This is a genomic window from Emcibacter nanhaiensis (assembly GCF_006385175.1).
Lineage (GTDB): Bacteria > Pseudomonadota > Alphaproteobacteria > Sphingomonadales > Emcibacteraceae > Emcibacter > Emcibacter nanhaiensis.
This window is the reverse complement of sequence record NZ_VFIY01000005.1, coordinates 293025-349324: the sequence shown is the minus strand read 5'-3', so window position 1 is coordinate 349324 and position 56300 is coordinate 293025. Positions and strand designations below refer to the sequence as shown.

The following is a 56300-nucleotide window of genomic DNA, read 5'->3' as shown; positions in this document are numbered from 1 at the left end:
GCTGGAAAATTTCCGTGAGAAACGGACCCAGGCCGACGCCAACTGGCCGCATATCCGGGCCAAGCTGCACTATCGGGAAACCCAGTCGGAGTAATAAAAAAGGCGGTCACCGGGACCGCCTTTTCTCTTAAATATTTATCCGGTGCTTTACCAGATTTTCACCCGCTCATCCGGCGCCAGGTACAGGCCGCTGGTCTCGCTCAGGCCGAAGGCTTCATAGAAGGCCGGCACGTTGCGGACCACGCCGTTGACCCGGAAGCGGGCCGGGCTGTGCGGATCGGTCTGGATCCGGGTGCGCAGCGCCTCGTCCCGGTATTTACCCTGGAAACCCTGGGCCCAGCCGATGAAGAAACGCTGTTCGCCGGTGAAGCCGTCGATGACCGGCGCTTCCTTGCCATTCAGTGACATCTTGTAGGCCTTGTAGGCGATACTGAGACCGCCCAGGTCGCCGATGTTCTCGCCCAGTGTGAATTCGCCGTTCACATGCAGGTCGGGCAGGGCTTCGAAGCCGTTATACTGGGCGACGAGCTGGCCGGTGCGTTCCTCAAAGGCCTTGCGGTCTTCATCGGTCCACCAGTTCTGCAGTTCGCCGTCACCGTTATAGGTGCTGCCCTTGTCGTCGAAACCATGGCCGATTTCATGGCCGATCACGCCGCCGATGGCGCCGTAGTTGACCGCATCGTCGGCCGCCATGTCAAAGAAGGGCGGCTGCAGGATGGCGGCCGGGAACACGATCTCGTTCATGGTCGGGTTGTAATAGGCGTTGACGGTCTGCGGGGTCATAAACCATTCCCAGCGCTGGATCGGGCCGCCGAGCTTGGCCAGTTCGCGCTCATGCTCGACGATATGGGCCCGGATCACGTTGCCGAAATAGTCTTCGCGCTTGATTTCCAGCTTGGCATAATCCTTCCACTGGTCCGGATAACCGATCTTGGGCGTGAACTTATGCAGTTTCTCCAGCGCCTTTTGTTTGGTTTCCTCACCCATCCAGTCCAGGTCCTTGATGCTGACTTCATAGGCCTTCACCAGGTTGCCGACCAGTTCCTGCATGCGGGCCTTGGCTTCCGGCTTGAAGTGCTTGTCCACATAGACCTTGCCGACCACTTCGCCGAGGGTGCTGTTGACGGCAGAGACCGCCCGGCGCCACATGGGCCGCTGCTCCTCGGTGCCACTCAGGACCTTGCCATAGAAATCAAAATTAGCCTGGTCGATCTCGGCCGTGAGCCGGCTGGCGGTATTGTTGATCACGCTCCATTTGGCCCAGGTCTTCCAGGTATCGAGGTCGGTGTCTTTGATAACTCCGGCCAGACCTTCCATGAAGCTCGGCTGGTTGATGATGATTTCCTTGAGGTCGGCAAGGCCGGTTTCGGCCAGATAATCGTCCCAGTCAAAGCCCGGCACCAGGTCCTTGAGCTGGGCGCGCTCATATTTATTATAGCGCTTGACGGAATCGCGGTTGTCTTCCTTGAGCCAGTGCTTGTCGGCAATGGATGTTTCCAGGTCCATGATCTGCCGGGCCTTGGCGGCGGCTTCATCAATCCCGGCCAGGGCCAGCATGCGCTCCACATGGGCGACATATTTTTCCCGGGTCTCGACCGACTTTTCGTCGTCCTTGAAATAATATTCCCGATCCGGCAGACCGAGCCCGGACTGCCAGGCATAGATGGCATATTGGTCGGCCTGTTTGGCGTCATTGTTCACATAGAGACCGAAGGGAGCGTCAAAGCCCACCTTGTCGGCATAGGCAAACCATTTGGCCAGGTCGTCATAGGAGGAAATGGCGTCGATTTTGGCGAACTCCGGCTGCAACGGCTCGATGCCACGGGCGTTGCGGGTCTCCATATCCATATAGCTGTTATAGAAATCGCCCACCTTCTGTGCGTCGGAACCCGGGGCATTGTCGGCGGCGGCAGATTCCTCGATGATGGCCTTCACATCATCTTCCGCATTGTCGCGCAGGTAATAGAAGGTGCCGATGCTGGATTTATCGGCCGGAATTTCCGTATTCGCCAGCCAGGTGCCGTTGACATATTCAAAGAAGTCATCACCCGGGGCGATTTCCTTGTTCATATGTGCCTGATGCACGCCGGAAGAAAGGGTTGCCTGTTCCTCCGAAGATTCATTGGCCGGGGAACAGCCCCCGGCAAGAAAGGCTGATCCCAGCAGCAGGGCCAGCCCGGTATATCCCAGATACTTTTTCATTGTTCACCTTGTTTGATTGTTGTGTTGGATGTGGATTATTTTTTCTGCAGTTCCTGCAGCTGCTGCTGCATGGCGGCAAGCTGTTCCTGCAGCTTGCTCAGTTGCTCATCCCCCTTGGCGCCTTCCTCCGCTTTTTCTTTTTCCTTTGTTTCCGGCTGGGGAATGCCGTGGAACGGACTGAACATCTGCATGGCATTTTCAAAGGCGGCCATATTCTGCCGGGTCATCTCCTCGAACGGCTTGAACGACTTGAAGGAGAACGGCGTGCCGGAGGAGAAATTTTCCTCCACGAACTGACGAAACCGCTCCTGGTTTTCCGCGAACATGGACATGCTGGATTCCAGATAATCCGGCACCACCTGCTGCAGGCCGCCGCCGTAAAAGCTGATCAGCTGGCGCAGGAAATTGATCGGCAGCAGGGTCTCGCCCTTGCTTTCCTCTTCGAAAATAATCTGCGTCAGGACACTGTGGGTGATGTCCTCGCCGCTCTTGGCGTCGCGCACGATAAAGTCCTTGCCGTCGCGGACCATGGTCGCCAGGTCGTCCAGCGTGACATAACTGCTGCTGTCCGTATTATACAGGCGGCGATTGGCATATTTTTTTATGACAATCTGCCCGTTTTCCGTTTTATCTTTTTTAGCCAAAATCCCAATTCCCTTTTAAAACAACTTGACCCCTATACACAGCAGAAACCCTGATGGTTCGGCTGCTTCCTTTCCTGCATGCAATTGTGTGCAGCCGGTATCATGCTGTAAAAATGCTGCAGGGCGCAAGAAAAATGCTGCGCAACAATAACAAAAATGCGGCCAATGGTCCAATAAGGGGTTTTTGCCCGCCGAATCCGGTGTTAGTCTGCCGGTATGCCAAAGGAAACCAAGACCACACCGCCCCGGCCGGAGTCGGAAACCAAGCCCTCCTCCCCCACCCTCGAGGAGCTGGCCGAGCAGTATCTGGATTTCTGGCAGCAGAATCTGACCGTCTGGGCCACCGATCCCAAGGCGCTGGAAAAATGGGTCGAGACCCTGTCCGCCAGCCAGAGCAAACGCCCCTCCGACAAAGACTGATCCGGGACTGTGACTTCCTCCGCATAGTCATATATTGTTATTTTATAACAAAAATGTTAATTTATAACATTGCTAATAAGAGGAGGTAGACATGATTGCACGTACTGGAACAAGTTTTTCCCTGGCCGCCCTGGTCACGTTCGGGCTGTTTTTCTTCATGCAGCAGATGGTCGCAGCCCCCGAGATCCGGCTGGCGCCGGAGCGCGATCCGATCCCGGTCGTGATCGGCACCGTGAGGGACATCCGGGATATCGACAACACCCCGAAAATGCCTGACCGGCCGGAACCGGTTGACGTTGTCTTCGAAGACACCCTGCCGCCGGAGCCAACTCCCGGCACCGGCATTTCCCTCAATCCGGATCCGATAGGCGGCTCCGCCCCGACCGGCCTGCCCGGTAAGAATGCGGTTGGTTTTTCTGACGGCGAAGTCTATGCCATTACCGCCATCGCCCCCGAGTATCCGGCGGCCGCCGCGCGCAAGGGCCTGAGCGGCTATGTGGTCGTCGGCTTCACCGTCGACAAGACCGGCGCGGTCAGCGATGCCTATGTCATTGAATCCTCCAGCGGCCTGTTTGACCGCAGCGCGCTCCGGGCGATCCGCAAATTCAAATACAAGCCGAAAGTGGTGAACGGCACCCCGGTGGCCCAGGGCAACCTGATGTATAAATTCACCTTCGAACTGCAGGACGACGCCTGAGCCATGCCCGGCATTCTGACACCCCGCAGCGGTGGAGAAGTCCCGTCCGTGATGATTACCCGGGCGGGCTTCTCCCTTTTCCTGGCGCTGACGGTCACCTTCGGTCTGTTCTATATCATGCAGCAGATGACGGCGGCGGAGGCGAAAGCGCTGACGGGAATCGGGTTCGGAATTCCAAACTGGCCCGCCACAACCTGCCCCGGATTCGTCCACAGTGAATCCGAATTTGTCAGCGGCGAGCCGCCCCTGTACCCCCTTGCTGCCGCACAGGCGGGTCTGTCGGGTTACGTCGTCGTTGGTTTTGATCTTAGCGCGGAAGGACGGGTTGTAGACCCTTATGTAATTGACTCTTCTAACGAAATTTTTGAGGAAACTGCTCTCGCCTCGATCAGAAATTTTAAATATAAAGCAAGAATATCAAATGCCGTCCCCGTCCCCGACACCGGACTTCGGTTTAAATTCACTTTTGGGTTGGAAAAGCAAAACTAATCCAATATAACTGTTGCCGAACAAGGGAGTTTTACATGCGTCACAAACATAAAGCAGCACAGGACGAAGCCGACATCGACATGACACCGATGCTCGACATCGTCTTTATTATGTTGATCTTTTTTATCGTTACCGCCTCCTTCCTGAAGGAAACCGGGGTTGAACTGAACCGTCCGGACAGCTCTCAGAAGAGCGAAAACACCGAGGCCCAGAGTATCTTTATCGATATTACCGCCCGTGACGAGGTCTGGTACAACAAGCGCCGCATCGATGTGCGCGCCGTGCGCCCCAACGTGGAGCGGGACAAGGCCAAGATGGATACCCCGTCCGTGGTGATCAAGGCCGACCGTGACGCCACCTCCGGCAAGGTGATCGAAGTGGTCGAAGGTGTCCGCCAGGCCGGTGTGCTGAACTATGTGGTCGCCACACCGAAAGCCAACTGACGCCTGACGGCAACAGCTTAAAGTTTTCGAAAGCCCCGCAGAATTTGCGGGGCTTTTTATTTTCCCTGTTCTGTCCCGATGCGGTCCGGTTTATACTGACGTCATGACGGACGAGTCTCCTACTCCTTTGACCAAGCGCACCGGGCCCCGGCCCCTGCCGCTGCATGTGGCCACCGCCACCAGCGAATGGATGAGCGCGGCCGCCAGCCTGCCCCTGTTCCTGCTGGACGGTCTGCACTGCCATCCGGCCCGGGCCGAGACTGCCCGGAAACTGCGGGCAAAGCTTGAGAAGGAGGATATGCTGCTGCTGCAGCAGACCGTCATGCTCAAGGCGCAGGAACGGCTCATGACCATGATGCAGGGAATCGAAGCCTACCAGAACCATCCCTACCGCCGTTGCGTCCCGGAACCGCCGGCAGCGCTGGAAAGCGGCAGCACCCGGCTGCTGGACTATGCCCCCAATGCCAAAGGCGACGAACCGGTGGTTATTGCCGTGCCGTCGCTGGTCAACAGCTACCACGTCCTGGACCTGATGGAAGACCACAGCCTGATGCGCTACCTGGCCGGAGAAGGCTTGAGGCCTTATCTGATGGACTGGGACGCCCCGGGCCCGCTGGAAAAACTGTTCGGACTTGATGACTATATCACGAGCCGGCTGGTGCCCATGATCCGGGAAATTGCCAACCGCCGCGGCCGCCCGGTGCATCTGCTGGGCTATTGCATGGGCGGCAACCTGGCCATTGCCGCCGCCCATATCCTGAAGGACGAAGGCGTGCTGGACAGCCTGACCCTGGTCGCCACGCCATGGGACTTCCATGCCGAACGCAATGTGCAGCTGGAAGGCTTCCTGAAGTTGATGGATAAATCGCAGGAACTGTTCCGGGACCTGGGCGTGGTCCCCATGGATGTGATGCAGTTGTTTTTCTTCAGCCTGGACCCAACCCTGTCGGACCGCAAGTTCCGCCGTTTCGCCACCCTCGATCCCGATGACCCCAAAACAGAGATATTTGTCGCCATCGAGGACTGGGCCAACGAGGGCGCGCCGCTGGCGCTCAACCTGGCCTTTGACTGCCTGAACCGCTGGTACCGGGACAACCTGCCCCACAAGGGCGAATGGCAGGTGGAAGGCAGAACCATCCTGCCCGAGGAAATTACCCTGCCCTGCCATGTGATCACCCCGGAGCGGGACCGGATCGTGCCCCCTGCATCTGCGAAAGATATCCTGAAGCACTTGCCTGATGCGACCCATACCTCGGCGGCCAGCGGCCATGTCAACATGATCGCCGGATATGGCGCCGATAAAATATTATGGCCAAAAATTACTGAATATATAAAATAATATTACAAATAATAATTAGACTATAAAATAATTGAAAAGACTGGCTGTCTATTGTAAGACAGGCCGAAGGCAGAATATTTCAGTGATTTTTTTTGAGTAGCCCATTGCAAGATTATGTTGCGGCGCACTATAGTTGTTGTGCTGATGTAACGAAACAATAACGGACGAAACCTGCCGGACATCATATACTTTGTTCGGAAATCGTTCATTGGAGACAAGAAACAACTCGCCCGGCACCTGATCCACCAGACAGCCGGGAAATAAACTGAAAGACAAGGAAGTAATATGACAGACATCGCCATTGTTGCCGCCCGCCGCACCCCTGTCGGCTCCTTCAACGGAGCGCTCAGCAGTGTACCGGCCCACTACCTGGGAGAGATAGTTCTCCGCGCCCTGCTGGAAGAGACCGGTGTCGACCCGGCCGATGTGGATGAAGTGATCCTGGGCCAGGTCCTGACCGCTGCTACCGGTATGAATCCGGCCCGCCAGGCCGTCATCAATGCCGGCCTGCCCAAGGAGACCACAGCCTGGGGCATGAACCAGGTTTGCGGTTCCGGCCTGCGTGCCGTCGCCCTGGCCAGCCAGGCGATTCGCTGCGGCGATGCCACCATCATGATTGCCGGCGGCCAGGAAAGCATGAGCCAGGCGCCCCATGCCGCCCAGCTGCGCGGCGGCGTCAAAATGGGCCCGGCCCAGTTCGAAGACACCATGATCAAGGACGGTCTGACCGACGCCTTCGGTGTCATGCATATGGGTGTCACCGCGGAAAATATCGCCCGCGAATGGCAGATCGGCCGCGAGGAACAGGATGCCTTTGCCGTCGCCTCCCAGAACAAGGCCGAGGCCGCCCAGGCCGCCGGCAAATTCAGGGACGAGATCGTGCCGGTCACCATTAAGGGCCGCAAGGGCGACACCATCGTCGAAGAAGACGAATATATCCGCAAGGGAGTGACCATGGACAGCGTGTCCGGCGTACGCCCCGCCTTTAACAAGGAAGGCTCCGTCACCGCCGCCAATGCCAGCGGCATCAACGACGGCGCCGCCGCGGTCATGCTGATGCCGGTGGCAGAAGCCGAGAAGCGCGGCCTGACCCCGCTGGCGGTCATCAAATCCTGGGCCACCGCCGGGGTGGACCCCAGCATCATGGGCATCGGCCCGATCCCGGCCAGCCGCAAGGCGCTGGAAAAGGCCGGCTGGGACAAGGACGACCTTGACCTGATCGAAGCCAATGAAGCCTTTGCCGTCCAGGCCTGTGCCGTGAACCGCGACATGGGCTGGGATACGGACAAGGTCAATGTCAACGGCGGCGCCATCGCCATCGGTCACCCGATCGGCGCCAGCGGCGCGCGCATTTTCTGCACCCTGCTGCATGAAATGAAACGCCGCGACGCCAAGAAAGGCCTGGCCACATTGTGCATCGGCGGCGGCATGGGTGTCGCGGTCTGTGTTGAACGGCCCTGAGAGATATAGCTTAAAGACCCTCCCCGGGTGCTCATCATCCGGGGAGACAAAATAAAAACAATAAAAAAGACAGAAACCCAAACAGTTACAGCTAGAGACGGTGAGGAGAAACATATGTCCAGAATAGCAGTTGTCACCGGCGGCACCCGTGGTATCGGCGCCGCTATATCCCAGGCCCTCAAAGATGCCGGCTATACCGTAGCCGCCAATTATGCCGGCAATGACGAGGCCGCCGCCAAATTCAAGGAAGACACCGGGATTGCGGTCTATAAATGGGATGTGAGTGACTTTGATGCCTGCCAGGCCGGCATGGCCCAGATCGAAAAAGACCTGGGGCCGGTGGAAGTGCTGGTCAACAATGCCGGCATCACCCGGGACGCCACGCTCAGCAAAATGGACAAGAGCATGTGGGATGCGGTGATTGACACAGACCTCACGTCCAATTTCAACATGACCAAATCCGTATGGGACGGCATGAAGGAGCGCGGTTTCGGCCGGGTGATCTGCATCAGCTCCATCAACGGGGTCAAGGGCCAGATGGGCCAGACCAACTATTCCGCCGCCAAAGCCGGGGACATCGGCTTCGTCAAGGCCCTGGCCCAGGAAGGCGCCCGTTACGGCGTCACCGCCAACGCCATCGCCCCGGGATATATCGGCACCGACATGGTGCGCGCCGTGCCGGAAAAAGTGCTGGAAAAAATCATCGCCCAGATTCCGGTCGGCCGCCTTGGCGAGCCCGAGGAAATCGCCCGGGCCGTGGTGTTCCTGGCCGCCGATGAGGCCGGCTTTATTACCGGCTCCACCCTGAATATCAACGGCGGTCAATATATCACTTAACAGACTCCCGGGTTGTGCGGTAAAATCGGTTTCCAGATGAGACCCGGTTGTTACATTACAGAAAAGGAGGCGCGCCAATGTATCAGGATGTGGTAGATCTGCGCGCCTTTTACCAATCCCCGCTGGGCAAGGTCGCCGCCCGGCTGATCCGCAACCAGATCAGAACTCTCTGGCCTACCGTGCACGGCATGGAAGTCCTGGGCCTTGGCTATGCCACCCCTTACCTGGATCCATTCCGGGAAGAAGCCCGCCACACCATCGCCATCATGCCGGCCCAGCAGGGCGTGATCCGCTGGCCCCGCTTCCACGGCAATCGCGAAGGCACCTACGGCGGCAATCTCTGCGCCCTGGCCAATGAGCGGCACCTGCCGCTGCAGGACGCCAGCATGGACCGCATCGTCATGGTCCATATGCTGGAACATTCCGATCACAAGCGGCACCTGTTGCGTGAAGTCTGGCGCACTCTGGCGCCGGGCGGCCGCGTGCTGCTGGTGGTGCCCAACCGCATGGGCTTCTGGGCCCGCAGTGACAGTACCCCGTTCGGGCATGGCACCCCCTACAGCACCAGCCAGATCCGCCAGATGCTGGCGGATAACATGCTGACTCCAACCAGCGCCACCTCCGCCCTGACCCTGCCGCCGTTCAAGAGCCGGACCATGATTTCCCTGCTCGCCGCCATGGAAAAAACCGGCCAGCGCTTCTGGTCCAATTTCGCCGGCACCCTGGTCATCGAAGCGGAAAAACAGATCTATGCCGCCGATAGCGGCAACCGCGCGAAACAGCGGGTGCGCAAGCCGGCCCTGGCTGGCAACCGGATGCAACGCAACCGCAAATAGAGGCCTCGCCGCATCATGGGGTGCCTTTCCCTCCCCCCTGTGATAGACTTGTGACTGTCAGGGCACCGCAGAAGGCCCGGGATACAGGGCAGGTTTATTCTTCCGCAAAATTATTCTTCCTGTGCAAGTCGGGGGTGATGGCGATGGAAACAAGATACCAGTTCCGCAGAATAGCTCACTTCTCCCTCACGAGGGGGCGGCAGCGTTGGCTGTCTGCTCTCCTGATCTCGCTGTTGCTTCTCCTCCTGAAGGCGCCGGTTCCCTTATATGCCGGCCAAGGGGACGTCACCCTTCTCGATATTAAAGGCCCGATTGGCCCGGCGGTCAGCGACTATGTGGTGCGGGGCATGGAACAGGCGGAACAGGAAGGCAACCCGCTGATCATCCTGCGCCTGGACACGCCGGGTGGGCTCGACAACTCCATGCGCGATATCATCAAAGCCATCATGACGTCGCCGGTTCCCGTCGCCTGCTTCGTTGCCCCCGGCGGTGGCCGGGCCGCCAGTGCCGGCACCTATATCCTCTATGCCTGTCATATTTCGGCCATGGCGCCGGGCACCAACCTGGGGGCTGCAACACCGGTGCAAATCGGCGGCCTGCCCACTCCCGCACAGCCAAAGGGTAGCGCCGGGGAGGGAGCCAAACCGGCTGCCGAGCATCCGGGCCTGGAAGACAAGGCGATCAATGACGCCGCCGCCTATATCCGCAGCCTGGCGGAAATGCGCGGACGAAATGCTGACTGGGCCGAGCGGGCGGTACGCGAAGCCGTCAGTCTGTCCGCCGCCAAAGCTCTGGAAATGGGCGTCATCGATATTCTGGCCACGGATATTCCGGATCTCCTGGCCCAGATGGACGGCCGCTCCGTCAAGCTCGGCACCGATATCGTTACCCTGAAAACAAGCGGACTGGCGGTCCGGGTGGCAGCGCCGGACTGGCGCACCGAACTTCTTTCCGTCATCACCAATCCGAATGTCGCCTATATCCTGTTGATGGTCGGCATCTACGGCCTGATCATCGAGTTCTGGAACCCCGGCACCATCCTGCCCGGTGTGACCGGTGCCATCAGCCTGCTGCTGGCGCTATACGCCCTTCAGCTTCTGCCGGTCAACTATGCCGGCCTGGCGTTGATATTGCTGGGCCTGGTCCTGTTGATTGCGGAAATGTTTGTTCCCGCCTTCGGGGTTCTGGGCCTTGGCGGCCTGATCGCCCTGGTCATCGGCTCGATCATCCTGATTGATACGGATGTCCCGGGCATGGCCATTTCAATTCCCATTATCGGCTCCATCGCGCTTGTGTCCGGCCTGCTGCTGCTCGGCATCATGTATATGGCCATCAAGGCCTGGCGACGTCCGGTCACGACCGGACCGGAAGCCCTGGTCGGGGCGCCGGGCGAAGTGATCGACTGGTCCGGGGGCACAGGACACATCAGAATCCGCGGGGAGGTCTGGAAAGCCCGCGGCCCGGAAAAGCTGCCCGGTCACAGCCGGGTAAAAGTGACCGATCTGGAGGGCCTGCGGCTTGTCGTCGAGCAGGTCCAGAACAGCGAACAAAAGGAGGCAGACCATGACATTTGAATTTTCAGTTCCCCTCTATGTGGCAATCTTTTTTGTTCTGGCGCTGCTGCTGTCGGCCATCCGCATTCTCCGGGAATATGAACGGGGAGTCGTTTTCCAGCTTGGCCGCTTCTGGAAAGTCAAAGGCCCCGGCCTGATCATCGTCATCCCCATCATCCAGCAGATGGTCCGGGTCGACCTCAGGACCACAGTCATGGATGTGCCGGAACAGGATGTGATCTCCAAGGACAATGTGTCCGTGCACGTCAATGCCGTGGTCTATTACCGGGTGATCGACTCCCAGCGGGCTATCATTGAAGTCGAGGATTTCCGATATGCCACCAGCCAGCTGGCCCAGACCACCCTGCGCTCGGTGCTCGGCCAGCATGACCTGGACGAGATGCTGGCCGAAAGGGACCGGCTCAACCAGGACATCCGCAATATCCTGGACGAACAGACCGACGCCTGGGGAATCAAAGTCTCCAACGTGGAGCTGAAACATGTGGACCTGGACCAGAGCATGATCCGCGCTATCGCCAAACAGGCGGAAACCGAGAGGATCCGGCGGGCCAAGATCATTTCCGCCGAAGGGGAGCGCCAGGCGGCCGACGAACTGCTCAACGCCGGGCAAATCCTGGCCGGGCGGCCGGAAGCCATGCAGTTACGCTACCTGACCGCCCTGCAGGATATCGCCTCCGACAAGAGTTCCACCCTGGTGTTCCCGGTTCCCGTCGACTTCCTGAAAGGCCTGACCGGTCAGAGTGACAAGGGTAAAGACCAAGCCGGTTAAGGTCTAGCCGCGGCTGATGACGAACAGGCCCTGGGTGGCAAAAATATTGGAGAACCACAGGCTGTCGAACGACATGCGATGACCGCTGCTGTTGATGGCCATCTGCTGTTCAATGCGGATATTCTTTTCCTGACACAGCTGGACAAAGTCGCGGATGGTGCAGAAATGAATGTTGGGCGTGGAATACCAGGGATAATCCAGGTTCCTGGTGACCGGCATGGTGCCCTTGAAAAACAGGCCGCCACGCACCCGCCAGTAACCGAAATTGGGGAAGGAGACGATGGCCTTGCGCCCGACCCTGAGCAGCTGGTCCAGCATCAGGTCCGGCCGGTTCATGGCCTGCAGGGTGTGGCTCAGGATCACCACATCAAAGCTGTCATCCGGGTAATGGACGATGTCCGTCTCCGCATCGCCCTGGATCACGCTCAACCCCTTGGCAATGCTTTTGTTGACCCCTTCCGGGCTGATCTCGATGCCGCGGCCGTCGACCTTCTTCTGGTGCACCAGATAATCCAGCAGCACCCCGTCGCCGCAGCCCACATCCAGCACGCTGGAGCCTTCCCCGATCATGTCGGCAATCAGCAGCAGGTCGACGCGGATATCCTTGGGACCATATTCGGCAGCTCGGTTCATGACAGCCCTCCGCCTTTTTGTTCCGCCTGCGAAACAAGGAAGCCGCGGATGATATCATCCAGTTCCGGGCACTCGAGCAGGAAGCTGTCATGGCCCTTGTCCATGTCGATATCGGCAAAGCTGACCCGGGCGCCGACACCATTCAGGGCGCGGACGATTTCCCGGCTCTCCTCGGTGGTGTACAGCCAGTCCGAATTGAACGACAGGATGCAGAAGCGGGATTTGGTGCCACGGAATGCCTCGGCCAGCACGCCGTTATGGTCCGCCGACAGATCGTAATAATCCATGGCGCGGGTGATATAGAGGTAGCTGTTGGCGTCAAAGCGGTCGACAAAGGAAATGCCCTGGTGACGCAGGTAGCTCTCGATCTGGAAGTCGGCATCGAAACCAAAGGTCAGCGCCTCCCGGTCCTGCAGGTTGCGGCCGAACCGGTTGGTCAGCCCGCTTTCCGACATATAGGTGATATGGGCCGCCATGCGGGCCACGGCCAGACCGGCGTGGGGACTGTCCTTTTCGTCATAATAACGCCCGCCCTTCCAGTTGGGGTCGGCCATGATGGCCTGGCGCCCCACCTCGTGGAAGGCAATATTCTGGGCCGAATGGCGCCAGCAGGTGGCGATCGCGACCACACTGCGCACCCGGTCCGGGTACAGCGACGCCCACTGCAGGGCCTGCATACCGCCCATGGAGCCGCCGACCACGGCAAAAATCTCGTCAATACCAAGATGGTCCAGCAGCAGGGCCTGGGTTTTGACCATGTCGCGAATGGTGATGACCGGAAAATCGAGCCCGTAAGGTTTGCCGGTGGCCGGGTTGATCTCGGCCGGGCCGGTGGTGCCGCAGCAGGAACCCAGCACATTGGCGCAGATCACATAGAAACGGTCGGTATCGATCGGGCAACCGGGGCCGACCATATTCTGCCACCAGCCCGGTTTGCCGGTGATGGGATTGACGCCGCGCACATAATGATCGCCGGTCAGGGCATGGCAGATCAGCACCACATTGGACTTGTCCTCATTCAGGGTGCCCCAGCTTTTATAGGCCACATGAATGGGACCGAGCGCGGCACCAGAATCAAGACGCAGCGGCTTGTCCACGCCAAGGACCGCCACCTCGGCAATGCCGTCATCCTGAATTTCCTGTATCTCTGTGCCTGTCATAATCTGCCTTCTGTTGTCAGTCTGTCTTAACCCAGAGCCCATATAAGTCAATAAATTCTTTGTTTTAGGCGCAGTTTCACCGAATATCATCTTGCAGTTCCGGGCCGTTGCAGATAGAACAAATCCACCGGTACAGCCTGTGCCGTACCGATGAGTGCCAATATTTCTGACAAAGCAGGTAGCAAGATGAGCGGACTGGTCCCACGGCCGTGGATTGAAAGCCTTGAAGTATATGAAGGCGGCAAATCCAAGACAGATGGCGTGGCAAAAGCGATAAAACTATCCTCCAATGAATCAGCCCTGGGGCCGAGCCCCAAGGCCATGGAAGCCTATGCGGCCGCGGTTCATACCCTGCATCGCTATCCCGACGCCAGCTATGCGACCCTGAAACAGACCATCGCCGACAAATACGGCCTGGAGGCGAAACGGATCGTCTGCGGCATCGGCTCTGACGAAATCCTCAAGCTGGCCTGCCGCGCCTATGTGGCGCCGGGCGACGAGGTGATCTACAGCCGCTACGGCTTCATGATGTACCCCATCGCCGCCAAATCCGTCGGCGGCGTGCCGGTGGAATCGGAGGACAAGGACTATACCGCCGATGTGGACAAGATCCTGGCCAGCGTGAGCGACAAGACCCGGCTGGTGTTCCTGGCCAATCCCAACAATCCGACCGGCACCTATATCTCCGTTCCGGAAGTGGAACGTTTACATCGGGGGCTGCCGGACAATGTATTGCTGGTGCTGGATGCGGCCTATGCGGAATTTGTCGCCGCCCAGGATTACGAAGCCGGCATTGCGCTGGCGTCGTCAGCTTCCAATGTGCTGATGACCCGCACCTTCTCCAAGCTTTACGGCTTGGCGGCACTGCGGCTCGGCTGGGGCTATGCTTCGGCGGACGTGGCCGCCAACCTGGACCGGCTGCGCGACCCGTTCAATGTGCCGACCCCGACCGAGCTGGCCGGCACTGCCGCGCTCACCGATATCGCCTTCGAGGAACAGGCCGTGGCGCACAACAGCCACTGGCTCGGCTGGCTCACTGCGGAAATTGGCGCCCTCGGCCTGCAGGTGGTGCCGAGCGTGACCAATTTTATCCTGATCCGGTTCCCGGGCGGGGAAAAAAGCGCCGAAGCCGCCAATGAATTTTTACTGAAAAAGGGCTATATTCTGAGATGGCTGCCGGGCCAGGGGCTTGGCAACTGCCTGAGACTGACCGTCGGCCTGGAAGAGGACAACCGGGCGGTTGTCGCCCTGCTCAAGGAATTTATGGACGCCTGACATGACCCTGTTTAAACAAGCCACCATCATCGGTTTAGGCCTGATCGGATCGTCCGTCGCCCGGGCGCTGCGGGAAAACGGCGTCTGCGAAATCATCGTTGCCTGTGACGCCAGCCCGGAGTGCCTCGACAAGGTGGCGGAACTGAAACTGGCGGACAAGACAGAAGCCGACCTGCAAAAGGCGGTCGACGGGTCAGACCTGGTGATCCTGGCGACGCCGGTCGGCACCTACGGCGACATCGGCCAGGCCATCGGCCAGGCCCTGGACTTTGGCGCCACCGTCACCGATGTGGGCTCGGTCAAGGGCTGTGTGCTCAAGGCCCTGAGCGGGGTGCTGCCCGAACATGTTCACCTGATCCCGGGCCACCCGGTCGCCGGGACCGAACAGTCCGGACCCGAGGCCGGATTCGCCAGCCTGTTTGCCGGGCGCTGGGCGATCCTGACGCCGCCGCAAGACGCCGATCCGGAGGCCGTGGAAAAACTGAAGAAAATGTGGGAAGCCTTTGGCAGCAAAGTGGAGATCATGACGCCGGAGCATCACGACCTGGTGCTGGCCATCACCTCCCATATACCCCACCTGATCGCCTATAACATCGTCGGCACCGCCCATGACCTTGAAGGGGTGACGGATTCGGAAGTGATCAAATTCTCCGCTGGTGGTTTCCGCGATTTCACCCGTATTGCCGCCTCAGATCCCACCATGTGGCGGGATGTGTTCCTGAACAACAAGGAGGCGGTGCTGGAGATGCTGGGCCGCTTCACCGAGGACCTGACCGCGCTGCAGCGGGCCATACGCTGGGGCGACGGCGACGCGCTGTTCAACCTGTTCAGCCACACCCGCGAGGTGCGCAGGCAGATCATCGAAGCCGGTCAGGACGAGGAAGCCCCGGATTTCGGTCGTCCCCACGAAATCCCGCCCGAGAAACAGGCAAAAGACTGATTATTCCGCCGCCAGCGGGGCCAGTTCATAGACCGGGATCGGCCCGAGGAAAAGCAGGCCGTTCTGCAGGCTGATCGCCAGGGACAGCATTTTTCCCTTGTCCCCCTCGTTTTCACCCATGTTTTTCAGTTCCTCGAGGATCATGGAGCCGGGCTCTTCCTGGAAGCCGGAGTGGCCGGACAAGACCGCTACGATATGGTCCAGCCCCCGAATCTGGGAAGAGAAGGCGCCGAGCGGCTTCAGGTCCTGATCCAGGGTCAGTTCCCCGTCCATGGCAAATTCCATCTTGCCGGAACGGACTTCCAGCGTACGGACAGCCAGGGTGCCGCCCTCGTCCCGCCATCTGGACAGACCCTCCCGGTCATAGCGGGGAAATTCGGACGCATGCAGAACGGTGTGGAGGCGGATGAGATCTGCCTTTTTGCCAAAAATCCCCACCGGTATCTCATGGGCCACCACATCCTCGGCAGAAAGGAATACTTCCAGCAGGGCCGGCAGCTCCATGGCCTGCCGGCCGTCAGTCACCTCCAGGGCGCGTCGCACATGCAGCTGCAGGTTACGGGCTTCTGACGGCGGCACCTTGTCCCCCAGACTGCTGTAGGCCCAGGACAGGCGCTCCGACGTCAGCGATAACCGCTCGGGCTGGCGACTGTCCCGGTCCAGGACCAGCGAGGCTTTCAGGCCGTCCACCGCCATGGTCATATCCGGCGACTGCATCGGCCCGAGGACGACGTCGCCATAAGCGCTGCTCAGCACCGCGTGGTTCAGCTTCCAGGGGAACGCGACAATGGCCACTTCCGGAAAGATCAGATTCGCTTCACCGCGCCGGGTCAGCTCCGGCGCCAGTTCAACTTTCAATTCCGACAGCTTGACAACGATCTTGTAAGGGAAACCCTCTACGGCCAGGTCGCCGTAAAAGGCGTGAACGCCCCGGCTTTCCTGGGCGGCGATCCAGATTCTCGCTTTCTCTTCAACTTTTCCGGCAATATAGAACCAAAAGGCCGTATAGCCCCCGACCACAAGCAATACTGTAACAACCAGAGCCTTAAAGCGCATTCGTTCCGTCCTGTAATCCCACCCTCTTGGTTCGGGCATAGCATATATGGCCGGCCCTCAAAAGAAATAAAATATCCGTTTCCCTGCCGGTGAGGGGGAACCGTCAGGTAACATTTTCCCTTCCGGAGGGGTCGGGCAGAAGGCGCTGGCTGGCACTCTCTATCTGCTGCTCCAGCAGGGGCAGGAACTCCGTCTTGCCCATTCCGGGCGCAATCGGCTCAAGAAATTCTATCACGATGGTCCCCCCCGGCCGGACCTTTCCTGACTTGGGCCAGTATAGTCCTGAATTTACCGCAACCGGCACCACCGGCTTGTCCAGATGCCGGTAAAGGCCGGAAATTCCCGGCTGATAAGGGTGGTGTTCGCCCGGCAGGGTGCGAGTCCCTTCCGGAAAAATAATCACCGGCCGGCCGGCCGCCAGGGCCTTGCCGGAGGCCTTCATCATCTTGCGCAGCGAACTGGCGCCGGCGCTCCGGTCAATGGGAATCATCCCGGACTTGCGGCAGAAGACCCCATAGATCGGAATACGCAACAGTTCGGCCTTCATGACGATGGCCGGATCTTTAAACAGGGAATGAATGATAAAGGTATCAAAGGCGGATTGATGCTTCATGGCCACAATAGAGGGCTCAGCGGGCAGGTTTTTCCGGCCCCGCACCTCCAGCCGGATACCGCCGATAACCCTCGTCAGGAACACCACGCTGTGCGACCACAGGGTCTGCCCCTTGACCAGATACTTGCGAGGCAGCAGCATTGTTGGCAGGAACAGGATACAAAAGACCGTGCTCCATGTGTAAAAAACCAGTTTAAATAATCCCGACCGCACCCTGCTCCCCCGGCTTCCATCCGTTTACCACAGCTTCTCATCCCCCTTCGAGGCAAGTTAACCGGGCTGTTCCTCCAATGATTTTTCCGACGTCAATTTATCAGTCAGAACCGCTCTGACAAGACTGAAAACATATTTATTATATTCCCGCGCCAGGGAATAGAACCTGGTATTTTCCGGCCGCCAGTTTCCGACCGGGTGACCAATGATTTCCGTTTCCGGCATAAAGCGTTTCATTTCCACCAGGGCCCGGGGCATATGCTCCAGGGAGGTGACCAGACGGAGCGACGTGTAATGGTTCCGGGTCATCCACAGCGCCGTCTCGCGGGCGTTGCCTTCGGTGTTCAGTGCTTCCCGGCCGATTTCAATACAGCAGTCTGCAAGCTCTTCTCCGCTGTCCAGATAGTCATAAAGCTCCTGCTCGGTGACGACTTCATTGACCCCCGAGATGAACAGTTTCTCACCCATGTGGTTTTTGAGAAGTTTTGCCGCCTCTTCCAGACGATTGCGGCCGCCGGTCAGCACCACGATAGCATCGGCTTTCCGGGCAGACAGGTCCTGTTCCGCCGACAGCCCGTGCAGGAACCAGCCGAAGCCGCCCAGCCAGATCAGAAAAAGGCTTATTGCTATATAATAAAATAACTTCATGCCTGATCGCTGAAATTAACGTCAGCAAACTCCTTCTACATTCTTACCGGACTGCCGGGAGGTCCTCCAATACTTCCCCCCCATTGATCACATTGTCCGGGGATCACATTGTCCTGGCCAGTTCCTTGATCACGGTAATACGCGCTGTCACCATTGAAATCAGACCGGACAGCAGGGGCAGCAGCAGGAGCAGCAACATTTCCAGATAGGGAACGTCCGGCGCCTCCACCAGACCCTGGGCCAGATTCTGGACCAGTTTGGCCATGGCAAAGATTGTCAGCAGCGCCAGGACAAGCCCGACCACGCCGCCCTTGATCCCGTGCCGCATAAATCTTTTCTGATAGGCCTGGGCAACCAGGCTGTCCTCCGCTCCCATCAAGTGCATGATTTTGATGGTTTCCTTATGTTCCGCCAAGCCGGCCTTGGTGCCGAAAATTACAATGGCCACAGTCGCCAGGATCACCAGCAGAAAAATCCCGAGCGCCACATATTCCACCATCCGGGTCAGCCGGACAAAATGTCCGAGCCACTTCTGGTGATCGTCAATATGAATCTTGTCCGACAGCTGGTGAAGACGACTGGAAAGCGCCTTCAGGTTCAGCGCCAGCCGGCTGTCGATCTGCACATCCATCATCGCCGGTACCGGCAGGTCGCCGGTGATATTGCCTTCGCCGAGCCAGGGCTCAAGCAGGTCGGCAATCTCCTGATCGCTCAGGCGCCGGACTGTCATGACCCCCGGTGTTTTTTCCAGTATCTCCCGGGTCGTCGTGACCATCTGCTCGCGTTCTGCGGCATCCTCGACGCTGATCTGGATGGTCAGGCGATTGGACAGGCTTTCGGTCCAGCCGCCAAATCCCTTGTGAACCAGAATGCCGCCGGTCAGCGACAGGGCGCTGAGATACACCATAACCGCCATCACCCAGGGCAGGAGCCGGGTTGCCTCGTGATCCTTCTCATCGGGCAGGAACCTGAAACTATGTGCCATGATTAATTTTCCCCAACCGGACTAAGCGGCGTCTCCCCGGCCCTGACCATCTGCAGATGACCGTCATGCAGATGCATCCGGTCGGCGCCGATCTTGCGCACCAGCGACATGTCGTGGGTGGCGATGACCGTTGTTGTGCCCAGCTTGTTCAGTTCCACAAAAAGATACATCAGCCGTTCCGCCATTTCCGGGTCCACATTGCCGGTGGGCTCGTCCGCGAGCAGCAAATCCGGCCGGTTGATCACCGCCCGGGCAATGGCGACCCGCTGTTTTTCCCCTCCGGACAGGGTGGACGGCCGGGCCGCCATCCGGTCCTTAAGACCAACCCAGGCCAGAAGCTCTTCCACATGCTCGTCAATTTCCTTGCCCTTCCCGCCGGCAATCCGTAACGGAAGTGCAACGTTTTCCACCGCCGTCAGATGGTCGAGCAGGCGGAAATCCTGGAACACCACGCCGATCCGCCGCCGCAACCTGGGCAGCCCCTTGCGTTCGGTGGCGCTGACATCCTGGTTGAACATGCTGATCGTCCCGCGGGACGGCCGGTGGGCCAGATACATGAGTCTCAGGAGAGAAGTCTTGCCGGCGCCGCTCGGGCCGGTCAGAAAATGAAGCGAACCCGGTTCCAGGTCAAAGGAAATATCCTTCAGAACCTCCGAGCCCATCCCATATCGCATACCTACATTTTCGAAACGGATCACTTCCTGGCCTTTTCGTCTTTGTAACTTTTGACAGAGCATATCCGGCCGACGCGTCCCAACGCAAGTTTCAAAGGGACAGATCGGCCAATTCTTTTTCCATCTTCGTCCAAATGATGTCAAAATCATGCCCGATTGTCAGGACTCTTGCATAGGGGGAATCGGCAGACTATAAGTATGGTTACGATGTATTCTATAAAAAGGCTTATAATACAGGCACCTGCATGATACTGACCTGCCCTGAATGCCAAGCCAAATATGTGGTGGATCCCAAGGCCCTGCTTCCTGCAGGCCGCAGGGTACGTTGTGCCAAATGCCGCCACACCTGGCATGAAGACCCGCCGGCAGCGGATATCCCGGTGGTCGAAGAGGCCGAGGAAAAGGTCAGTATAGCAGAGGAAACGCCTCAGCCGGAGCCGGAGCCGGAAGCCGAAACGGTCTCGCAACCTCAGGTCCAGGTCGAAGAAGAGGCGTCAGGGGCCGATTTCGACCTGTCCATCCGCCAGCGCAAGAAAAGGCCACGGCCAATTCCCAAGGGCTCCAACCTGCCGGCCCTGCAGAACCATAACCACAGCTCGAGCAAATGGGGCTGGATTTCACTCTGCATTTTCGTCACCGCCGTGATCAGTTCCCTGCTGATTTTCCACGGCCCGGTCAGCGAATTCTGGCCGCCTTCGGCCAAACTGTACGAAGCGATCGGCCTCGATAATTCCCACGGCCCGGACCGGACTGCCGAGAAAAAACAGGAAGAACCGAAAATCCCGATCTCCGAACGGCTGGAGATCCAGAACCTGATCCCCTCCAAGGAAGTGCGCAACGGCACCCCCTATCTGGTGGTGCGCGGAGAAGTTCATAACATCAGCGAAACGAAACAGGAGGTGCCGACCCTCCAAGTCGCCCTTCAGGACGCGCGCGGCGTGACCATCAGGAACTGGACCTTCATGACTTCGCCGGGGATCCTGTCTGCCGATGAAGTGGTCGAATTTGAAACTTCCCTGCCCAATCCGCCGGCCGATGCCCGCGACCTTCGCGTCAGTTTTACTGAAGGATAAAGCGCGTTTTTCCCCGGCTGGATTCGCCTTCGATGCCCGAATTATGCTATATTTGCCTGTTAAAACCTTTATTTGCGTAAAGCAAATATAAAGGATTTTCCGCTATCAGGGGATAGATAAACCCTTTTATGGTTAATGAGCGACACTATGGCACATATCCTGATTGCAGAAGATGAAGAAGCGGTCAGCTCCTTTGTGAGCCGGGCACTGCAGCTGCGTGGCCATACCACAACTGTGGCGGCCGACGGCGGCGCTGCTGCCGATGCGCTCAGCAAGGATCATTATGATTTGCTGCTGACAGACATTGTCATGCCGGTCATGGACGGCATTTCCCTGGCGCTCAAAGCTTCTGCCGCCTATCCCGACATGCCGATCCTGATGATGACCGGCTTCGCCCATGAAAAACAACGGGCCCACAATCTGGAAGCCCTGATTCACGATGTGATCAGCAAACCTTTCTCTCTGGATGAAATCTGCGAGGCGGTCGATCATGTCCTGGGCCAGGATCCGCAGCGGCCCGGTAAATCGGCGATCGGCGCCTGAGGGCGGCTGCTACCCTAACTGCCGCTTTCCTTTTCTTCCAGCGCCCGCATCAGCGTGCCGTGGGACAATTCCTCGCCCAGCCGGTGTTTCAGGTTATTGAGCAGCACCAGGATCTGCGACTGATATTGTGCTGCGGTCTCCATCTGCCCGGCTTCCAGGCTGGCCAGCACATCACGGATCAGGCGATGGACCTCCTCGACATCATCACGTGAATCAATGCCGCTGCCGATCAGAGCCGAGGACAGCTGGTCCAGGGAGTCCCCGATCCGGCTCTGGGTTTGGCTCCATTCCTGCCACTCCCGGCGCACCCGGGCTTCATAGTGGCCGGTCTTGTCGGTGGTGACAATTTCCGCTTTCAGGCCGCCCTTGTAGCTGTTGGCCAGCAGGCGCTTCTGGATGGTAATCAGGTTGTCCATGATCTGCTGTCCCTGGGTCGCCGCCACAAACCGGCTGTAGCCGCCGATGGTGAGAAACGACACATCCTGGTTGACCAGGGCCGTGCGCAGATAGTCCATCAACCGCTCCGCCTTATCGTGATGCCGCTTGTCGGCATAATAAAGCACCCGGCCATAGAGTTTATGCAGGACGCGGTGATCAAGGATTTCATCACTGGACAGCAGGGTCTTTTTCTGCTTGCCGGCCAACTGGGCAAACAAATCATCGAGAAGGCCCAGTTCCTGCCTCACCCGCTCGGCCGGTTTCCCCTGCAGCAAAAGCAGGCGGATGTCGTCCAGCTTTTCCACCAGCGCAAGTTCAAGCTGGCCATGGGCGCCGGACTCCGCCAGATTGGCCAGATCCCACAGGATCCGGCGGGCTTCCTCCGGGTCTCCGGGATCAGACGGGCTGACCAGGCGCCAGTAAGCGGATCTGAGGGCCAGGTGATAGACCGGAGAATCGCTGTCTTCCCCGGGCAGCAGGCTCAGGGCCATCAGCTGCCGGGCCACGGACTGGCGGTTCTCCGGGTGTTGTAACAGTTCCTCGCGCAGGCTGGCGAATTTTCCGGCCATGGCGTCGGCGAACTGCCGGCGCGGGATGTGAACCCCGGAAATATCCTTCTGACTTGCCTGCCCCGCCTGATCTTCGGCAATCAGGGACAGGGTGGCCGGCCCACCGGCTGCGTTGGACATGGACAAGTCCACATAGAATTGACCGTCGTAGGTGCGCAATTCCTCCAGCGGCAGATCCTTCTCGTAGGGCTCTGCTTCCGGACGATCAGGCTGGGTGACGCGGATCCGGACCCGGCTCAGGCCATAATCGTCAGCCACATTCAATGTGAAAGAGGCCAGCCCCAGGGACGTCAGTTCTTCCGCCATGTCAAACTGCTGGATTTCCGGCGCCTGGTCCTGCAACAAAATGATCGGCCAGCTGCCCAGTTTTTCGCTGCCGCGCCGGACCTGCCAGTTGGTGGCCTGCTCAATCACCAATTCGCCTTCATAAACGCCGGGACTAGTTTCCTCGAGACGCACTTCCCTGCGTCCGGCCTTCAGCACGGCCGGCCAGGGACTGTTTTCCAGCCGCACCTTTAGCCGGCTACCGGACGGAATAGGGTTAAGGTCCGCCCCGACGGACCGGCCGCCGTCAGCAATGAATTCATGGTCCAGCACCGGGGCCCCGGTATAGGCTGGCGGGATCACCCGGGCCTGCACCCGCGCAACCGGATAGTCAAACAGGGCCGCCGGGTGGATGGCCAGGGTCCAGCGCCGGTCCAGGTCGTCACCGGCGACAAGCGCCAGCAGCCCCACCAAAAGCGCGCACAGGCCAAAATTCCGCATCATCGGGAACAGGGAGGGCGCGCGCCGGCTTTTGAGGGACAGGGAAAAGGCACTGACAGCGAGACCGATTGTCAGCCCGCAAACAGCAAGATGGACGAGAGGCGGCAAATAACCCCAGACATCCAGCAAAGACAATCCAATATATAACAGAAGGACGGCGCCGCTCTGCAGCAGGGCGCGGGTCAAAGACGTCAAGCCGGTCCGGCCGGACCCCGGGATACCTGTATTTTCTTTAATCGCAACTCTCCGGTCAGTTTCCCCTATTGTGCCAGCCAGTCGGGAAGCTGATCAAGTCCAATCAGTTGCTCGTAAGACTGACGGGGCCGGATAACCGCGAATTTCCCATCTTTTACAAGAACTTCAGGGACCAGAAGTCGCGTATTGTATGTGGACGACATGACCGCGCCATAGGCACCCGCCGAGCGAATCGCCAGCAAATCCCCGCTTCCCAGCGGCGGGATCGGGCGAGCGCGGGCAAATGTGTCACCGGTTTCACAGACCGGGCCCACCACATCACACGGTTCCGGCATCTCATCGGTTTCGAGCACCGGCACAATTTCATGATAGGCATCATACATGCTGGGTCTTACCAGATCGTTCATGGCCGCATCGATAATCAGGAATTTCCGCTCTTCGCCTTCTTTCACATAAATGACCCGGCTGACCAGGATGCCCGCATTGCCGACCAGCAGCCGTCCCGGCTCAATAATGATCCGGCATCCCAGATGCCCGACCACCTCCTTGACCATGGCCGCATAGGCGTCCGGGGACGGCGGTTCGGGATCGGTCGGGTCATAGGGAATGCCGAGGCCGCCGCCCAGATCCAGGCGGGAAATTTCATGACCGTCGGCGCGGAGCTGTTCAATCAGGCCGGCGACCCGCTCGAAGGCTTCGCGGAAGGGTTCCAGCTGAGTAAGCTGGGAGCCGATGTGAACATCCAGCCCGACCACCCGAATGCCCGGCAGGCGCGCCGCCTCGGCATAGATGTCGCGGGCATGCACCCAGGGCACGCCGAATTTATTTTCCGACTTGCCGGTGGAAATCTTGGCATGGGTTTTGGCGTCCACATCGGGATTGATCCGGAAAGCGATGGCCGCCTCTTGTCCCATTTCGCTCGCCACCTGGCTCAGCTGGTGCAGCTCGGGCACGGATTCCACATTGAACTGATAGATGCCGCTTTCCAGGGCGAAGGCCATTTCCCGGGCCGTCTTGGCGACGCCGGAATAGACGATTTTTTCCGCCGGAACCCCGGCTTTGAGCGCCCGGCGCAATTCGCCTTCAGAGACCACATCGGCGCCGCTGCCCCGGGCTGCCAGGGTACCGATCACCGCTTGGTTGGTGTTGGCCTTGACCGCATAGCACAGCAACAGGTCGAGGCCCTGTTTGGCAAAAGCTTCCGTGAAAACCTGGTAATGCCGCTCCAGGGTGGCGCTGGAATAACAGTAAAAGGGCGTTCCGACGGCGTCCGCGATTTCCCGGAGGGGTACCTCCTCCGCATACATCTCACCATTCCGGTAACCGAAATGATCCATAGTCTTATCCTTATCCTGGCGTGGGCTTTGTTACTTAGTCACCGGAATTTTGAGTGCCGGTCTCCTGCGCGCCCTTGTAGCCCGGCGGCGGCTCCAGCGGACTTTTCTTGCCGCACCCCTGCAGCAGGCACAAACCGCAAACCATCACAGCCATTGCCAGAAGGCGGCCCGGAAGACGAATTTTCTGTTCAGCACTCAATATCATGGTGTTCTCCTGATGCCTGTCTAGCATCAGCAAACAAATTATTCCATGATAATTATACGCCGATAGAGGGATTGGCGGGACCTGGCGTTCCGGTCAGATGCCGGGAACAAGCGGTACACTGCAGGAGGCCAGAACAAACGCCGCCAGAATCACAAGGTAATATTTCATTTTTCACGTCCTTTTTTTCCGCCCCGCACACCCGGCGCCAAGTTTGGCCTTGAAGGTCTTTCGCTCTTCTTAACAGACACGGCAAACTTGAATCAAATGCCTTTTCACATTTTATTGACCGGCTATGCGGCCTTGCCTCTTGCCGGACGGCCGGAAGCAGCGTAGGCTCCTTGCTGTCTTAGCCACAGAAGGAGGAAAATATAATGATCGGATATGTAACCATTGGCACAAATGATCTTCAGAAAGCGGCCGGATTTTATGACCAGCTGCTGGGCCTGCTCAACGCCGGGCGCGGTTTTGAAACCGACCGGGGCATTTCCTGGGCCACCGGGCCGGGCAGCCCGATGATCATCGTCATGAAGCCCTTTGACGGCAATCCGGCCACCGTCGGCAACGGCATGATGGTGGCCCTGGCCGCCAATTCAGAAGAGGAAGTAGACAGTTTCTACGCCAAAGCCATTGAGCTGGGCGGCACGGACGAAGGTGAACCGGGTGAACGTATCCCCGGCTTTTACGGCGCTTATTTCCGGGACCTGGACGGCAACAAGCTGTGCATTTTCACCATGGACCCGAGCAAGATGGAGCTCTAAGCCCCGCGGCTTAGCTTTTCAGCCGCTCGCGCGCAGCCTTTACCTGCTCCCGCACCCGTGCGGGGGCAGTCCCGCCGTAACTGGTGCGGCTGGCCACGGAATTTTCCACCGACAGCACGGAAAAGACGTCGTCAGTAATCCGTCCTTCCACCGCCTGCATTTCTTCCAGCGTCAGGCCATCCAGGTCACAGCCTTTTTGTTCCGCCTTCGCAACGAGCGTTCCCGTCACATGATGGGCGTCGCGGAACGGCATGCCCAGAACCCGGACCAGCCAGTCGGCCAGGTCGGTGGCGGTGATAAAGCCGCTCTGGGTTGAGGCCAGCATCTTGTCGGCCTTCACTTCCATATCGTCGACCATGCCGGCCATGGCGGCGATGATCAGGCTGAAGGCGTTGGCGGCGTCGAAGGTGGCTTCCTTGTCTTCCTGCATATCCTTGGAATAGGCCAGCGGCAGCCCCTTCATCACGATCAACAGGCTGTTCAGTGCACCGATAATGCGTCCCGCCTTGGCCCGGCACAGTTCGGCCGCGTCGGGATTTTTCTTCTGCGGCATGATTGAGGACCCGGTGGTGAATTTGTGGCTCAGGTTGATGTAATCGAACTGGGCCGAAGACCAGATCACGATCTCCTCCGCCAGCCGCGACACATGGGTGGCGCAGATGCTGGCCGCGGCCAGAAACTCGAGCGCGAAGTCACGGTCGGATACACTGTCGAGGCTGTTGGCGGTCGGCCGGTCAAAGCCCAGTTCCGTTGCGGTCATGAAACGATCTGTGTCGAAGGAGGTGCCGGCCAGCGCCGCCGCCCCGAGCGGGGATTCATTGAGCCGGGTGCGGGCATCCTGCAGGCGTCCCCGGTCGCGGGCAAACATTTCGAAATAGGCCAGCAGGTGATGACCGAAGGTGACCGGCTGGGCGCTCTGCAAATGGGTGAAGCCGGGCAGGATCACCTCCGCATATTTGTCGGCCTTGTCCACCAGGACGGTCTGCAGGCCGCCTAAAGCCTCGTCCATCTGGTCGATGGCGTCGCGGGTCCAGAGTTTGAAATCGGTCGCCACCTGGTCATTGCGGGAGCGGGCGGTGTGCAGCCGGCCGGCGGGTTCACCGATGATTTCCTTGAGCCGGGATTCCACATGCATGTGGATGTCTTCCAGCGCCGGGTCCCAGGTCATCTTGCCCGCCTCGATCTCGTCTTTCACCTGATCGAGCCCCCCCAGGATGGCGTCCCCGTCGTCCCTTGAAATAATGCCCCGGGCCACCAACATCTTGCAGTGTGCCTTTGACCCCTGGATGTCCTGGGCGTATAACTGTTTGTCGAAACCGATGGAGGCATTGATTTTCTCCATGATTTCGGCGGGGCCGGCCGCAAAACGACCACCCCACAGGGCATTGGCGGATTTTTTATCATTATCGGTCATGGTTCAATCCTGCAGAAAAAGGTAACAGGCAGATTCATGAAAAGAACACTTCCAGCTCTTGTTGCACTCATCGCACTGGCACTTGTGGCACTATTTTTCCTAAAGGACGGGGATACGCCAAAAGCGGGCCCGCTGCAAGCCCTGGCGGTGGGAAAAATGGCAAAATTCACGGCCAAAGCGGACCCGTCCCCCCTGTCTGACCTGCCCTTCACCGGTCCCGACGGCAAGGACATCACGCTTGGCGCCTTTGACGGAAAGGTGATCCTGCTCAACGTCTGGGCCACCTGGTGCGCCCCCTGCCGCCATGAAATGCCGGACCTGGAAGCCCTGAACCAGGACATGCAAAGCGATGATTTCCAGGTAGTGATCCTGTCCATGGACCGGGGCGGCCGCGAAGCCTCCCTGAAATTCCTCGATGAAATCGGCGTGACCTCGCTCAGGCCCTATCTTGACCCGACCGGCAAATTCAGCCGCTCCATCGGCGTGCTGGGCCTGCCCGTCACCCTGCTGATCAACAGGGACGGGCAGGAACTGGGACGGCTGGTAGGACCGGCGGAATGGAACTCTGCCGACGCCAAAGCGCTGATCAAAAAGGCGCTCAAGCCCTGACACCCGAAAAGTCAAAAAGTTGAGATCAGCGCTTGACATAAATGATACTATATAACATACAGGCTTATGGACGATATATTATAACATTTTCAAGGTATCTATTATGTCTATGCTTTCTTCAAGCCGATTGATTTGTCTTTTGTTTGCCGTCTCGGCAACACCGGCGTTTGCCGATCCCGCCTCCACTGATACGGACCAGGCCCATCACCATGGTCACGAAATGGAGGAAATCTTCTCCACCGCCAGCCCCCATGCCAAAAGCCAGATGGACGTGCTGCAGGGATCGAGCCTGGTAACAGAGGAACAGCTGGATAAAATGATGGCCGCCACCATCGGCGAAACCCTGTCCGGGGTGCCCGGCGTCCATTCCACCTTTTTCGGTCCCGGCGCCAGCCGTCCGGTGATCCGCGGCTTGGGCGGTGACCGGATCCGCATGCTGACCAACGGCATCGGCACCATTGACGCCGCCAACACCAGCCCGGACCATGCGGTGGCCGGTGATCCGCTGACCGCCCGCCGGGTCGAGGTCCTCAAAGGCGCCAGCACCCTGATCTACGGCAACAACGCCATCGGCGGTGTGGTCAACATCATTGACGACCGCATCCCGACCGTGGTCCCGGACGACGGCCTGGACGGCCGCAGCCGCCTGAGCTATGGCACCGTGGCCGATGATTTTTCCGCCGGCGGCGCCCTCACCTTCGGCCTGTCCGAGCAGCTTGCCGGCCATGTGAACGGCTATTACCGGGATGCCGGCGACTATGACATCCCCGGATCCGCCGAAAGCGAGGCCCTGCACGAAGCGGAAGGTCATGACGAACATGAAGAAGAGGAAGCCGCCGAGGGTACGGTGGAAAACTCAAGCCTTGAAAACAAGGGCGGCGCATTTGGCCTGAGCTGGATCGGCGATGACGCCATGCTCGGGGCCTCCGTCAGCTATTCCAAAAGTAATTACGGCGTCCCCGCCGGCCATGTCCACGAAGAGGAAGAAGAAGGTGACGGGGAAGGCGACCACGAGCATGAGGAAGAAGGCCCCGTCCGGATCGACCTGGAACAGGTCCGCTTTGACCTCAAGGGGGAGAGCGATGTGGACTTCGCCATCTTCCAGCAGGCCAAACTTCGGTTCGGCTATGGCGATTACGAACACAAGGAACTGGAAGGTGGCGAGACCGGCACCGTCTTCAAAAACAAGGGCTGGGAAGGCCGGCTGGAGCTGATCCAGAAAGAACAGGGAAACTGGCACGGCTCCATGGGGATTCATCTCCGGAGCCGGGATTTCCAGGCCATCGGTGACGAGGCCTTCGTACCGCCGACCGACACCTTCCAGTGGGGCGTCTTTGCCGTGGAGGAACTGGAGCTTGATCCGGTCACCATCGACATGGGGGCCCGCTTCGATCATCAGAAGACGGACAATAACGGCCTAGGGATTTCACGGGCATTCGATACCGTCAGCCTGTCTGCCGGGGCCGCCTACCATCTTGCGGAAGATAGTCTCATCGGCATCAATGTGAGCCGGGCGGAACGGGCGCCGACCGCGGAAGAACTGTTCTCCAACGGCCCCCATATTGCCACCGGCGCCTTTGAGGTAGGCGACAGCAGCCTGACTACGGAAAAAGGAACCACGGCGGAAATTTCCTTCAAACATCAGGATGATCGTCTTAGCGCCACCCTGAACCTTTACCACACCTGGTACAATGACTTCATCTATGAGGTGGAAACCGGTGAAGAGGAAGACGGACTCGAGGTGTTCCAGTTCCGGCAGCAGGATGCCACCTTCTGGGGTTTTGAAGCGGAAGCGTCCTACGTGATCTGGAAACAGGATGACAAATCCATCACTTTTGATGCCATGGCCGACTATGTGCGGGCCAAGCTGGATGACGACCTGGGCGACCTGCCCCGCATCCCGCCGTTCCGCTTCGGCTTTGGCGCCGACTATGCCAGCGACTATATCGACGCCCGGGCGGAAGTGCGCTTTGTCAGCGAGCAGGACAAGATCAGCGAACATGAACTGCCGACCGAGGGCTATACGGAAGTAAACCTGGAAGCGTCCTGGAAGCCCATGGGGGAAGAGGAAGACCTGGCCCTGACCCTGCAGGTCCAGAACCTGACCAATGAAGAACGGCGCCTGCACACCAGCTTCCTCAAGGATGTGCTGCCGCTGCCGGGCCGCAATTTCCGCTTCAGCGTCAATTACGGCTTCTGAGCTTTTTCAGAACTCACCATAAAAAAGGGCCGCCTCAGCAGGGCGGCCCGTTCTTTTTTACTGTTCTACAGAATTGCTGTCTATCCGCGACGGCGGCGGGCCAGGCCGAAACCGGCAAGCCCCAGACCCAGCAGGCCGAGCATGGCCGGTTCGGAAACTGTCCCAACAGCAAATTCAGGAACCTCCTGGAACTGTATCTGATCAGTGAAATCGATGAAGTCCATAATCAATTCAAATCCAGCGTCATTTGTCGTTCCTCCGTTCCCCACAGCATTCACACTGGCAGTATAGAAGGACTCGTCGCTGATGAGGACCATAATCTCGCCGGTATCGTCATACAGGGCTTCCGTCGCCACAATATAGAATTGAACCAATGTTGAAACCGCAGCATCAAACGTGCCGGAAATATTATAGGCGGAGGCCGAAGCGTCACTGATGGTTGTCGAACCGATTTCAAAAGAAAAACCGAGCACATCATCACTGTCAAAGGAGCCGTTGGGCACGACAACAGCATCCACAAGCTCAATCTCGCCGGAATAGCCGGTTTCGTCGGGCACACCCACATCGCCACAGCCGGTCTGGCATATGCCGGAAATACTCACGACGGCAGCCTGGGACGTGAAAACGGCGCCGACTGTCATCAGAGCAGACAGAACAGGCACCTTTAGCAACATAGAAAGTTTTTCATACATATAGAGAACCCCCAATTCTAAAGATCAATTTTCTTTGACATTCCTGCCCTAATTTACAAGCAAACATTGTGCCAATGGCAAGGAACAAAAATATACATATATAAAACAGCACCTTATATAACAAAAGGATAACTGAAAAGGCAAATAACCATCACAGGTTGTAAAGAAAACCGACACCCTGGAAGCAGAATTTTACAGGTGGCCTACATTGATTTGCCGCAATAACGGCGATTTGCTGCAATAACGGCCTCGCCATAAAAAAGGGCCGCCTCAGCAGGGCGGCCCAAAAGTTTGGCATTTTCAGAATAAATATAGTGAAACCTTATCCGTGACGGCGGCGGGCCAGGCCGAAGCCGACAAGACCCAGACCCAGCAGGCCGAGCATGGCCGGCTCGGAAGCTTCCACAGCCACAGTGATTTCAGGCTCGCTCAGGTCAATACCAATAGCTGAACCGCTCAGGCAGGCCTCAGTATCACACCAGCCATCCACCTGGGCCCGGTAAATGGACTGCTCGCTGATCAGCACCATGATCTCGCCGGTATCGTCGAAGAGCGCCTCCGTTGCCACGATGTAAAATTCAACCAGCGTGGATACGGTGTCGTCAAATGTACCGGAGATGTTGTAGGCCACGGCAGAAGCATCATCAATCAGCATGCTGCCAAGTTCCAGGGAGAAGCCGAGGACATCACCATTGTCAAATGAGCCGTTGGGCACGACAACAGAATCAACCAGTTCCAGTTCACCGGAGTAGGCGGTACCGTCGGCAACCCCCACATCGTCGCATCCTGCCTGACAGGTGCCCGAAATGCTGACAATTGCCGCCTGGGACGCCGCAGCGCCACCCAGAGCCATCAGCGCGGCCAGGCCTGCGGCCTTGATCATATTGTTAAAGATATTTACCATAACTAACCTCTTATATTACAGGTTACATAATATTTCTTCACTTGCCCTCTTACCTCGCAAATAACGTGCCAATTTTGTAAAATCGCTATTTTTTCGTTATTAAACAAAAAGTTAATAAATTTTAACTTATCGGGGCATTTTTCCTGAACCATGCAACTGTAAAGAAAGCCGACATAATTCCGCAACAAACCGCCAAACTGTCCCAATCTGGGAACAAAAAGGCCGCTTAGATCCTAAGCGGCCGTTTTCATTGGATTTTTCTTGCCGGCACAGTCCGGAACTAGGGCACCACCGTCACCGGCACCTTGGCCTTCTGCAGCACGCCATAGGCCACGCTGCCCAAACCGATCTTGGCCAGCAGTCCCTTGCCCTTGTGGCCCAGGAACACCTGTTCCACATTTTCTTCCTCGGCCAGCGAGGTAATCACATCGGCCGCATGGCCGACCTGAACGAAGCTTTTGATTTCCACGCCTTCCCGCGCCAGTCGTTTCTTGGCCGGCGCGATGATTTCCTCTTCGGCGGTTTCCAGCTGTTCCATTTGCTGGGAATGGCGCACCGCCAGTTCCTCCACGCTCATGACCTCGAACTCGGACCAGTCCACCACATAAACCAGGTAGAGAATGCCACCGCCCCGGGTAGCCAGCTTGCCGGCCGCCAGTTCCGCCGCCCGCTCACTCAGCTCGCCGCCGTCATATCCCACCAGAAATTTTACTTTATCGCCTGTCATCTGCTTTTCTCGCCTCTCTGTGTGATTCTGAGTTGAACACCCGTAAGGTGCATCCTATTCGCCCGGCCTCATTGAAGCATTGATTCGCATCAATTGCAATAATCCTGTGAATTGACCAGACATGGTCAAGGTTCGCCATCCCGTTGACGCAAAACCCCTTTTACCCAAATCCTGCATACCCTGTGGACATATCTGCGCCGGTCCAGATACGGAACCGCCTTATTTGTAACTACACAGTATTTTTTCGGGTTCTTGTTGCCATAACAGGCCATTCGATATATGAATTATTACATATTCAGGGTCAGAAAATTATCAGGGTTTCAACATGGACAATCCCATGAAAACATCCCCTACCGGGGAAATCAGGTCCAAATTGCGGGTTATTACCTCCGAGCACTGCAACCACAAGTCCGCCTGTGAAAAATGCAGTGTCCGCCACATTGCCATGTGCAATGTTCTCGATGAAGAAGAAATAAACCTGCTGGATGATATTTCCACTGACTTCAACAGGGACACCAAGCAGATCCTCTGCGCCGAGGGAGACCCGGCCGATTATCTGTTCAACCTGCAGGAAGGCACCGTCAGACTGTCCAAGATGCTGCCCGACGGGCGGCGGCAGATCACCGGCTTCCTGTTCCCGGGCGACTTTTTCGGCCTGGCCTGCAAGGATGTCTATACCTATACCGCCGAAGCCATTACCCCGGTCAAGACCTGCCGCTTCAAGCGCGGGAAAATCACCGAAAAATTCCGCGAACTGCCGAAGCTGGGCGAACGGGTCTTTGACATGACCACCACCGAGCTGCAGTCCGCCCACGACCAGATGCTGCTGCTGGGGCGCAAATCGGCCAGTGAAAAGCTATGCAGCTTCCTGCTGTATATGGCGGAGAAAACAAAGCTTCTCGGCACCTATCCGGTCAACCAGGCCTATCTGCCCATGAGCCGCGCCGATGTCGCGGATTTTCTCGGCCTGACGGTAGAGACGGTCAGCCGCCAGTTTACCAAGCTGGCCCAGGCCGGCCTGATCAGACTGGAAGGCGCCCATCACGTCATTCTTACCGACCCGGAAGCACTGCACGACATCGCTGAAGGGGAATAACGTCCTTCACCGGTCTGCCCGCTTTTCCGGACAGACCGACAAGCTGCCCGCAAAGGCCTTAAAAACCTTGACATGTGCTTTACCGGCGCTATATTGCGCCATCTCTGAACACGGGATGATTCCCGTAGTTTGACGAATCGTCATACCCCGGTCTGTAAATACGGACACTTGTTCGTTACCGGCTATGACCAGGATAAAAACAGGAATTCAAAATGTTTGCAGTCGTCAAAACTGGTGGCAAACAGTATAAAGTAGCCAAAGATGATGTCCTGAAGGTTGAAAAACTGGATGGTGAAGCCGGCGCCAAAGTGACCCTCGACGAGGTCCTGATGGTCGGTGATGACAAAGGTGTTCAGGTTGGTTCCCCGACCGTCAACGGTACTGTGGTTACCGCCGAGATCCTGGAACAGACCCGCGGTGACAAGGTTATCGTTTTCAAAAAGAAACGTCGCCAGAACTATCGCCGTAAAAAAGGTCATCGCCAGGAACTGACCGTGCTGAAGGTTCTGGAAATCGGCAAGGGCGCCGCGAAGAAAGCTGCCCCGGCCAAGAAAGCCGAAGCCGCACCGGCTGAAAAAGCCGAAGAAGCCAAACCGGCCGCCAAGAAACCCGCTGCCAAGAAAGCTGCTCCGGCCAAGACAGCCGCCGCAGAAAAGGCGCCGGCCAAAAAGGCAGCTCCGAAAAAGACAACTGCGGCTAAAAAACCGGCCGCAAAGAAAACCACTACCAAGAAAACCGAGGAGAAGTAAGTCATGGCACATAAGAAAGCAGGCGGTAGTTCCCGTAACGGTCGCGACTCAGCTGGTCGCCGTCTTGGTGTGAAAAAATTCGGCGGTGAAGCCGTTGTCGCCGGCAACATCCTGGTTCGCCAGCGCGGCACCAAGGTATACCCGGGCAACAACGTGGGCATGGGCAAGGACCACACCCTGTTTGCGCTGACCGACGGCAAGGTTAAATTCTCCAAAGGCAAACTGAAACGCAGCTACGTGCACGTGGAAGACTAAGCCGGAATTTAACATACAGGTTTCCGAAAGGGGAATGCCCAGGGTCTGATCCGGCATTCCCTTTTTCTTTTGGGCTTTTTCCACGCCCTTTATGATTGATCCTTTTTTTATAACCTCTCCCCGCCTATGATCGGGGCGACAAACGTTTAGACCAGAGCGACAACATGCAGTTCCTCGACCAATGTAAGATCTATACCCGTTCAGGCGCCGGCGGACAGGGGTGCGTCAGCTTCCGGCGCGAGAAGTTCGTCGAATTCGGCGGCCCCGACGGCGGCAACGGCGGACGCGGCGGCCATATACTGGTCGAGGCCGTGGAAGGTCTCAACACCCTGATCGACTATCGCTACAAGCAGCATTTCAAGGCCCAGCGCGGCGGTCACGGCATGGGCCAGAACCGCACCGGCGCCCAAGGCAAAGACCTGGTGCTCAAGGTGCCGGTCGGCACCCAGATTTTTGATGAAAACCACGAAGTGCTGCTGGCCGACCTGACCGAACCGGGACAGGTGATCATGCTGCTGGAAGGCGGCAGGGGCGGCGTCGGCAACGCCGCCTTCAAATCCTCCGTCAATCAGGCGCCGCGCAAATCCACCCCCGGCGGCCCGGCCGAGGAAATGTGGATCTGGCTGCAGCTGAAGCTGATGGCCGATGTGGGCCTGGTCGGCCTGCCCAATGCGGGCAAGTCCACCTTTCTTGCCGCCACCAGCCGGGCCAAGCCGAAAATCGGCGATTACCCCTTCACCACCCTGAAGCCACAGCTTGGCGTCGTCAGCGTGGACGAGCGGGAATTCGTCATTGCCGACATTCCCGGCCTGATCGAGGGCGCCCACGAAGGCCACGGACTGGGCGACCGTTTCCTCGGCCATGTGGAGCGTTGCGCCACCCTGCTGCACCTGATCGACGGCACCGGCGAGGATGTGGTCGAAGCCTACCAGACCGTCCGCCACGAACTGGAAGCCTATGGCGAAGGCCTGGAGCAAAAGAAAGAGATCATCGGCCTCAACAAAATCGACGCGCTGGACGACGAACTGATCGAAATGTTGACGGATGAGCTCAGGCAAGTTACAGACTCTCCCATCATGCCCCTGTCCGGTGTTTCCGGTAAAGGGGTGGATAAGGTTCTCAGGGCGCTGCTGAAAAATGTCGATGAAGCCCGGGAACTGGATATGTCCGATGCCTCGGCCCCCTATCTGTCGGCCGCCACCCTGACAGATGACCATGAGGACGAGATACCGGAAGAGGAGGAAGATCCGGAAGGCTGGTCGCCGATCTAGGCCAGCCGCCCGCACGGGAGTATATGTGTTTGTTTGACAAGCCACACTGTCAACTGAAAGCCGCCACCGAATGAAACAGACCATAGAGAGTTTTCGCCGTATCGTGATCAAAATCGGCTCCGCCCTGCTGGTGGACGCGGACAAGGGTCAGCTGCGCGAAGACTGGCTCGCCAGCATTGCCGAGGACGTGGCCGCCCTGCGCGCCGCCGGCAAGGATGTGATCCTGGTCTCGTCCGGCTCCATCGCGCTCGGGCGCAAGCTGCTGGGGCTGAGGCCCGGCAAGCGGCTGGAGGAGAACCAGGCCGCCGCCGCGGCCGGACAGATTGAACTGGCCGCCGCCTACCGGGAAAGCCTGGGCCGCCATAACCTGCCCGTCGCCCAGGTGCTTTTGACCTATGGCGACACGGAAGAACGCCGCCGTTATCTCAATGCCCGCAACACCATCCTGCAGCTCCTCAAGCTGGGCGTGGTGCCGGTGATCAATGAAAATGACACGGTCGCCACCGACGAGATGCGCTACGGCGACAATGACCGGCTCGCCGCCCGGGTTGCCACCATGTGCGAGGCGGACTGCCTGTTCCTGCTGTCGGACATTGACGGGCTCTACACGGCCGACCCCAACAAAAACCCCCATGCGGAATTTGTTTCTACCGTGAACATGATCACGCCGCAGATCGAACGCATGGCGGGAAGTCCTATTTCCACCGGCTTCGGCAGCGGCGGCATGGTCACCAAGATTGCCGCCGGCAAGATCGCCACCCAGGGCGGCTGCAACATGGTCATCATCAACGGCACCAAAAACCATCCCGTTTCCGGCTATCTCAAAGACTGGCACGGCACCTGGTTCAAACCGGCGGAAAACCCGCTGGCAGCCAAGAAACAATGGATTATGGGAACCCTGGAAACCTGTGGTACCCTGACCATTGACGATGGCGCGGTGAAAGCCCTGAAAAACGGCAAGAGCCTGCTGCCGGCCGGCGTGGTCCGGGTCGCCGGAACCTTTGATCGGGGCGACACGGTCACAGTGGTTGATATTAGCGGGGAAGAAATCGGTCGCGGACTGATTTCCTATTCCTCACAGGAAGCCGGACAGCTCAAAGGACGCCGCAGCAACGAGATCGAACAAATCCTCGGATATGTCGGACGGGAGGAATTAATCCACCGCAGCGACCTTGTTATTTCCGGAAACGGCGTTAAATAACGCTTACATCAAAGTAAAAAGAAAATCGCTGGAAACGCACATGAACACAGAACATGACATCAGAAAACTGATGCTGGCCATGGGTCAGTCGGCCCGGGAAGCCGCTGCCATCCTGGCCGAAAGCACCACCGAACAGAAAAACGCCGCCCTGCTGGCCGCCGCCAAGGCGCTCCGGACCCACAAGGATGATATCCTGGCTGCCAATGCCAGGGATATGGAAATCGCCAAGGGCCGCGGCCTCACCGGCGCCATGCTGGACCGGCTGCTGCTGGACAACGGCCGTATCGAAGCCATGGCCTCCGGTCTTGAAGCCATTGCCGAACTGCCGGATCCGGTCGGCGACGTGATGGCCAGCTGGGACCGGCCCAACGGCCTCAATATTTCCCGTGTGCGGGTGCCGCTCGGCGTGATCGGCATTATCTATGAATCCCGCCCCAATGTGACGGCCGACGCCGGGGCCCTGTGCCTGAAATCGGGCAATGCCTCGATCCTGCGCGGCGGCTCTGAAAGCGCCCATTCCAGCCGGGCCATCTATCAGTGCCTGGTCAAGGGCCTGGAGGACGCCGGCCTGCCGGAAGACGCCATCCAGCTGATCCCCACCCAGGACCGTTCCGCGGTCGGCGAACTGCTGGGCCTGGCCGGCCTGGTGGACATCATCGTGCCCCGTGGCGGCAAGTCCCTGATTGAACGGGTTCAGAATGAAAGCAAGGTGCCGGTGATGGCCCATCTCGACGGCATCTGCCATGTCTATGTGGATAAAGACGCCGACCTGGAAAAAGCTGTCAATATCGCCGTCAATTCCAAAATGCGCCGCACCGGCATTTGCGGCGCCATGGAAACCCTGCTGATTGATGAAACAGCGGCGGAAAAATTCCTGCCGCCGATCGCCGCGGCGCTACGGGAAAAAGGCTGCGAGCTGCGTGGGGATGCCAGATGCCGGGAAATTATCCCGGATATGAACGCCGCCAGCGAAGAAGACTGGGACACGGAATATCTGGACGCCATCCTGTCGATCCGCTGCGTCGACGGCGTAGAGGGCGCCATCAAGCATATTGCCGAACACGGCTCGCATCACACAGACTCCATTGTCACGGAAAATGCCGAAACTGCGGCCGAGTTCCTGGGACGCGTCGACAGCGCCATTGTCATGCACAATGCCTCGACCCAGTTCGCCGACGGCGGCGAATTCGGCATGGGCGCGGAAATCGGCATTTCCACCGGCAAAATGCATGCCCGCGGTCCGGTCGGCCTCGAGCAGCTGACTAGCTATAAATATCAGGTCAGGGGCAATGGTCAAACCCGCCCCTGAAAACAAACTATCCGGCAAATTCCCGCTGCTGCCCGGCAGGAACAAATGGCGCGGCATGACCATCGGTCTGCTGGGCGGCTCCTTTAATCCGGCCCATGCGGCCCATCGGGAGATCAGCCTGGCCGCCCTGAAACGGTTGCGTCTGGACCATGTCTGGTGGCTGGTGTCGCCGCAGAATCCGCTCAAGGGTACCGGCGATATGGCGAGCCTGGCTGACCGGGTCGCCAAAGCCCGCGAGGTGGCGGCCCATCCGCACATCACGGTCATGGACCTGGAAAAGCGGATGCGAACAAATTACACCGCCGATACGCTGCGCATTCTTGTGGAGCGCTTTCCGGACGTCCGTTTTGTCTGGCTGATGGGGGCCGACAACCTGGGCCAGTTCGATAAATGGCAGAAGTGGGAACAGATCGCCGAACTGGTTCCATTTGCGATTTTTGATCGTCCCGGTTATTCTATGATGGCGAATGCCAGCAAAACGGCGCAAAGATTTCACCGGCAACGGTTGAGCGAAACACAGGCTCCGCTGTTGCCGGGAATGAAACCGCCGGCATGGGTTTTCTGCCACGGCAGGAAAAATCCTTTGTCAGCAACTGCAATACGTGAAAAATCGTTATATTCCGAGAGGTTATAGAAAACAAACGTGCCCACATCCCAGGAGTCAAAGAACATTCCAAGTTCTTCGGAACCGTCCAGTACGGTAAGTCTCAAGGAACTTATCCTCAGTGCCCTTGAAGACAAAAAGGCAGAAGAAATCACCGAAATCAGCCTTCACGGCAAATCCAGCATTGCCGATTCGATGATCATCGCATCCGGTCGTTCCAGCCGCCAGGTGGCGTCATTGGCCGACCATGTGATCCAGACGGTCAAGGACAACGGCTTTGGCAGCTGCAAGGTGGAAGGCCTTGAAAAAGCTGACTGGGTCCTGATTGACGCCGGTGATGTCATTGTCCACCTGTTCCGCCCGGAAGTCCGCGCATTCTACAATCTGGAAAAAATGTGGATGCCCGACTTCACCCCGGACAAGGCCAACCATCCCGAAATGGCGCCTGAGGCCTAGGACCAGGACCGGGGCAGGACCATGCAAATCCGGATTATCGCCGTCGGGCGCCTGAAAAAGGGTCCTGAACTCGACCTCATTGAAACTTTTGTCAAACGCACGCCCTGGCCGGTTTCCGTCACTGAAGTGGAGGAAAAACGGCCGATCAAGGGCGCGGAACGCATGGCCAGGGAAGCCGATCTTCTGCTGGCGGCCATCCCCGACGATGCCTATGTGATTGCCCTGGATGAGCGCGGCAAGGATATGCGCAGCCCCCAGTTTGCAGAAATTCTTGAGCGATTGCAGGATGATGGCCGGCAATGCGTCACCTTTGTCATTGGCGGCGCCGAAGGTTATGGCCCGGGGGTCAAGGAACGGGCCGACCGCCTGCTGTCTTTCGGTAAAATGACCTGGCCGCACATGATGGTGCGCCTGATGCTGACGGAACAGATTTACCGGGCCTCCACCATCCTTGCCGGGCACCCCTATCACAAGGACTGAAACCGGTGCCCGCACATAAGCCCCATTTTATCGCAAAAGGGCCTGACAAGCTTGATTTTACACGCTATTAACCTAATTTAGATATAGATGTATGTTCGGTGCTGCGGCCCGGATTAAGCCAGAAGCGGAATGAATAACCAATGACCAGCAAAGCCCTTCATGCCACCAAACCGGTTGTCCTGTGTATTCTGGACGGCTGGGGCTACCGTGACGACAGCGAAAACAACGCCATCGCCCTGGCTCCGACCCCCAATTACGACCGGTTCCTGGAAGAATGCCCGCGCGGTTTTCTGGAAACCTCCGGCCTGGCGGTCGGCCTGCCGGAAGGCCAGATGGGCAATTCCGAAGTCGGCCATATGAACCTGGGCGGCGGCCGCGTGGTCATGCAGGACCTGCCCCGCATTGACAGCTGCATCGCCGAGGGCAAACTGGGCGAGGTGGACAACCTGAGGAAACTGATTGCGGCCCTGAAAGACAGCGGCGGCACCTGCCATCTGATGGGGCTGTTGTCCCCGGGCGGAGTGCACAGCCATCAGGACCATATGGTTGCGCTGGCAAAGGAATGCGCCAAGGCGGGCGTCCCGGTCGCCATCCACGCCTTCCTCGACGGCCGCGATGTGCCGCCGAAAAGCGCCCTCGGGTTTATTGAAAAATTTGAAAAAGACATCGCCGGTCTCGACAATGTGGCCATCGCCACCGTTTCCGGCCGCTATTACGCCATGGACCGGGACAAACGCTGGGACCGGGTTAAACTGGCTTACGACGCCATGGCCGAGGCCAAAGGCGAAAAGTATGACAGCGCCCGCACCGTGATCGGGGCCAGCTACAACGACGACAAGACCGATGAATTCGTGCTGCCGGCTGTGGTTGGCGACTATGCCGGCATGAAGGACGGCGACGGCCTGCTGATGGCCAACTTCCGCGCCGACCGGGCCCGGGAAATCCTGACCTGCTTTGTGGATCCGCATTTTGACGGCTTCACCCGGGACCGGCTGATCACATTCGCCGCCCAGACAGGGATGGTGGAATATTCCGCCGCCCTCAACGAATATATGACCGCCCTGTTCCCGGCCGAGGAAATCCTCGACACCCTGGGTGAGATTGTCTCCCGCAGCGGCAAAACCCAGCTGCGCATTGCCGAAACGGAAAAATACGCCCATGTGACCTTTTTCTTCAACGGCGGCAGCGAGGAAGTCTATGCCGGCGAAGACCGGATCCTGATCCCGTCCCCGGATGTGGCCACCTATGATCTGCAGCCGGAAATGTCGGCGCCGGAAGTGACGGACAATCTGGTCGAGGCCATTACCTCGAAGAAATACGACCTGATCGTGGTCAATTTCGCCAACCCGGACATGGTCGGCCATACCGGCGTCATGGAGGCCGCCCTCAAGGCGGTTGAAACCATCGATACCAGCCTCGGCCGTCTGCGCGACGCCCTGGAACTGGCCGGCGGCACCATGCTGGTGACGGCCGATCACGGCAACATCGAACTGATGAAGGACCCGGTGACGGACCAGCCGCATACGGCCCACACCACAAACCTGGTGCCGTTCCTGCTGGTCAATGCCCCGGCCGCCGCCGCCGACCTGCCGCAAGGCGAGGCGCTGGCCCTGGAGAATGGCAAACTGGCCGATGTGGCCCCGACCGTGCTCGACCTGATGGGACTGGATCAGCCGGCCGCCATGACCGGCCATTCCCTGCTCAAGGTGGTGGCCGCCGGCGAGCGACAGGGCAACGGGCTGCAACAACAGGAGAACCGGGCTACTGCGTAATCTGTCTCACCATATGCTGCGCCGGAGGAGAAACATCATTCTCCCCTCGCTCCTGCTATGCCTGGTGACGGCAGGACCGGCAGTCGGTGAGGTCCCCAGCAAACAGGAACAGGACCTTCAGGACGTCCAGAAGAGAATCGAGGAATCCACCCTCAAGGCCCACCAGTATGAAACCGAAGCCGGCCAGATCAAACAGGAGATTTCCGAGCTCAGCCAGCGCATGGTCGAGGTGGCGGGAAACCTGCAGGACACAGAAAGCCGCCTGAGCGAGCGCGAGGAAAAGCTGCTGGACCTGGGACAACAGGAAACGGAACTGGAAGCGCGGCTGCAGGCCCGGACCGGGCAGATGACGGAAACCCTCGGCGCCATGCAGCGCCTGAGCCAGCAACCGCCCGAACTGGTGGCCTTCCGCCCCGACGAGGCCGTCAACAGCCTGCGCAGCGCCAGCCTGCTGAAGGTGATCCTGCCCGAACTGGAAGGCAAGGCCCGGGCGATCCGCCAGGACATTGGCGACCTGCAGGACCTGCGCCAGGACATCCGCCAGGAACAGGAAGGCCTCAGGGAAGAGCTTGCCGAGCTGAGCGACTCGCAGGAAGAACTGAACAAGCTGTTGAGTGCGCGCGAGATGCGTCATCGCCAGCTGGAACAGGCCACCCGGCAAGAACGCCAGAAGCTGAAAAAATTCGCCGCCACGGCTCAAAACCTGCAAGAACTGATTGAGCGGATTGAAGAAGAAAACCGTCTGCGGGAGAACGCCGCCCGCGAAGCCGCCAAACGACTGGAGGACAGGCCGCAGGTTGAAACCGGCAAGGAAACAGCCCCGGCCCAGGTTGCCTCCCTGCCCTCGGGCAGTTCCACTTTTACCCAGGCGAAAGGCAACATTCCGCTGCCGGCCCGCGGCACGATCGCCGTCCGCTTTGGCGATACCACGCCGGAAGGCCGTAAATCAAAAGGAATCACCATCAATACACGGTCCCAGGCCACGGTGATCGCTCCCCATGACGGGCGCGTTGTCTTTTCAGGAAAATTCCGCTCCTACGGGCAACTTCTTATCATTTCCCACGGAGACGGTTATCATACTCTGCTGGCCGGCATGAGCCGGCTTGACGCGGTTGTCGGTCAATGGGTATTAAAAGGTGAACCAGTCGGCCAGATGGCGTCCACTCAGCTGGCGTCTGACGGCACGGTCACCGGAACCCTGGGGCAGAAACTCTATTTGGAGATCCGACGTAAAGGCATGCCTATCAATCCGCTGCCCTGGATCATTGCTCGTGACAGAAAGGTACTTGGCTAAATGAAAAAGTTTGCTGCAACTGCTGTGATCGCTCTCAGTATTTTTGGCGCCGGCATGGCCGTCAATGATGTGAGCTACAGCGCCAACTCAGATACCTACAAACAGCTCAACCTGTTTGGCGATGTGTTCGAGCGCATCCGGTCGCAATATGTGAAGGAAGTGAAGGACGAGGAACTGATCGAAGCGGCCATCAACGGCATGCTGGCGTCCCTCGACCCCCATTCCAGCTATCTCAACCCGAAGAATTTCGAGGATATGCAGGTCCAGACCCGCGGTGAATACGGCGGACTCGGCCTGGAAGTGACCCAGGAAAGCGGCGTGGTCAAGGTGGTTTCCCCCATTGACGACACCCCGGCCGAACGGGCCGGCATAAAAGCCGGTGACTATATCACTCACCTTGACGGCGAACAGGTCATGGGCCTGACCCTGAACGAAGCCGTGGAAAAAATGCGCGGCGAAGTGGGCGAACCCATTGTCCTGACGGTGGTCCGCAAAGGGGAAAAGGCGCCGCTGGAAATCTCCATTACCCGTGACGTGATCAAAATCAAATCGGTGCGTTACCGGGTCGAGGATGAGATCGGTTATGTCCGCATTACCTCCTTTACCGAAAACACTGAGGAAAACCTGAAAGAAGCCCTGTCCGCCATCAAGGAGGAGCTGGGCGACAATATGCAGGGTGTGGTGCTTGACCTGCGCAACAATCCCGGCGGGCTGCTGGACCAGGCCATTGCCGTCTCCGACGCCTTCCTGGACCGCGGCGAAGTGGTATCGACCCGGACCCGCAACGACCGGTCAGTGCAGCGCTATAACGCCCGCAAGGGTGACCTGATCGGCGGCAAGTCCCTTGTCGTGCTGATCAATGGCGGCTCCGCCTCTGCCTCAGAGATTGTCGCCGGCGCCCTGCAGGACCACCAGCGCGGCGTGGTTGTCGGCACCCAGTCCTTCGGCAAAGGGTCCGTGCAGACCGTTATTCCGCTGGGCGCGAACGGCGCCATGCGCCTGACCACCGCCTATTATTTCACCCCGTCCGGCACCAGCATCCAGGGCGACGGCATTACCCCGGACGTGGTTGTCGAGCAGCTGCGCCTGGAAGATGCCGAGGCGATCAACACCCGCCGGCGCAGTGAAGCGAGCCTGCGGGGTCACCTGGATAACCCGAATGCCGACGACGAAGAAGCCGACGACGAAGAAGCCGATGTCGAACAGGACAGCGGTGACGACCAGGATCAGACCAGCGGCGACGCCGGAGACGAGGAAGAGGAAGAAGACCTGACCACCGCCCAGCGCGATTATCAGCTCAACTATGCCTTCAACCTGATCCGGGGTATGGCCATCGCCAGAAATTACGAGTAAACAGGAAAAGGCGGACGTCGGGCTCTTGAGCCCGGCCTCCCGATCATGCCCGATAGCGGCGGGAACCGGAATAAGGTAAATGTAAAGGGGAAGGCCGGAAACGGCCGGGAAAAAATGGCAGGCGAGCCGGAATTACCAACCATGACGCGCAGACGCACCATCAGTCCGCTGGTGGCGGCCTGGGTCCTTGTGCTTGTTTGCTTCGGCGGCCTGTTTCTCTGGCTGTCCCTGACGGCTGACGAGCCCGACAAACAGAAGGTTGCGGAACAGCGCGACGAGGCCGCACCGGACAAGAAGGCTGCCTCGGAAAGCATTATCGTTTTGTCCGACCCTGAGGACAGTCTTTCCTTTGCCGACCAGGAAACAACATCCGAAGAAGAGCCGCAGGAACAGGCGGCAGACGCGGGGGCTGAGCCGGAACCGGAACCTGACCGGGCCGAAGAGCAAATTCCCTATACCAAGTTCATACGCCTGAAAGAGGTGCCAAACCCGGGCCTTGTGGTCGAGGGCAAGGACGGCCCGCTGCCGGTGCTGGGACCGGACGGGCTGGTGGCCTGGCAGGAATACGCCCGTCCCCATGAAGACCTGAGCATCGCACCGCGCATTGCCATCGTGGTCAAGGCTGTCGGCATGAACGCCGAATATAGCGAACGGGCGATCAAGGAACTGCCCGGTGAAATGGATATTGCCATCACCCCCTATGGCCGCAATCTGCAGGACTGGGTGGATATGGGCCGGGAATATGGTCACGAGGCCCTGCTTCTGGTGCCCATGGAACCGCTGAATTATCCGGAAAATGACCCCGGACCGCATACCCTGATGGCCGGATATTCCGCGCGCGACAATATGAACCGCCTGATGTGGGTATTGTCCCGGATAACCGGCTATGTGGGTGTGCTGAACGAAATGGGGTCAAAATTTACCGCCTCGGAGAATGCCGTTCATCCCGTTCTCGAGGAACTGCACCGGCGCGGCCTGATGTTCGTGGACTCCCGCTCCAGCCGCTACAGCGTTGCCGCCAAATATGCCCGCAGGATCGGCATGCCCCGCGCCCTCAACAACCGCTATATCGACAATGTGGTCAGTGAAGAAGAAATCCAGACCCGCCTCAAGGAACTGGAAAGTACCGCAAAAACCTATGGCGCCGCCCTGGGCATTGCCCGCGCCTTCCCGCTGACCATCGAACAGCTCGACGCTTGGGCCAGGACCCTGCCGGCCAAGGGTATTCAGCTGGTGCCGGTCACGGCCATCGCCAACCGCCAGCCAATCCGGTAATTGCGTCAACATCAACAAACAGTGTTCAGCTGCCCCTTGCAAGTCACGCCCGATTGGTGAAAATAGAAGCCGTAAGCACACCGTTCCAAGAGGTCCTATGACAGACAAAGAAAATCTCCCCTATCGCCCCTGTGCCGGCATGATGCTCCTGAACCGGGACGGCCGGGTTTTTGTGGCCCAGCGCATTGACCAGACCGCCGAAGCCTGGCAGATGCCCCAGGGCGGGATCGACAAGGGCGAAGAGCCCCGAGACGCTGCCCTCAGGGAGCTGGAAGAAGAAATCGGCACCGACAAGGTGGAACTGATTGCCGAAACCGGCGACTGGCTGACCTATGACCTGCCCGACCATCTGATTGGCAAGGTCTGGAAAGGGCGCTACCGGGGCCAGAAGATGAAATGGTTCGTCTATCTGTTCCAGGGACAGGACCGGGATATCAACCTGGAAACCGACCATCAGGAATTCAGTGAATGGAAATGGATTGAACTATCCGAGCTGCCGGATATGATCGTCCCGTTCAAACGGGATCTCTATCAAACGCTGGTCGACCGCTTTGGCAGCATTATACAAGAACATACAGGCAGAAGTTCATGACACAACCGGAACAAAAAACATTACCTGTCCTTCGCGTGGTCAAGGAGGCCTATCTGACCTTTCGGGCCAACCTGAAACAACATATCTTTTTGTCGTATATTTTTTACCTGCCGCTCACCCTGTTTCTGTTTGCCCCCGAGCTTCTGGTCATTAAATATATGACCCTGGCGGACGGGCAGATCGCCTACCACCTCAGCAAACTGCAATTATCCTATCTGGCGGCAAGCTTTCTGATCTTTGTCGCCCTCACCATGCTGTTCTTCCGGCTTCATCTGCTGGGACGGGACAATTTTCTGAAATTTTCCCTGCCGGACTTGGGCCGGATACTGGTGAAATACCTGCTTTATCTCGCCGCCATGATCATCCTGCTGATGATCTTTGTCATCATGGTGACCACGGTGCTTGGCCTTGTTCTGTCCATTGTAGCCGGCATCAGCGGTCTTGACCTGGCCCCGCAGCATAACCGGGCCCTGGCGATGACCATTGCCACGGCCATCAGCCTTCTCACGGTGGGTATTTCCTTCAGGATGATGATGACCTTCATCAGTATCGCCGAAAACAGGAAATTCATCCCGTTCAAGGAAGCCTGGTACTATACCCGCAACAACGGGGTCGCCCTGTTCCTGTGCTTCCTGCTGACGTTCCTTCCCGCCTGGCTGGTCTATATGGCATGTTTCAACCTGCTGGCCGCCCTTCTCGCAACGACCGGGAACGGAACCGCGACCATAGATCCGACCTTCATTGTCGCCCAATATGTGCTGTGTCCGATTATCTTCGCGCCGGGCTCTCTGTTCTGCGCCGGGCTGACGCAGGCCTATGCCTATCTGGTCGGACCACGCAAGGATACGGGTCATATTGCTGACCTAATTGTCTGATAGGGACGGCACATGGCGAGGGAAACAGGAAAACGGGACAGCTCCATCTTGACCTGCATTCGGGATGCCTACGGCTGCCTGTGGCACTTCAGGTTCCAGCATATCCTGATTTCCCTGTTCGCCTTCCTGCCCTTTTGCCTGGCCGGCTTTCTCGGCTATCTGGATGCCTTCCTGGTTTCAACCAACAGCCAGACCGAGGTGCCGGAAGGGTTTTACCTGTCCTTTATCATCCTGATGCTGACCACATTTGCCTGGCTTGTCCCGTCGGTGATTCTCTGGCACAGGCTGTTCCTGCTCGGGCCGGAACATTTGCTGCGTCGGAAATTCTGGCCGCTGATCACCCGCAGCTTTCATTTCAGCCTCAAGATCCTGGTTTTCCTCGGCGTGCTGCTGGTGCTGCTGTTTTTGATCGGCGGCGCGGTCCTGTTCGTTCTTAACCAGATTACCCTTGACCGGCAGGGATCGGTGGAAGCCATCGGAAACATTGAACTGGCCGTCTATCTGGCGGCTGCCGTGGTCCTGTTCCTGCTGACCCTGGCCATCGGCCTGCGCCTGTCGCTGGCTTTCTCTGCCCAGTCCATTGGCAAAAGGCTGGGGTTCCGGTCCTCCTGGGACCTGACCCGCAGTCTGACCGGGCATATGCTGCTCAGTGTGCTGGCCGGCCTGATCCTGCCTGTTGGGCTGGTGCTGCTGCTGCGACTGCTGGTCCTGTCCCTGTTCGGACTGGATATCCTGTCCGGCCTGGCCATGGCGCCAAAACAGATTTTTATCCTGATCTTTGCCCTGTCCCCGCTCATGTCGCTGCCGCTCGCTTATCTCTGTTCGCAGACGTCGGTGTTTTACCGCAACTGCGGGGCCTGGGACTTCCGCGAACCGTCCTGAAGGCTTTTTCTCAGCCTGGTCTGGAATTCCGTCCGCCGACCCGTTATATATGCCCGAAAGATACTTCGGGAGTAGATGATGAGAATTCTTGTTCTGGGCGCGGGGGCAATCGGAGGATATTTCGGAGGCCTGTTGCTGCACAGCGGCGCAGACGTGACCTTTCTGGTGCGCCGCCGGCGACGCAACCTGCTGAAAAAGAACGGGCTTGTCATTCACACCCCGGACCAGGACTATGACATTGCCGTGGCCGACCATCTGGTGGAACAGGTGGATGAGCCTTACGATCTGGTGATCCTGAGCTGCAAGGCCTATGACCTGGAGGAGGCGATCAAGGCCATCACCCCGGCCGTCGGGCCGGACACCCATGTCCTGCCGTTGCTCAACGGCCTCCGGCATTATGACGTGCTGGATGAGACCTTCGGCGCGGAGAAAATCCTCGGCGGGCTTGCCAAAAATATCTGCACCATGCAGAAGGACGGCAGCATCCGGTCCTGGTCCCGGCCCGGCAATGTCACGTTCGGTCCACGCTCGGAAGAACAATTAGACTTCTGCCGCCAGCTGGAAGAACTGCTGCTCCGGGCGCCGATCAGCGTGACTCATTCCAGTCACATCACCTCGGCCCTGTGGGACAAATTCTGCCTGATCACGGTGCTGGGCGCCATCAACTGCCTTTTGCGCGGCAGCATCGGCGATATCATGGCCACCCGCAACGGACGCGATATCGCCCTTGCCATCATTGACGAATGCGCCGGCACAGCGAAAGCAGCCGGTTATCCCCTGTCCGAGGCCTCCCTTGACTATCTGCAGAGCTCCATGACCCGCGAGGGGTCGGACTATACGTCTTCCATGTTCCGGGATATGGAGCTGGGCAAGTCGGTGGAGGCGGACCAGCTGGTCGGTGACATGCTGATCCGGGCCGAGGACGCCGGGCTGTCCACCCCCTTCCTCAAAGCCGCCTACTGTACCCTGCAGACCTATATGTTGCGCCGGGAAAAGAGCTGACGCCTGTCCCTGCCGGGCTTATTTCCGGTCAATGGCTTTCAGGATATCGGCGGTGAATTTGGCAATGTCGAAACGGATCCCGCCGGCACTGTCATAGCCGCGCCGGACAATCACCAGGTTGCGGGACGGAATGATCATCACATATTGTCCCCTGTTGCCGGCCATGGCAAACACGTCATCCGGCAATCCCGGGAACCGGCTGTCATACAGCCAGAACTGCGCCCCATACCCGGGACGCGGCCGGCCGTCCGCCCCTGTGAGCGGCGGCTGAGCCGGGGCCGGGGTACTGACAAAGTCCCGCCACCAGTCCGGCAATATTCTTTCCCCCTGCCAGACGCCGTTGTTCAGGTAGAGAATGCCGAGCCGGGCCAGGTCCCGCGACGTGCTCCAGACCTGGCTGGACAGGATGAAATTACCCTGCCAGTCGGTTTCAGCCACGGTGCTGTTCATGCCGATCTTGCGGAACAGCTGTTCGGTGGGATAGCGCAACATGGTTTCCGTATCGCCCAGCGTCGCCTTGAGGGACCGCACCGCCAGCAAAGTGTCATTGTTGGCGTACTTCCAGCGTTTGCCCGGGGCGGCCTCCAGCAGTTTTTCGGTGGCATTGTCGGTGACCACACCGCCACCGAAATAAACAAAATTGGTCCGGTTGCCGGCCCGGAAGCTGTCGAGGCCGCTGGCCATATGCAACAGATTCTCCAGGGTGATTTGCTGACGGGGATCGCCGGGCGCCGACCACTCGGGGATATTTGCCGGGGCTTTCAGCTCCAGACGCCCCTGCTTGACGGCGATGCCGATCACGGTTGCGGCGATGCTCTTGGCCACCGACCAGGTCCGCTGCGAGGTATAGGGCGTATAGCCGTCCTTGTACCGCTCGATCAACAATTGATCCGGCGTCGTCACCAGCGCCGCGCTCATGACCTTCGGATCCCCATATTTGTCAGTGGTGAAGGCATCATTGATCACCGCCTTCAGGGCCGGCGAAGCGAGGTCAATTTCCGGCACCGCCTCCCCCAGCGGCCAGGCCTGTCGTTTCCGGCCCTCGTCCGGCTGCCCAAGGTCCGCTGTCGGGACATGCCCGCGCACGGACAGCTCCGCCCCCGGCGGCAACTGGGCACAGCCCAGTCCCGGCCGCCAGACGGCATAGCGTGGCGGCAGGTCGTTGCTGAACCAGGCGGCAACATATTTCTCCTGGTGACTGATAACGGCATCGGGCAACTTGTCAAAATAGTCCCGATAGTCCACCTGGATCCCGCTCAGTTCATCATGCCGGATCATATCGACCGTTTTTCCGCCGTTAAAGGTGGCGCTGCAGGTGAAGGCGGCCTTGTATCCCGCCGTCTGCGATTTCAGGCTTTCCGGCATCAACTCAATTGCCGCCGCCGGGACAGCCGTCACAGCCAGGGCAAGGCCGAAGCTCGCCCCCCGAAAGTGCCGATGCAGGGTTTTCCAGTCAATTTGACACAGCTTCATATCTGATCCCCATTGAATTATTTTTTTCCAAAAAAAGTCATAGCACCCTTTCAGGAACAGGTACAGGGGGCGAAAAGGAGCACAAACAGGCCAAAAATTACAGTTTGTAATATAACTGTCACCCTGCCTTCATAGAAAGTTTGTCTGAAGATTTTTCCGGCGATCCGGAGTCCGGGAAAAAAGAGGACAGGAAAGAACTTGCTATGAAACTCGACAGGAATGGTAAAATACTTGTCTGCGGTTCCATCGCTTACAACACCACAATGGTATTTGACGGTCTGTTTCGGGAATATATTCTGCCCGCCGACCTCAAGATGCTGAACGTGGACTTTAAAGCAGCCGACATGCGCCGGGACTTCGGGGGCAGTGCCGGAAACATTTGTTATAACCTGAACCTGCTCGGCCTCAGGGGATTCCCTGTTGCCGCAGTGGGCCGGGACTTTGGCGACTATCGGCGCTGGATGGCGGAACATAACATTCCCGCCGACTATATCCTGGAAATCGAGGACGGCTATACCTGCAGGAAACATGTCATCACCGACATGGACAATAACCGGATCTCTGACTTCCACGCCGGCGCCATGGAACATTGCCGTGAAATAACCATCCGGAAGGACATCGATATCGCGCTTGGCGTTGTTGCGCCGGACAGCTATGAAGCGATGCAAAACCACACCAAACAACTGTCGCATCAGAATGTGCCGTTGCTGTTGGACCCGGGCGAGCAGGTTTCCGTTCTCGACGGCACCGACCTGATGTGGTTGATGGAACATAGCCGTTGGATGGTGCTCAACGAAGGCGACTGGCAGATGTTCGCCCGAAAAACCAACATGCGGATCGATGTGGCCACGGAAATGCTCGATGCCCTGATCATCACCAACGGGATCGAAGGATCGGTCATCCATACCCGCGATAACCGGTTCAATATTCCCGCCGTCCCGACAGAAGATCCTGTGGATTCCACCGGCTGCGGGGATGCCTATCGGGCGGGTATCATCTTTGGCCTGATGATGGGTCATGACTGGCCAACCACAGGACGGATCGCCAGTTTGATGGCTACGCGGACCATTTCCCATCAAGGGCCCCAGAACCACCGGGTCACCCTGAAACAACTGCGCGAACATTTCGCCAGCCAGTTCATGATTACCCTGGGATAGACTGAGGGCGGGCAAGAGAAACGGCAACAAAAAACCCCGCAGCCGAAACTGCGGGGTTTTCTATGATTCCTTGGGTTCGCCTCAGGCGGCCAGCTCGTCCAGGGCAGCCAGAATGTTCACCAGGCGATCGCGGACCTTTTCCGCACGAGCGCGGTGCAGGTCGTCCTTGGCGTCGGCCACATCTTCGCGGGCATCCTTCAGCTCGGCCTCCAGTTCGGCGCGGTCCAGTTCACCCGGCGCATAGGCTTCTTCGGCCAGGATGGTCAGACCGTTCGGGTTGACCTCGGCAAAGCCGCCGTGCACCAGCAGTTTTTTCATGCTGCCGCCGTCATGGACTTCGATGATGCCGGTTTTCAGGGTAGAGACAACCGGAGCATGATGCGCCATCACGCCAAAGTCACCTTCAGACCCGGGCACCACCACCATGTCCGCATCTTCGGACAGAAGCAGTTTTTCCGGCGAAACCAGTTCGAAATGTATTTTGTCGGCCATTGCTGGCTCCTTTCAAACTTGTAAGTCTTACGCAGCCTCGGCAGCCATTTTCTTGGCTTTTTCGATGGCTTCCTCGATGGTGCCGACCATGTAGAAGGCAGCTTCGGGAAGATCATCATGCTCGCCGTTAACGATGGCTTTGAAGCCTTTGATGGTGTCTTCCAGGGCAACGAATTTACCCGGTGCACCGGTGAAGACCTCGGCCACGTGGAACGGCTGAGACAGGAAGCGCTGCAGTTTACGGGCACGGGCCACAACCAGTTTGTCTTCCTCGGACAGCTCGTCCATACCCAGAATGGCGATGATGTCCTGCAGGGATTTATATTTCTGCAGGGTTTCCTGTACCTGACGGGCAACTTTGTAGTGCTCTTCGCCCAGAACATCGGCAGACAGGATACGTGATGTGGAGTCCAGCGGATCCACAGCCGGGTAAATACCCAGCTCGGCGATCTGACGGGACAGCACGGTTGTCGCATCCAGGTGGGCGAAGGAAGCCGCAGGAGCCGGGTCGGTCAAGTCATCGGCCGGCACGTAAATGGCCTGCACAGAGGTAATGGACCCTTTGTTGGTTGAGGTAATACGCTCCTGCAGGCCACCCATGTCGGTGGCCAGAGTAGGCTGATACCCCACAGCAGAAGGAATACGCCCCAGAAGCGCGGACACCTCGGCGCCGGCCTGTGTAAAGCGGAAGATGTTGTCCACGAAGAACAGCACGTCCTGGCCTTCCTGGTCACGGAAATATTCCGCCAGGGTCAGACCGGTCAGAGCAACACGGGCACGGGCTCCCGGAGGCTCGTTCATCTGGCCGTACACGAGGGCAGCTTTTGATTCGGTGCCTTCCAGGTCGATAACGCCGGATTCGATCATTTCGTGGTACAGGTCGTTCCCTTCACGGGTACGTTCACCCACACCGGCAAACACGGAGTAACCACCGTGGCCTTTCGCGATGTTGTTGATGAGCTCCATGATCAGAACGGTCTTGCCCACACCGGCACCACCGAACAAACCAATTTTACCACCTTTGGAATAAGGGGCGAGCAGGTCAACCACTTTAATACCGGTTACCAGAACCTCGGCTTCGGTAGACTGGTCAACAAAAGCAGGTGCTTCGTTGTGGATCGGGGCAGTGCCTTTGGCGCCAATGTCGCCGCGCTCATCGATCGGCTCGCCGATCACGTTAATGATGCGACCCAGGGTCTCAGGACCAACCGGCACACTGATCGGTGCGCCTGTGTCTTTCACTTCCTGACCGCGCACCAGACCGTCGGTAGTGTCCATGGCGATGGTGCGGACTGTGTTTTCACCCAAGTGCTGGGCCACTTCCAGAACCAGGCGGTTACCGGCGTTGTCAACTTCAAGTGCAGACAGGATAGCGGGAAGTTCATTGTCGAACTGTACGTCGACAACGGCACCGATCACCTGGCTGATACGACCTGTATTTTGTGTCATTTCCTTTAACTCCCGGGGCGCTTGTGCCCTCGCTCCAATTTAGCTAGATCAGAGCGCTTCCGCGCCCGAAATAATTTCAATCAATTCGTTGGTAATCACAGCCTGACGGCTGCGGTTGTATGTAGTTCTCAGCCTGTCGATCATGTCACCGGCGTTGCGGGTCGAGCTGTCCATCGCCGTCATACGGGCGCCTTCCTCACTCGCGGCATTCTCGAGAAGCGCGCTGAACATCTGCACACCCACGTTGCGGGGCAGCAGGTCTTCAAGAATGTCCTTCTCGTCCGGCTCATAATCATAGGCGGCACCGCCCAGATCCGCGGTTTTCTCTTCGTTGAACGAAGCCGGGATCAGCTGCTGCCCGGTCACAATCTGCACCAGGGCAGACTGGAACTTGGCATAAAACAGGGTGCAGACATCAAATTCACCGGCATCGAACAGTTCGAGAAGACGATCCGCGATCGGGGAAACATCGCCAAATCCCAGTTTTTTCACATGGGACATGTCGATATGCTCGATCATGCGGGATCCGAATTCACGACGCAGGGCGCTGCGGCCCTTTTTGCCGATGGTGATGATTTTAACGTCTTTGCCGTCAGCCAGCAGCGAGGCAATCTTCGCCTTGGCGCCTTTGACGATGTTGGCGTTGAAACCGCCGCAAAGACCACGTTCGGAAGTGGCGACCACCACCAGCTGAACATCGTCCTTGCCGGTACCGGCGAGCAGGGCCGGACCCCCTTGCTGGCCCTTCATGCTCGCGGCCAGAGAACCCAGGACCAGCTCCATCCGCTCCGCATAGGGGCGGGCGGCCTCGGCAGCTTCCTGCGCCCGGCGCAGTTTGGAAGCCGCCACCATCTGCATGGCCTTGGTGATCTTCTGAGTGCTCTGCACACTCGCGATACGGTTTCTGAGGTCTTTAAGGTTAGCCATAGTGACTTGTCCTTATCTTTCTCTGTTTCAGTTTCCCGCCGTTAGACGAAGCTTTTTGTAAATCCATCCAGGATGGATTTCAGCTTGTCTGTGGTTTCGTCGGAAAGCTTGGCCTCAGTCCGGATGGTATCCAGAACGTCTTTGTGCTTGTTGTGCATTTCCGCCAGCAGCGCTTCTTCGAAGCGGCCGACAGCAGAAACCTCAAGACCGTCCAGGTAACCGTTCACACCGGCGAAGATGGAAACAACCTGTTCCTCAACGGCCAGCGGTGAATACTGCGGCTGTTTCAGCAGCTCGGTCAGGCGGGCACCACGGTTCAGCAGTTTCTGGGTTGCGGCGTCCAGGTCGGAACCGAACTGGGCGAAGGCGGCCATCTCACGATACTGGGCAAGTTCCAGTTTAATGGAACCGGCCACCTGTTTCATGGCTTTCACCTGGGCGGAGGATCCCACACGGGACACGGACAGACCCACGTTAATAGCAGGACGGATACCCTGGTAGAACAGTTCGGTTTCCAGGAAGATCTGACCATCGGTAATGGAAATCACGTTGGTCGGAATATAGGCGGACACGTCACCGGCCTGGGTTTCAATCACCGGCAGGGCGGTCAGTGAGCCAAGACCTGCGTCCTCACCCATTTTCGCAGCACGCTCGAGAAGACGGCTGTGCAGATAGAACACGTCACCCGGATAAGCTTCACGTCCCGGAGGACGACGCAGCAGCAGGGACATCTGACGATAGGCCACGGCCTGTTTGGACAGGTCGTCATGAACGATCAGGGCGTGCATGCCGTTGTCACGGAAGAATTCACCCATGGCTGTACCGGTGTAGGGAGCCAGGAACTGCAGCGGAGCCGGCTCGGAAGCGGTCGCGGCAACCACGATGGAATATTCCATGGCGCCTTTTTCTTCCAGGGCTTTCACGATCTGGGCAACGGTGGAGCGCTTCTGGCCAACCGCGACGTAGATGCAGTAAAGTTTCTTGCTTTCGTCGTCACCGGCGTTGATTTCCTTCTGGTTCAGGAAGGCGTCAATGGCAACGGCTGTTTTACCGGTCTGGCGGTCGCCAATGATCAGCTCGCGCTGGCCACGGCCGATCGGCACCAGGGCGTCAACAGCTTTGAGGCCGGTCTGCACCGGCTCATGAACGGATTTACGAGGGATAATGCCCGGCGCTTTCACTTCCATACGGGCGCGGCTCACATCGGTCAGCGGGCCTTTGCCGTCAATGGGGTTACCCAGGGCGTCAACAACGCGGCCCAGCAGGCCTTTACCGACCGGCACGTCCACGATGTTACCTGTACGCTTAACAGTGTCGCCTTCTTTAATGGTGCTGTCGTCACCGAAGATAACGACACCCACATTGTCGGCTTCCAGGTTCAGCGCCATACCCTGAATGTTGCCGGGAAATTCAACCATTTCACCGGCCTGTACATTGTCCAGACCATAAACACGAGCAATACCGTCACCAACGGACAGCACTTTACCAACTTCAGAAACTTCAGCTTCCTCACCGAAATTGGCAATCTGCTCTTTCAAGATCTTGGAAATTTCAGCTGCACGGATGTCCATCATCCAACCTCTTTCATAGATTCTTCAAGATTAGCAAGTTTAGTTTTCAGTGAGCTGTCGATCATACGGGAACCGATATTGACAACCATGCCGCCAAGCAGACTTTCGTCCACTTCGGTTTCCACATTCACGTCACTTCCAACCATGGATTTGAGTTTGGCTTTCAGAGCATCAAGCTGTTCATCGCTCAGTTTGTGCGCTGTCACCACGGAGGCATTGACTTCACCTTTATGGTGGGCCAGCTGCCGGGAGAATTCTTTGATAATATTTTTCAGCTGGTCCAGACGGCGGTTATTGGCGACAACCGCGACAAAATTCTGCACCAGTTTGCCGAGACCGGCCTTCTCTGCAACTGCCGCCATGGCTTTGCCCTGCTGCTCGCGGGAAAAGATGGGGCTTTGTGTCAGATTGGAAAGTTCGGCACTTTC

Annotated in this window: 58 protein-coding genes (2 of these 58 cut by a window edge); 36 read left to right on the top strand and 22 right to left on the bottom strand. The window is 58.2% G+C overall.

Features of this window, described 5'->3' with window-relative positions:
* Positions 1-94, top strand: the end of a protein-coding gene (locus FIV46_RS05570; protein ID WP_139939241.1) for a YHS domain-containing (seleno)protein. It extends 413 nt beyond the left edge of the window; 94 of the gene's 507 nt are visible here — the last part of the coding sequence; the start codon falls outside the window, past its left edge; the stop codon is at positions 92-94.
* 53 nt (positions 95-147) lie between these two features.
* Here the strand turns inward: FIV46_RS05570 and FIV46_RS05565 are convergent, their stop codons facing one another.
* Together FIV46_RS05565 and phaR are read right to left on the bottom strand one after the other, a co-directional pair.
* A complete protein-coding gene (locus FIV46_RS05565) occupies positions 148-2202 on the bottom strand; it encodes a M13 family metallopeptidase (protein WP_139939239.1) in 2055 nt (684 codons plus the stop codon).
* A gap of 35 nt (positions 2203-2237) precedes the next feature.
* The gene (gene phaR / locus FIV46_RS05560; protein WP_139939237.1) at positions 2238-2846 is read right to left on the bottom strand and encodes a polyhydroxyalkanoate synthesis repressor PhaR; all 609 of its coding nucleotides are present in this window, start codon (positions 2844-2846) and stop codon (positions 2238-2240) included.
* Between the two features lie 216 nt (positions 2847-3062).
* On the opposite strand from phaR, the gene FIV46_RS05555 reads away from it, so the two are divergent.
* From FIV46_RS05555 to FIV46_RS05510, 10 genes are all read left to right on the top strand, one after another.
* The gene (locus FIV46_RS05555) at positions 3063-3266 is read left to right on the top strand and encodes a hypothetical protein (protein WP_139939235.1); all 204 of its coding nucleotides are present in this window, start codon (positions 3063-3065) and stop codon (positions 3264-3266) included.
* A 91-nt stretch (positions 3267-3357) separates the two neighbouring features.
* Complete coding sequence (locus FIV46_RS05550; protein WP_139939233.1) at positions 3358-3963, top strand: energy transducer TonB; 606 nt, start codon at positions 3358-3360, stop codon at positions 3961-3963.
* Positions 3964-3966: 3 nt separating this feature from the next.
* Positions 3967-4452 carry an energy transducer TonB gene (locus FIV46_RS05545; protein WP_139939231.1) on the top strand — a complete coding sequence of 162 codons (486 nt, stop codon included), beginning with the start codon at positions 3967-3969 and terminating at the stop codon, positions 4450-4452.
* A 35-nt stretch (positions 4453-4487) separates the two neighbouring features.
* Positions 4488-4895, top strand: coding sequence for an ExbD/TolR family protein (locus FIV46_RS05540; RefSeq protein WP_139939229.1), 408 nt, complete (start codon positions 4488-4490; stop codon positions 4893-4895).
* A gap of 103 nt (positions 4896-4998) precedes the next feature.
* Positions 4999-6234 carry an alpha/beta fold hydrolase gene (locus FIV46_RS05535; protein ID WP_139939227.1) on the top strand — a complete coding sequence of 412 codons (1236 nt, stop codon included), beginning with the start codon at positions 4999-5001 and terminating at the stop codon, positions 6232-6234.
* A 285-nt stretch (positions 6235-6519) separates the two neighbouring features.
* Positions 6520-7695 (top strand): acetyl-CoA C-acetyltransferase, encoded by a 1176-nt coding sequence (locus FIV46_RS05530; RefSeq protein WP_139939225.1) that lies wholly within the window; start codon positions 6520-6522, stop codon positions 7693-7695.
* A gap of 114 nt (positions 7696-7809) precedes the next feature.
* Positions 7810-8532 carry an acetoacetyl-CoA reductase gene (phbB, locus tag FIV46_RS05525; protein ID WP_139939223.1) on the top strand — a complete coding sequence of 241 codons (723 nt, stop codon included), beginning with the start codon at positions 7810-7812 and terminating at the stop codon, positions 8530-8532.
* Positions 8533-8609: 77 nt separating this feature from the next.
* Positions 8610-9368, top strand: coding sequence for a class I SAM-dependent methyltransferase (locus FIV46_RS05520; RefSeq protein ID WP_139939222.1), 759 nt, complete (start codon positions 8610-8612; stop codon positions 9366-9368).
* Between the two features lie 143 nt (positions 9369-9511).
* Positions 9512-10942 carry an NfeD family protein gene (locus FIV46_RS05515; RefSeq protein ID WP_181163068.1) on the top strand — a complete coding sequence of 477 codons (1431 nt, stop codon included), beginning with the start codon at positions 9512-9514 and terminating at the stop codon, positions 10940-10942.
* Entirely contained in the window at positions 10932-11711 is a 780-nt protein-coding gene (locus tag FIV46_RS05510) for a slipin family protein (protein ID WP_139939218.1), read from the top strand. The genes FIV46_RS05515 and FIV46_RS05510 overlap by 11 nt, the downstream gene beginning before the upstream one ends.
* A 3-nt stretch (positions 11712-11714) precedes the next feature.
* On the opposite strand, the gene metW is transcribed toward FIV46_RS05510, so the two are convergent.
* Positions 11715-12344 (bottom strand): methionine biosynthesis protein MetW, encoded by a 630-nt coding sequence (gene metW / locus FIV46_RS05505; RefSeq protein ID WP_139939216.1) that lies wholly within the window; start codon positions 12342-12344, stop codon positions 11715-11717.
* Positions 12341-13504 carry a homoserine O-acetyltransferase MetX gene (gene metX / locus FIV46_RS05500; RefSeq protein ID WP_139939214.1) on the bottom strand — a complete coding sequence of 388 codons (1164 nt, stop codon included), beginning with the start codon at positions 13502-13504 and terminating at the stop codon, positions 12341-12343. The genes metW and metX overlap by 4 nt, the downstream gene beginning before the upstream one ends.
* 186 nt (positions 13505-13690) lie before the next feature.
* Here metX and hisC point away from each other — a divergent pair, with 186 nt between their 5' ends.
* Positions 13691-14779: a histidinol-phosphate transaminase gene (gene hisC, locus FIV46_RS05495; protein WP_139939212.1), complete on the top strand. Its 1089-nt coding sequence runs from the start codon at positions 13691-13693 to the stop codon at positions 14777-14779.
* 1 nt (position 14780) lies between these two features.
* A complete protein-coding gene (locus FIV46_RS05490) occupies positions 14781-15719 on the top strand; it encodes a prephenate/arogenate dehydrogenase family protein (RefSeq protein WP_139939210.1) in 939 nt (312 codons plus the stop codon).
* Here the strand turns inward: FIV46_RS05490 and FIV46_RS05485 are convergent, their stop codons facing one another.
* From FIV46_RS05485 to ftsE, 5 genes are all read right to left on the bottom strand, one after another.
* Positions 15720-16775, bottom strand: a complete 1056-nt coding sequence (locus FIV46_RS05485; protein WP_181163067.1) for a DUF2125 domain-containing protein — start codon at positions 16773-16775, stop codon at positions 15720-15722.
* A 103-nt stretch (positions 16776-16878) separates the two neighbouring features.
* Positions 16879-17529 (bottom strand): lysophospholipid acyltransferase family protein, encoded by a 651-nt coding sequence (locus tag FIV46_RS05480; RefSeq protein ID WP_139939207.1) that lies wholly within the window; start codon positions 17527-17529, stop codon positions 16879-16881.
* A 129-nt stretch (positions 17530-17658) separates the two neighbouring features.
* Complete coding sequence (locus FIV46_RS05475) at positions 17659-18249, bottom strand: YdcF family protein (protein ID WP_139939205.1); 591 nt, start codon at positions 18247-18249, stop codon at positions 17659-17661.
* A gap of 103 nt (positions 18250-18352) precedes the next feature.
* Positions 18353-19234: a cell division protein FtsX gene (locus FIV46_RS05470; protein WP_139939203.1), complete on the bottom strand. Its 882-nt coding sequence runs from the start codon at positions 19232-19234 to the stop codon at positions 18353-18355.
* A gap of 2 nt (positions 19235-19236) precedes the next feature.
* Complete coding sequence (gene ftsE / locus FIV46_RS05465) at positions 19237-19971, bottom strand: cell division ATP-binding protein FtsE (protein WP_139939201.1); 735 nt, start codon at positions 19969-19971, stop codon at positions 19237-19239.
* A 182-nt stretch (positions 19972-20153) separates the two neighbouring features.
* Here ftsE and FIV46_RS05460 point away from each other — a divergent pair, with 182 nt between their 5' ends.
* A complete protein-coding gene (locus tag FIV46_RS05460) occupies positions 20154-20981 on the top strand; it encodes a zinc-ribbon domain-containing protein (protein ID WP_139939199.1) in 828 nt (275 codons plus the stop codon).
* Between the two features lie 147 nt (positions 20982-21128).
* Positions 21129-21524: a response regulator gene (locus FIV46_RS05455; protein ID WP_139939197.1), complete on the top strand. Its 396-nt coding sequence runs from the start codon at positions 21129-21131 to the stop codon at positions 21522-21524.
* A 14-nt stretch (positions 21525-21538) separates the two neighbouring features.
* On the opposite strand, the gene FIV46_RS05450 is transcribed toward FIV46_RS05455, so the two are convergent.
* The 3 genes from FIV46_RS05450 to FIV46_RS18055 form a co-directional block, all read right to left on the bottom strand.
* Positions 21539-23491, bottom strand: a complete 1953-nt coding sequence (locus FIV46_RS05450; protein ID WP_139939195.1) for a DUF4175 family protein — start codon at positions 23489-23491, stop codon at positions 21539-21541.
* A gap of 65 nt (positions 23492-23556) precedes the next feature.
* Positions 23557-24828 (bottom strand): diaminopimelate decarboxylase, encoded by a 1272-nt coding sequence (gene lysA, locus FIV46_RS05445; RefSeq protein WP_139939193.1) that lies wholly within the window; start codon positions 24826-24828, stop codon positions 23557-23559.
* A 34-nt stretch (positions 24829-24862) separates the two neighbouring features.
* Positions 24863-25033 carry a lipoprotein gene (locus FIV46_RS18055; RefSeq protein WP_181163066.1) on the bottom strand — a complete coding sequence of 57 codons (171 nt, stop codon included), beginning with the start codon at positions 25031-25033 and terminating at the stop codon, positions 24863-24865.
* A gap of 371 nt (positions 25034-25404) precedes the next feature.
* On the opposite strand from FIV46_RS18055, the gene FIV46_RS05440 reads away from it, so the two are divergent.
* Positions 25405-25791 carry a VOC family protein gene (locus tag FIV46_RS05440; protein ID WP_139939191.1) on the top strand — a complete coding sequence of 129 codons (387 nt, stop codon included), beginning with the start codon at positions 25405-25407 and terminating at the stop codon, positions 25789-25791.
* 10 nt (positions 25792-25801) lie between these two features.
* Here the strand turns inward: FIV46_RS05440 and argH are convergent, their stop codons facing one another.
* On the bottom strand, positions 25802-27205 hold the full coding sequence (gene argH / locus FIV46_RS05435; protein ID WP_139939189.1) for an argininosuccinate lyase: 1404 nt from the start codon (positions 27203-27205) through the stop codon (positions 25802-25804).
* Positions 27206-27361: 156 nt separating this feature from the next.
* Between argH and FIV46_RS05430 the strand changes: the two genes are divergently transcribed.
* Both FIV46_RS05430 and FIV46_RS05425 read left to right on the top strand, forming a co-directional pair.
* Positions 27362-27814: a TlpA family protein disulfide reductase gene (locus tag FIV46_RS05430; RefSeq protein WP_181163065.1), complete on the top strand. Its 453-nt coding sequence runs from the start codon at positions 27362-27364 to the stop codon at positions 27812-27814.
* A 103-nt stretch (positions 27815-27917) separates the two neighbouring features.
* Positions 27918-30014, top strand: coding sequence for a TonB-dependent receptor (locus FIV46_RS05425; RefSeq protein ID WP_139939185.1), 2097 nt, complete (start codon positions 27918-27920; stop codon positions 30012-30014).
* 80 nt (positions 30015-30094) lie between these two features.
* Here the strand turns inward: FIV46_RS05425 and FIV46_RS05420 are convergent, their stop codons facing one another.
* The 3 genes from FIV46_RS05420 to FIV46_RS05410 all read right to left on the bottom strand — a co-directional run bounded on the left by FIV46_RS05420 (position 30095) and on the right by FIV46_RS05410 (position 32337).
* Complete coding sequence (locus tag FIV46_RS05420) at positions 30095-30706, bottom strand: PEP-CTERM sorting domain-containing protein (RefSeq protein WP_139939184.1); 612 nt, start codon at positions 30704-30706, stop codon at positions 30095-30097.
* 322 nt (positions 30707-31028) lie between these two features.
* Positions 31029-31610 (bottom strand): PEP-CTERM sorting domain-containing protein, encoded by a 582-nt coding sequence (locus FIV46_RS05415; protein ID WP_139939182.1) that lies wholly within the window; start codon positions 31608-31610, stop codon positions 31029-31031.
* A 280-nt stretch (positions 31611-31890) separates the two neighbouring features.
* Positions 31891-32337, bottom strand: coding sequence for a universal stress protein (locus FIV46_RS05410; protein WP_139939180.1), 447 nt, complete (start codon positions 32335-32337; stop codon positions 31891-31893).
* A 337-nt stretch (positions 32338-32674) separates the two neighbouring features.
* On the opposite strand from FIV46_RS05410, the gene FIV46_RS05405 reads away from it, so the two are divergent.
* From FIV46_RS05405 to FIV46_RS05325, 17 genes are all read left to right on the top strand, one after another.
* The gene (locus tag FIV46_RS05405; protein WP_139939178.1) at positions 32675-33433 is read left to right on the top strand and encodes a helix-turn-helix domain-containing protein; all 759 of its coding nucleotides are present in this window, start codon (positions 32675-32677) and stop codon (positions 33431-33433) included.
* A gap of 212 nt (positions 33434-33645) precedes the next feature.
* Positions 33646-34182, top strand: a complete 537-nt coding sequence (gene rplU / locus FIV46_RS18390) for a 50S ribosomal protein L21 (RefSeq protein WP_139939175.1) — start codon at positions 33646-33648, stop codon at positions 34180-34182.
* Positions 34183-34185: 3 nt separating this feature from the next.
* Positions 34186-34437, top strand: a complete 252-nt coding sequence (gene rpmA / locus FIV46_RS05395; RefSeq protein ID WP_139939173.1) for a 50S ribosomal protein L27 — start codon at positions 34186-34188, stop codon at positions 34435-34437.
* Positions 34438-34601: 164 nt separating this feature from the next.
* Positions 34602-35708: a GTPase ObgE gene (gene obgE / locus FIV46_RS05390; protein ID WP_139939171.1), complete on the top strand. Its 1107-nt coding sequence runs from the start codon at positions 34602-34604 to the stop codon at positions 35706-35708.
* A gap of 70 nt (positions 35709-35778) precedes the next feature.
* Positions 35779-36909, top strand: a complete 1131-nt coding sequence (proB, locus tag FIV46_RS05385; protein WP_139939170.1) for a glutamate 5-kinase — start codon at positions 35779-35781, stop codon at positions 36907-36909.
* A gap of 40 nt (positions 36910-36949) precedes the next feature.
* A complete protein-coding gene (locus tag FIV46_RS05380; RefSeq protein WP_139939168.1) occupies positions 36950-38218 on the top strand; it encodes a glutamate-5-semialdehyde dehydrogenase in 1269 nt (422 codons plus the stop codon).
* Positions 38199-38852, top strand: a complete 654-nt coding sequence (locus tag FIV46_RS05375; RefSeq protein ID WP_139939166.1) for a nicotinate-nucleotide adenylyltransferase — start codon at positions 38199-38201, stop codon at positions 38850-38852. The genes FIV46_RS05380 and FIV46_RS05375 overlap by 20 nt, the downstream gene beginning before the upstream one ends.
* Positions 38853-38861: 9 nt before the next feature.
* A complete protein-coding gene (gene rsfS, locus FIV46_RS05370; protein ID WP_139939164.1) occupies positions 38862-39278 on the top strand; it encodes a ribosome silencing factor in 417 nt (138 codons plus the stop codon).
* A gap of 21 nt (positions 39279-39299) precedes the next feature.
* On the top strand, positions 39300-39758 hold the full coding sequence (rlmH, locus tag FIV46_RS05365; RefSeq protein WP_139939162.1) for a 23S rRNA (pseudouridine(1915)-N(3))-methyltransferase RlmH: 459 nt from the start codon (positions 39300-39302) through the stop codon (positions 39756-39758).
* A 140-nt stretch (positions 39759-39898) separates the two neighbouring features.
* Positions 39899-41530, top strand: coding sequence for a 2,3-bisphosphoglycerate-independent phosphoglycerate mutase (gpmI, locus tag FIV46_RS05360; RefSeq protein WP_139939160.1), 1632 nt, complete (start codon positions 39899-39901; stop codon positions 41528-41530).
* Positions 41531-41594: 64 nt separating this feature from the next.
* On the top strand, positions 41595-42824 hold the full coding sequence (locus FIV46_RS05355) for a murein hydrolase activator EnvC family protein (RefSeq protein WP_181163064.1): 1230 nt from the start codon (positions 41595-41597) through the stop codon (positions 42822-42824).
* On the top strand, positions 42825-44177 hold the full coding sequence (locus FIV46_RS05350) for a S41 family peptidase (protein WP_139939157.1): 1353 nt from the start codon (positions 42825-42827) through the stop codon (positions 44175-44177).
* Between the two features lie 141 nt (positions 44178-44318).
* Entirely contained in the window at positions 44319-45452 is a 1134-nt protein-coding gene (locus FIV46_RS05345) for a divergent polysaccharide deacetylase family protein (RefSeq protein ID WP_181163063.1), read from the top strand.
* 97 nt (positions 45453-45549) lie between these two features.
* Positions 45550-46044 (top strand): RNA pyrophosphohydrolase, encoded by a 495-nt coding sequence (locus FIV46_RS05340; RefSeq protein WP_139939153.1) that lies wholly within the window; start codon positions 45550-45552, stop codon positions 46042-46044.
* On the top strand, positions 46041-46919 hold the full coding sequence (locus FIV46_RS05335) for a hypothetical protein (RefSeq protein WP_139939151.1): 879 nt from the start codon (positions 46041-46043) through the stop codon (positions 46917-46919). The genes FIV46_RS05340 and FIV46_RS05335 overlap by 4 nt, the downstream gene beginning before the upstream one ends.
* Positions 46920-46931: 12 nt before the next feature.
* A complete protein-coding gene (locus FIV46_RS05330) occupies positions 46932-47801 on the top strand; it encodes a hypothetical protein (RefSeq protein WP_139939149.1) in 870 nt (289 codons plus the stop codon).
* Positions 47802-47879: 78 nt separating this feature from the next.
* A complete protein-coding gene (locus tag FIV46_RS05325) occupies positions 47880-48803 on the top strand; it encodes a ketopantoate reductase family protein (protein WP_181163062.1) in 924 nt (307 codons plus the stop codon).
* 18 nt (positions 48804-48821) lie between these two features.
* Here FIV46_RS05325 and FIV46_RS05320 read toward each other — a convergent pair whose 3' ends face one another.
* Positions 48822-50276 (bottom strand): serine hydrolase domain-containing protein, encoded by a 1455-nt coding sequence (locus FIV46_RS05320; protein WP_139939146.1) that lies wholly within the window; start codon positions 50274-50276, stop codon positions 48822-48824.
* Between the two features lie 203 nt (positions 50277-50479).
* On the opposite strand from FIV46_RS05320, the gene FIV46_RS05315 reads away from it, so the two are divergent.
* Positions 50480-51433 carry a carbohydrate kinase family protein gene (locus FIV46_RS05315; RefSeq protein ID WP_139939144.1) on the top strand — a complete coding sequence of 318 codons (954 nt, stop codon included), beginning with the start codon at positions 50480-50482 and terminating at the stop codon, positions 51431-51433.
* An 81-nt stretch (positions 51434-51514) separates the two neighbouring features.
* Here FIV46_RS05315 and FIV46_RS05310 read toward each other — a convergent pair whose 3' ends face one another.
* The 5 genes in view from FIV46_RS05310 to FIV46_RS05290 are tightly spaced (at most 48 nt apart) and all read right to left on the bottom strand, a layout consistent with a single transcriptional unit that may run on beyond the window.
* The gene (locus FIV46_RS05310) at positions 51515-51925 is read right to left on the bottom strand and encodes a F0F1 ATP synthase subunit epsilon (RefSeq protein ID WP_139939142.1); all 411 of its coding nucleotides are present in this window, start codon (positions 51923-51925) and stop codon (positions 51515-51517) included.
* A 27-nt stretch (positions 51926-51952) separates the two neighbouring features.
* Complete coding sequence (gene atpD / locus FIV46_RS05305; protein WP_139939140.1) at positions 51953-53374, bottom strand: F0F1 ATP synthase subunit beta; 1422 nt, start codon at positions 53372-53374, stop codon at positions 51953-51955.
* A 48-nt stretch (positions 53375-53422) separates the two neighbouring features.
* Complete coding sequence (locus FIV46_RS05300) at positions 53423-54301, bottom strand: F0F1 ATP synthase subunit gamma (RefSeq protein ID WP_139939138.1); 879 nt, start codon at positions 54299-54301, stop codon at positions 53423-53425.
* 41 nt (positions 54302-54342) lie between these two features.
* Positions 54343-55872 (bottom strand): F0F1 ATP synthase subunit alpha, encoded by a 1530-nt coding sequence (atpA, locus tag FIV46_RS05295; RefSeq protein ID WP_139939136.1) that lies wholly within the window; start codon positions 55870-55872, stop codon positions 54343-54345.
* Positions 55872-56300, bottom strand: the 3' portion of a protein-coding gene (locus FIV46_RS05290) for a F0F1 ATP synthase subunit delta (RefSeq protein WP_219845898.1). 156 nt of this gene lie beyond the right edge of the window; the window shows 429 of its 585 coding nt (coding positions 157-585); the start codon falls outside the window, past its right edge; it ends in the stop codon at positions 55872-55874. Before FIV46_RS05290 ends, atpA begins: the two co-directional genes overlap by 1 nt.

Coding starts and splice junctions, on each gene's coding strand:
- FIV46_RS05565 (WP_139939239.1), bottom strand. CDS start 2,202: ATGAAAAAGTATCTGGGATATACCGGGCTGGCCCTGCTGCTGGGATCA.
- FIV46_RS05555 (WP_139939235.1), top strand. CDS start 3,063: ATGCCAAAGGAAACCAAGACCACACCGCCCCGGCCGGAGTCGGAAACC.
- FIV46_RS05550 (WP_139939233.1), top strand. CDS start 3,358: ATGATTGCACGTACTGGAACAAGTTTTTCCCTGGCCGCCCTGGTCACG.
- FIV46_RS05545 (WP_139939231.1), top strand. CDS start 3,967: ATGCCCGGCATTCTGACACCCCGCAGCGGTGGAGAAGTCCCGTCCGTG.
- FIV46_RS05540 (WP_139939229.1), top strand. CDS start 4,488: ATGCGTCACAAACATAAAGCAGCACAGGACGAAGCCGACATCGACATG.
- FIV46_RS05535 (WP_139939227.1), top strand. CDS start 4,999: ATGACGGACGAGTCTCCTACTCCTTTGACCAAGCGCACCGGGCCCCGG.
- FIV46_RS05530 (WP_139939225.1), top strand. CDS start 6,520: ATGACAGACATCGCCATTGTTGCCGCCCGCCGCACCCCTGTCGGCTCC.
- phbB (WP_139939223.1), top strand. CDS start 7,810: ATGTCCAGAATAGCAGTTGTCACCGGCGGCACCCGTGGTATCGGCGCC.
- FIV46_RS05520 (WP_139939222.1), top strand. CDS start 8,610: ATGTATCAGGATGTGGTAGATCTGCGCGCCTTTTACCAATCCCCGCTG.
- FIV46_RS05515 (WP_181163068.1), top strand. CDS start 9,512: ATGGAAACAAGATACCAGTTCCGCAGAATAGCTCACTTCTCCCTCACG.
- FIV46_RS05510 (WP_139939218.1), top strand. CDS start 10,932: ATGACATTTGAATTTTCAGTTCCCCTCTATGTGGCAATCTTTTTTGTT.
- metW (WP_139939216.1), bottom strand. CDS start 12,344: ATGAACCGAGCTGCCGAATATGGTCCCAAGGATATCCGCGTCGACCTG.
- metX (WP_139939214.1), bottom strand. CDS start 13,504: ATGACAGGCACAGAGATACAGGAAATTCAGGATGACGGCATTGCCGAG.
- hisC (WP_139939212.1), top strand. CDS start 13,691: ATGAGCGGACTGGTCCCACGGCCGTGGATTGAAAGCCTTGAAGTATAT.
- FIV46_RS05490 (WP_139939210.1), top strand. CDS start 14,781: ATGACCCTGTTTAAACAAGCCACCATCATCGGTTTAGGCCTGATCGGA.
- FIV46_RS05485 (WP_181163067.1), bottom strand. CDS start 16,775: ATGCGCTTTAAGGCTCTGGTTGTTACAGTATTGCTTGTGGTCGGGGGC.
- FIV46_RS05480 (WP_139939207.1), bottom strand. CDS start 17,529: ATGCTGCTGCCTCGCAAGTATCTGGTCAAGGGGCAGACCCTGTGGTCG.
- FIV46_RS05475 (WP_139939205.1), bottom strand. CDS start 18,249: ATGAAGTTATTTTATTATATAGCAATAAGCCTTTTTCTGATCTGGCTG.
- FIV46_RS05470 (WP_139939203.1), bottom strand. CDS start 19,234: ATGGCACATAGTTTCAGGTTCCTGCCCGATGAGAAGGATCACGAGGCA.
- ftsE (WP_139939201.1), bottom strand. CDS start 19,971: ATGCTCTGTCAAAAGTTACAAAGACGAAAAGGCCAGGAAGTGATCCGT.
- FIV46_RS05460 (WP_139939199.1), top strand. CDS start 20,154: ATGATACTGACCTGCCCTGAATGCCAAGCCAAATATGTGGTGGATCCC.
- FIV46_RS05455 (WP_139939197.1), top strand. CDS start 21,129: ATGGCACATATCCTGATTGCAGAAGATGAAGAAGCGGTCAGCTCCTTT.
- lysA (WP_139939193.1), bottom strand. CDS start 24,828: ATGGATCATTTCGGTTACCGGAATGGTGAGATGTATGCGGAGGAGGTA.
- FIV46_RS18055 (WP_181163066.1), bottom strand. CDS start 25,033: ATGATATTGAGTGCTGAACAGAAAATTCGTCTTCCGGGCCGCCTTCTG.
- FIV46_RS05440 (WP_139939191.1), top strand. CDS start 25,405: ATGATCGGATATGTAACCATTGGCACAAATGATCTTCAGAAAGCGGCC.
- argH (WP_139939189.1), bottom strand. CDS start 27,205: ATGACCGATAATGATAAAAAATCCGCCAATGCCCTGTGGGGTGGTCGT.
- FIV46_RS05430 (WP_181163065.1), top strand. CDS start 27,362: ATGGCAAAATTCACGGCCAAAGCGGACCCGTCCCCCCTGTCTGACCTG.
- FIV46_RS05425 (WP_139939185.1), top strand. CDS start 27,918: ATGTCTATGCTTTCTTCAAGCCGATTGATTTGTCTTTTGTTTGCCGTC.
- FIV46_RS05420 (WP_139939184.1), bottom strand. CDS start 30,706: ATGTATGAAAAACTTTCTATGTTGCTAAAGGTGCCTGTTCTGTCTGCT.
- FIV46_RS05415 (WP_139939182.1), bottom strand. CDS start 31,610: ATGGTAAATATCTTTAACAATATGATCAAGGCCGCAGGCCTGGCCGCG.
- FIV46_RS05410 (WP_139939180.1), bottom strand. CDS start 32,337: ATGACAGGCGATAAAGTAAAATTTCTGGTGGGATATGACGGCGGCGAG.
- FIV46_RS05405 (WP_139939178.1), top strand. CDS start 32,675: ATGAAAACATCCCCTACCGGGGAAATCAGGTCCAAATTGCGGGTTATT.
- rplU (WP_139939175.1), top strand. CDS start 33,646: ATGTTTGCAGTCGTCAAAACTGGTGGCAAACAGTATAAAGTAGCCAAA.
- rpmA (WP_139939173.1), top strand. CDS start 34,186: ATGGCACATAAGAAAGCAGGCGGTAGTTCCCGTAACGGTCGCGACTCA.
- obgE (WP_139939171.1), top strand. CDS start 34,602: ATGCAGTTCCTCGACCAATGTAAGATCTATACCCGTTCAGGCGCCGGC.
- proB (WP_139939170.1), top strand. CDS start 35,779: ATGAAACAGACCATAGAGAGTTTTCGCCGTATCGTGATCAAAATCGGC.
- FIV46_RS05380 (WP_139939168.1), top strand. CDS start 36,950: ATGAACACAGAACATGACATCAGAAAACTGATGCTGGCCATGGGTCAG.
- FIV46_RS05375 (WP_139939166.1), top strand. CDS start 38,199: ATGGTCAAACCCGCCCCTGAAAACAAACTATCCGGCAAATTCCCGCTG.
- rlmH (WP_139939162.1), top strand. CDS start 39,300: ATGCAAATCCGGATTATCGCCGTCGGGCGCCTGAAAAAGGGTCCTGAA.
- gpmI (WP_139939160.1), top strand. CDS start 39,899: ATGACCAGCAAAGCCCTTCATGCCACCAAACCGGTTGTCCTGTGTATT.
- FIV46_RS05350 (WP_139939157.1), top strand. CDS start 42,825: ATGAAAAAGTTTGCTGCAACTGCTGTGATCGCTCTCAGTATTTTTGGC.
- FIV46_RS05345 (WP_181163063.1), top strand. CDS start 44,319: ATGACGCGCAGACGCACCATCAGTCCGCTGGTGGCGGCCTGGGTCCTT.
- FIV46_RS05340 (WP_139939153.1), top strand. CDS start 45,550: ATGACAGACAAAGAAAATCTCCCCTATCGCCCCTGTGCCGGCATGATG.
- FIV46_RS05335 (WP_139939151.1), top strand. CDS start 46,041: ATGACACAACCGGAACAAAAAACATTACCTGTCCTTCGCGTGGTCAAG.
- FIV46_RS05330 (WP_139939149.1), top strand. CDS start 46,932: ATGGCGAGGGAAACAGGAAAACGGGACAGCTCCATCTTGACCTGCATT.
- FIV46_RS05325 (WP_181163062.1), top strand. CDS start 47,880: ATGAGAATTCTTGTTCTGGGCGCGGGGGCAATCGGAGGATATTTCGGA.
- FIV46_RS05320 (WP_139939146.1), bottom strand. CDS start 50,276: ATGAAGCTGTGTCAAATTGACTGGAAAACCCTGCATCGGCACTTTCGG.
- FIV46_RS05315 (WP_139939144.1), top strand. CDS start 50,480: ATGAAACTCGACAGGAATGGTAAAATACTTGTCTGCGGTTCCATCGCT.
- FIV46_RS05310 (WP_139939142.1), bottom strand. CDS start 51,925: ATGGCCGACAAAATACATTTCGAACTGGTTTCGCCGGAAAAACTGCTT.
- atpD (WP_139939140.1), bottom strand. CDS start 53,374: ATGACACAAAATACAGGTCGTATCAGCCAGGTGATCGGTGCCGTTGTC.
- FIV46_RS05300 (WP_139939138.1), bottom strand. CDS start 54,301: ATGGCTAACCTTAAAGACCTCAGAAACCGTATCGCGAGTGTGCAGAGC.
- atpA (WP_139939136.1), bottom strand. CDS start 55,872: ATGGACATCCGTGCAGCTGAAATTTCCAAGATCTTGAAAGAGCAGATT.